The sequence below is a fragment of the Rhodococcus opacus B4 genome, assembly GCF_000010805.1.
Classification (GTDB): Bacteria; Actinomycetota; Actinomycetes; order Mycobacteriales; family Mycobacteriaceae; genus Rhodococcus_F; species Rhodococcus_F opacus_C.
Genome location: NC_012522.1, coordinates 5,036,145 through 5,092,050, shown reverse-complemented (window position 1 = coordinate 5,092,050; position 55,906 = coordinate 5,036,145). Strand labels below are relative to the sequence as shown.

57 protein-coding genes (2 of these 57 only partly in view) are annotated in these 55,906 nt (G+C 67.4%); 42 read left to right on the top strand and 15 right to left on the bottom strand.

Annotated elements, in window-relative coordinates; all coding sequences use genetic code 11:
• Positions 1-78 carry the final stretch of an imidazolonepropionase gene (gene hutI / locus ROP_RS23490; RefSeq protein ID WP_043826767.1) on the top strand. Its footprint begins 1,146 nt before the window's first position, so the window shows 78 of its 1,224 coding nt (coding positions 1,147-1,224); the start codon falls outside the window, past its left edge; it ends in the stop codon at positions 76-78.
• Positions 75-1,037, top strand: coding sequence for a formimidoylglutamase (gene hutG / locus ROP_RS23485; protein WP_015888499.1), 963 nt, complete (start codon positions 75-77; stop codon positions 1,035-1,037). The genes hutI and hutG overlap by 4 nt, the downstream gene beginning before the upstream one ends.
• Positions 1,038-1,058: 21 nt before the next feature.
• On the opposite strand, the gene ROP_RS23480 is transcribed toward hutG, so the two are convergent.
• Positions 1,059-1,892, bottom strand: a complete 834-nt coding sequence (locus ROP_RS23480) for an alpha/beta fold hydrolase (protein ID WP_015888498.1) — start codon at positions 1,890-1,892, stop codon at positions 1,059-1,061.
• Between the two features lie 230 nt (positions 1,893-2,122).
• Here ROP_RS23480 and ROP_RS23475 point away from each other — a divergent pair, with 230 nt between their 5' ends.
• A complete protein-coding gene (locus tag ROP_RS23475) occupies positions 2,123-2,326 on the top strand; it encodes a transcription antiterminator/RNA stability regulator CspE (RefSeq protein ID WP_005244612.1) in 204 nt (67 codons plus the stop codon).
• Positions 2,327-2,405: 79 nt separating this feature from the next.
• Here the strand turns inward: ROP_RS23475 and ROP_RS23470 are convergent, their stop codons facing one another.
• Positions 2,406-2,783 carry a hypothetical protein gene (locus ROP_RS23470; protein WP_043825201.1) on the bottom strand — a complete coding sequence of 126 codons (378 nt, stop codon included), beginning with the start codon at positions 2,781-2,783 and terminating at the stop codon, positions 2,406-2,408.
• Between the two features lie 182 nt (positions 2,784-2,965).
• Between ROP_RS23470 and ROP_RS23465 the strand changes: the two genes are divergently transcribed.
• From ROP_RS23465 to ROP_RS23455, 3 genes are read left to right on the top strand one after another with little or no spacing between them, the layout of a single operon-like run.
• Positions 2,966-4,117: an acyl-CoA dehydrogenase family protein gene (locus ROP_RS23465; protein WP_015888496.1), complete on the top strand. Its 1,152-nt coding sequence runs from the start codon at positions 2,966-2,968 to the stop codon at positions 4,115-4,117.
• Positions 4,118-4,132: 15 nt separating this feature from the next.
• Positions 4,133-5,281, top strand: a complete 1,149-nt coding sequence (locus tag ROP_RS23460; RefSeq protein WP_015888495.1) for a CaiB/BaiF CoA transferase family protein — start codon at positions 4,133-4,135, stop codon at positions 5,279-5,281.
• A gap of 37 nt (positions 5,282-5,318) precedes the next feature.
• Positions 5,319-5,981: an IclR family transcriptional regulator gene (locus tag ROP_RS23455; RefSeq protein WP_015888494.1), complete on the top strand. Its 663-nt coding sequence runs from the start codon at positions 5,319-5,321 to the stop codon at positions 5,979-5,981.
• 7 nt (positions 5,982-5,988) lie between these two features.
• On the opposite strand, the gene ROP_RS23450 is transcribed toward ROP_RS23455, so the two are convergent.
• The gene (locus ROP_RS23450; protein ID WP_015888493.1) at positions 5,989-6,879 is read right to left on the bottom strand and encodes a LysR family transcriptional regulator; all 891 of its coding nucleotides are present in this window, start codon (positions 6,877-6,879) and stop codon (positions 5,989-5,991) included.
• A gap of 182 nt (positions 6,880-7,061) precedes the next feature.
• Between ROP_RS23450 and ROP_RS23445 the strand changes: the two genes are divergently transcribed.
• From ROP_RS23445 to ROP_RS23435, 3 genes are read left to right on the top strand one after another with little or no spacing between them, the layout of a single operon-like run.
• Positions 7,062-8,537: a sodium:solute symporter gene (locus ROP_RS23445; protein WP_015888492.1), complete on the top strand. Its 1,476-nt coding sequence runs from the start codon at positions 7,062-7,064 to the stop codon at positions 8,535-8,537.
• A gap of 28 nt (positions 8,538-8,565) precedes the next feature.
• Positions 8,566-9,201, top strand: a complete 636-nt coding sequence (locus ROP_RS23440) for a TetR/AcrR family transcriptional regulator (protein WP_015888491.1) — start codon at positions 8,566-8,568, stop codon at positions 9,199-9,201.
• The gene (locus ROP_RS23435) at positions 9,198-10,157 is read left to right on the top strand and encodes a C-terminal binding protein (protein WP_015888490.1); all 960 of its coding nucleotides are present in this window, start codon (positions 9,198-9,200) and stop codon (positions 10,155-10,157) included. The genes ROP_RS23440 and ROP_RS23435 overlap by 4 nt, the downstream gene beginning before the upstream one ends.
• A 7-nt stretch (positions 10,158-10,164) precedes the next feature.
• Here ROP_RS23435 and ROP_RS23430 read toward each other — a convergent pair whose 3' ends face one another.
• Together ROP_RS23430 and ROP_RS23425 are read right to left on the bottom strand one after the other, a co-directional pair.
• A complete protein-coding gene (locus tag ROP_RS23430; protein WP_015888489.1) occupies positions 10,165-10,950 on the bottom strand; it encodes a class II aldolase/adducin family protein in 786 nt (261 codons plus the stop codon).
• Positions 10,951-11,044: 94 nt separating this feature from the next.
• On the bottom strand, positions 11,045-11,629 hold the full coding sequence (locus ROP_RS23425; protein WP_043825200.1) for a TetR/AcrR family transcriptional regulator: 585 nt from the start codon (positions 11,627-11,629) through the stop codon (positions 11,045-11,047).
• A 98-nt stretch (positions 11,630-11,727) separates the two neighbouring features.
• Between ROP_RS23425 and ROP_RS23420 the strand changes: the two genes are divergently transcribed.
• Complete coding sequence (locus ROP_RS23420; protein WP_015888487.1) at positions 11,728-13,125, top strand: cytochrome P450; 1,398 nt, start codon at positions 11,728-11,730, stop codon at positions 13,123-13,125.
• 93 nt (positions 13,126-13,218) lie between these two features.
• Here ROP_RS23420 and lhgO read toward each other — a convergent pair whose 3' ends face one another.
• A complete protein-coding gene (gene lhgO / locus ROP_RS23415) occupies positions 13,219-14,424 on the bottom strand; it encodes an L-2-hydroxyglutarate oxidase (protein WP_015888486.1) in 1,206 nt (401 codons plus the stop codon).
• Positions 14,425-14,465: 41 nt separating this feature from the next.
• Here lhgO and ROP_RS23410 point away from each other — a divergent pair, with 41 nt between their 5' ends.
• The 10 genes from ROP_RS23410 (at position 14,466) to ROP_RS23365 (ending at position 23,246) form a co-directional block, all read left to right on the top strand.
• A complete protein-coding gene (locus ROP_RS23410) occupies positions 14,466-14,735 on the top strand; it encodes a helix-turn-helix domain-containing protein (RefSeq protein WP_015888485.1) in 270 nt (89 codons plus the stop codon).
• A gap of 80 nt (positions 14,736-14,815) precedes the next feature.
• Positions 14,816-15,385 (top strand): ATP-dependent Clp protease proteolytic subunit, encoded by a 570-nt coding sequence (locus ROP_RS23405; protein ID WP_015888484.1) that lies wholly within the window; start codon positions 14,816-14,818, stop codon positions 15,383-15,385.
• A 146-nt stretch (positions 15,386-15,531) separates the two neighbouring features.
• On the top strand, positions 15,532-17,838 hold the full coding sequence (gene hypF / locus ROP_RS23400; protein WP_015888483.1) for a carbamoyltransferase HypF: 2,307 nt from the start codon (positions 15,532-15,534) through the stop codon (positions 17,836-17,838).
• A gap of 44 nt (positions 17,839-17,882) precedes the next feature.
• Complete coding sequence (locus ROP_RS23395; protein WP_015888482.1) at positions 17,883-18,632, top strand: HypC/HybG/HupF family hydrogenase formation chaperone; 750 nt, start codon at positions 17,883-17,885, stop codon at positions 18,630-18,632.
• On the top strand, positions 18,629-19,345 hold the full coding sequence (locus tag ROP_RS23390; protein ID WP_015888481.1) for a D-sedoheptulose-7-phosphate isomerase: 717 nt from the start codon (positions 18,629-18,631) through the stop codon (positions 19,343-19,345). Before ROP_RS23395 ends, ROP_RS23390 begins: the two co-directional genes overlap by 4 nt.
• The gene (gene hypE, locus ROP_RS23385; RefSeq protein ID WP_015888480.1) at positions 19,342-20,442 is read left to right on the top strand and encodes a hydrogenase expression/formation protein HypE; all 1,101 of its coding nucleotides are present in this window, start codon (positions 19,342-19,344) and stop codon (positions 20,440-20,442) included. The genes ROP_RS23390 and hypE overlap by 4 nt, the downstream gene beginning before the upstream one ends.
• Positions 20,443-20,467: 25 nt before the next feature.
• A complete protein-coding gene (locus ROP_RS23380; protein WP_015888479.1) occupies positions 20,468-20,740 on the top strand; it encodes a HypC/HybG/HupF family hydrogenase formation chaperone in 273 nt (90 codons plus the stop codon).
• Between the two features lie 25 nt (positions 20,741-20,765).
• Positions 20,766-21,893 (top strand): hydrogenase formation protein HypD, encoded by a 1,128-nt coding sequence (gene hypD, locus ROP_RS23375; RefSeq protein WP_015888478.1) that lies wholly within the window; start codon positions 20,766-20,768, stop codon positions 21,891-21,893.
• Positions 21,894-21,917: 24 nt separating this feature from the next.
• Positions 21,918-22,709, top strand: a complete 792-nt coding sequence (locus ROP_RS23370; protein ID WP_043826766.1) for a DUF6390 family protein — start codon at positions 21,918-21,920, stop codon at positions 22,707-22,709.
• A gap of 36 nt (positions 22,710-22,745) precedes the next feature.
• Entirely contained in the window at positions 22,746-23,246 is a 501-nt protein-coding gene (locus tag ROP_RS23365) for a hypothetical protein (protein ID WP_015888476.1), read from the top strand.
• 8 nt (positions 23,247-23,254) lie between these two features.
• Here the strand turns inward: ROP_RS23365 and ROP_RS23360 are convergent, their stop codons facing one another.
• The 5 genes from ROP_RS23360 to ROP_RS23340 all read right to left on the bottom strand — a co-directional run bounded on the left by ROP_RS23360 (position 23,255) and on the right by ROP_RS23340 (position 29,871).
• Positions 23,255-24,022, bottom strand: a complete 768-nt coding sequence (locus ROP_RS23360; protein ID WP_015888475.1) for a DeoR/GlpR family DNA-binding transcription regulator — start codon at positions 24,020-24,022, stop codon at positions 23,255-23,257.
• An 11-nt stretch (positions 24,023-24,033) separates the two neighbouring features.
• Positions 24,034-26,259: a 4-hydroxythreonine-4-phosphate dehydrogenase PdxA gene (pdxA, locus tag ROP_RS23355; RefSeq protein ID WP_015888474.1), complete on the bottom strand. Its 2,226-nt coding sequence runs from the start codon at positions 26,257-26,259 to the stop codon at positions 24,034-24,036.
• A 76-nt stretch (positions 26,260-26,335) separates the two neighbouring features.
• A complete protein-coding gene (locus ROP_RS23350; protein ID WP_015888473.1) occupies positions 26,336-27,025 on the bottom strand; it encodes an SDR family NAD(P)-dependent oxidoreductase in 690 nt (229 codons plus the stop codon).
• Positions 27,022-28,251, bottom strand: a complete 1,230-nt coding sequence (locus ROP_RS23345; protein ID WP_015888472.1) for a sialidase family protein — start codon at positions 28,249-28,251, stop codon at positions 27,022-27,024. The genes ROP_RS23350 and ROP_RS23345 overlap by 4 nt, the downstream gene beginning before the upstream one ends.
• A gap of 45 nt (positions 28,252-28,296) precedes the next feature.
• Positions 28,297-29,871, bottom strand: coding sequence for an ABC transporter substrate-binding protein (locus tag ROP_RS23340; RefSeq protein WP_043826765.1), 1,575 nt, complete (start codon positions 29,869-29,871; stop codon positions 28,297-28,299).
• A 385-nt stretch (positions 29,872-30,256) separates the two neighbouring features.
• Here ROP_RS23340 and ROP_RS23335 point away from each other — a divergent pair, with 385 nt between their 5' ends.
• The 6 genes from ROP_RS23335 to ROP_RS23310 are packed head-to-tail and all read left to right on the top strand — an operon-like array spanning position 30,257 to position 35,539.
• The gene (locus tag ROP_RS23335; RefSeq protein WP_015888470.1) at positions 30,257-31,192 is read left to right on the top strand and encodes an ABC transporter permease; all 936 of its coding nucleotides are present in this window, start codon (positions 30,257-30,259) and stop codon (positions 31,190-31,192) included.
• The gene (locus ROP_RS23330) at positions 31,189-32,133 is read left to right on the top strand and encodes an ABC transporter permease (protein WP_015888469.1); all 945 of its coding nucleotides are present in this window, start codon (positions 31,189-31,191) and stop codon (positions 32,131-32,133) included. The genes ROP_RS23335 and ROP_RS23330 overlap by 4 nt, the downstream gene beginning before the upstream one ends.
• Before the next feature lies 1 nt (position 32,134).
• Positions 32,135-32,950: an ABC transporter ATP-binding protein gene (locus ROP_RS23325; protein ID WP_015888468.1), complete on the top strand. Its 816-nt coding sequence runs from the start codon at positions 32,135-32,137 to the stop codon at positions 32,948-32,950.
• Positions 32,947-33,804, top strand: a complete 858-nt coding sequence (locus tag ROP_RS23320; protein WP_015888467.1) for an ATP-binding cassette domain-containing protein — start codon at positions 32,947-32,949, stop codon at positions 33,802-33,804. The genes ROP_RS23325 and ROP_RS23320 overlap by 4 nt, the downstream gene beginning before the upstream one ends.
• Positions 33,804-34,760, top strand: a complete 957-nt coding sequence (locus tag ROP_RS23315; protein ID WP_015888466.1) for an aldo/keto reductase — start codon at positions 33,804-33,806, stop codon at positions 34,758-34,760. The genes ROP_RS23320 and ROP_RS23315 overlap by 1 nt, the downstream gene beginning before the upstream one ends.
• Before the next feature lie 14 nt (positions 34,761-34,774).
• Positions 34,775-35,539 (top strand): HpcH/HpaI aldolase family protein, encoded by a 765-nt coding sequence (locus tag ROP_RS23310; protein ID WP_015888465.1) that lies wholly within the window; start codon positions 34,775-34,777, stop codon positions 35,537-35,539.
• A gap of 18 nt (positions 35,540-35,557) precedes the next feature.
• On the opposite strand, the gene ROP_RS23305 is transcribed toward ROP_RS23310, so the two are convergent.
• From ROP_RS23305 to ROP_RS23295, 3 genes are all read right to left on the bottom strand, one after another.
• Entirely contained in the window at positions 35,558-36,718 is a 1,161-nt protein-coding gene (locus tag ROP_RS23305; protein ID WP_015888464.1) for a globin domain-containing protein, read from the bottom strand.
• A gap of 28 nt (positions 36,719-36,746) precedes the next feature.
• A complete protein-coding gene (locus tag ROP_RS23300) occupies positions 36,747-37,835 on the bottom strand; it encodes an alpha/beta hydrolase (protein ID WP_015888463.1) in 1,089 nt (362 codons plus the stop codon).
• 143 nt (positions 37,836-37,978) lie between these two features.
• Positions 37,979-39,238: a lipase family protein gene (locus ROP_RS23295; protein WP_231868974.1), complete on the bottom strand. Its 1,260-nt coding sequence runs from the start codon at positions 39,236-39,238 to the stop codon at positions 37,979-37,981.
• Between the two features lie 210 nt (positions 39,239-39,448).
• Between ROP_RS23295 and ROP_RS23290 the strand changes: the two genes are divergently transcribed.
• The 3 genes from ROP_RS23290 (at position 39,449) to ROP_RS23280 (ending at position 41,585) form a co-directional block, all read left to right on the top strand.
• Complete coding sequence (locus ROP_RS23290; RefSeq protein WP_015888461.1) at positions 39,449-40,771, top strand: cytochrome P450; 1,323 nt, start codon at positions 39,449-39,451, stop codon at positions 40,769-40,771.
• A 66-nt stretch (positions 40,772-40,837) separates the two neighbouring features.
• Positions 40,838-41,155: a 2Fe-2S iron-sulfur cluster-binding protein gene (locus ROP_RS23285; RefSeq protein WP_015888460.1), complete on the top strand. Its 318-nt coding sequence runs from the start codon at positions 40,838-40,840 to the stop codon at positions 41,153-41,155.
• 1 nt (position 41,156) lies between these two features.
• Positions 41,157-41,585: a DUF2834 domain-containing protein gene (locus ROP_RS23280; protein WP_015888459.1), complete on the top strand. Its 429-nt coding sequence runs from the start codon at positions 41,157-41,159 to the stop codon at positions 41,583-41,585.
• 75 nt (positions 41,586-41,660) lie between these two features.
• On the opposite strand, the gene ROP_RS23275 is transcribed toward ROP_RS23280, so the two are convergent.
• Entirely contained in the window at positions 41,661-43,019 is a 1,359-nt protein-coding gene (locus tag ROP_RS23275; protein ID WP_043825197.1) for an NlpC/P60 family protein, read from the bottom strand.
• A 307-nt stretch (positions 43,020-43,326) separates the two neighbouring features.
• On the opposite strand from ROP_RS23275, the gene ROP_RS23270 reads away from it, so the two are divergent.
• The 13 genes from ROP_RS23270 to ROP_RS23210 all read left to right on the top strand — a co-directional run.
• Entirely contained in the window at positions 43,327-44,430 is a 1,104-nt protein-coding gene (locus ROP_RS23270) for an NAD(P)-dependent alcohol dehydrogenase (protein WP_015888457.1), read from the top strand.
• Positions 44,431-44,485: 55 nt separating this feature from the next.
• Positions 44,486-45,280 carry an MlaE family ABC transporter permease gene (locus tag ROP_RS23265; protein WP_015888456.1) on the top strand — a complete coding sequence of 265 codons (795 nt, stop codon included), beginning with the start codon at positions 44,486-44,488 and terminating at the stop codon, positions 45,278-45,280.
• 141 nt (positions 45,281-45,421) lie between these two features.
• Positions 45,422-46,198: an MlaE family ABC transporter permease gene (locus tag ROP_RS23260; RefSeq protein WP_419789316.1), complete on the top strand. Its 777-nt coding sequence runs from the start codon at positions 45,422-45,424 to the stop codon at positions 46,196-46,198.
• Position 46,199: 1 nt separating this feature from the next.
• Complete coding sequence (locus ROP_RS23255) at positions 46,200-47,363, top strand: MCE family protein (RefSeq protein WP_015888454.1); 1,164 nt, start codon at positions 46,200-46,202, stop codon at positions 47,361-47,363.
• Positions 47,363-48,370: an MCE family protein gene (locus ROP_RS23250; RefSeq protein WP_015888453.1), complete on the top strand. Its 1,008-nt coding sequence runs from the start codon at positions 47,363-47,365 to the stop codon at positions 48,368-48,370. The genes ROP_RS23255 and ROP_RS23250 overlap by 1 nt, the downstream gene beginning before the upstream one ends.
• Positions 48,370-49,371 (top strand): MCE family protein, encoded by a 1,002-nt coding sequence (locus tag ROP_RS23245; protein ID WP_015888452.1) that lies wholly within the window; start codon positions 48,370-48,372, stop codon positions 49,369-49,371. The genes ROP_RS23250 and ROP_RS23245 overlap by 1 nt, the downstream gene beginning before the upstream one ends.
• Positions 49,371-50,585 (top strand): MCE family protein, encoded by a 1,215-nt coding sequence (locus ROP_RS23240; RefSeq protein ID WP_015888451.1) that lies wholly within the window; start codon positions 49,371-49,373, stop codon positions 50,583-50,585. The genes ROP_RS23245 and ROP_RS23240 overlap by 1 nt, the downstream gene beginning before the upstream one ends.
• On the top strand, positions 50,582-51,721 hold the full coding sequence (locus tag ROP_RS23235) for an MCE family protein (RefSeq protein ID WP_015888450.1): 1,140 nt from the start codon (positions 50,582-50,584) through the stop codon (positions 51,719-51,721). Before ROP_RS23240 ends, ROP_RS23235 begins: the two co-directional genes overlap by 4 nt.
• On the top strand, positions 51,721-53,205 hold the full coding sequence (locus ROP_RS23230) for an MCE family protein (RefSeq protein WP_015888449.1): 1,485 nt from the start codon (positions 51,721-51,723) through the stop codon (positions 53,203-53,205). Before ROP_RS23235 ends, ROP_RS23230 begins: the two co-directional genes overlap by 1 nt.
• Positions 53,181-53,762 carry a hypothetical protein gene (locus tag ROP_RS23225; protein WP_015888448.1) on the top strand — a complete coding sequence of 194 codons (582 nt, stop codon included), beginning with the start codon at positions 53,181-53,183 and terminating at the stop codon, positions 53,760-53,762. Before ROP_RS23230 ends, ROP_RS23225 begins: the two co-directional genes overlap by 25 nt.
• Complete coding sequence (locus ROP_RS23220; RefSeq protein ID WP_015888447.1) at positions 53,759-54,289, top strand: hypothetical protein; 531 nt, start codon at positions 53,759-53,761, stop codon at positions 54,287-54,289. The genes ROP_RS23225 and ROP_RS23220 overlap by 4 nt, the downstream gene beginning before the upstream one ends.
• 56 nt (positions 54,290-54,345) lie before the next feature.
• Positions 54,346-55,383, top strand: coding sequence for an ABC transporter ATP-binding protein (locus tag ROP_RS23215; RefSeq protein WP_015888446.1), 1,038 nt, complete (start codon positions 54,346-54,348; stop codon positions 55,381-55,383).
• A gap of 67 nt (positions 55,384-55,450) precedes the next feature.
• Positions 55,451-55,906 carry the 5' portion of an aldehyde dehydrogenase gene (locus ROP_RS23210; protein ID WP_015888445.1) on the top strand. 990 nt of this gene lie beyond the right edge of the window, so 456 of the gene's 1,446 nt are visible here — the first part of the coding sequence; the start codon lies at positions 55,451-55,453; its stop codon lies beyond the right edge, outside the window.

The window sequence follows — 55,906 nt, the reverse complement described above, 5'->3', positions numbered from 1 at the left end:
GTCAGCGATGTGTGGCGCGGCGGCGAACTCGCCTGGTCCGCGCACGCCATCCACGAGAAGGAAAGGGCATTGCGATGATGGAGAACCTGTTGATCCCGCCACCTCCCTGGACCGGCAGGATGGACGGCACGTCCAGTCACCACCTCCGCTGGCACCAGGCGGTGACCCCTCTGCAGGACGGCGTCGAGCCGGGGGCCTGCGTGTTCATCGGATTCTCCAGCGACGAGGGTGTGGAACGGAACAAGGGGCGCCGCGGGGCGTCCCGCGGTCCGGACGCGCTGCGGAGCGCACTGTCGTCGATGGCGCTCGCCGAGCCGCTCCGCGCGTACGACGCCGGCACCGTCGCGGTCACCGACAATCGTCTTGAAGCCGGGCAGGAGGCGCTGGGCGCCGTGGTTGCCGCGACGCTCGATGCCGGCCAGTTCCCGGTGGTCCTCGGCGGCGGCCACGAGGTGGCGTTCGGGACGTATCTCGGTCTGGCGCAGGCGTCGGTCCGGACCCCGGGCAAACGAATCGGGATCCTGAACCTGGACGCGCACTTCGACCTGCGGTCCGATCCGGTGCCGAGTTCGGGCACACCGTTCCGGCAGATCCTCGAACGGGAGCACGCGGCGGGCACCACGCTGCAGTATTCCGTGCTCGGCATCAGCCAGCCCAGCAACACCACCGCGCTGTTCGACACCGCACGCGGGTACGACGTCCGGTACCTGCTCGACGACGAGTGCTCGGTCTCCGACCGGCACCGGGTGGCCGTGTTCGTCAGCGAGTTCCTGTCGGACGTCGATCTCGTCTACCTCACCATCGACCTCGACGTCCTCCCCGCCGCGGTCGCGCCGGGAGTGAGCGCTCCCGCGGCGTACGGGGTTCCCGCGGAGACGATCCAGTTCGTGTGCGACGCGATCGCCGCCAGCGGAAAACTCGCGGTTGTCGATGTCGCCGAGCTCAATCCGTCGTTCGACATCGACAACCGCACCGCCCGCACCGCCGCCCGGTTCATCCATCGGATCGTGACGAAACGTATTCCGATCGTGCGCTGAGGTCGTCCGGGGAGCCGGCGCTCAGCCCTCCCGCAGCACTGCGCGCAGGCGGGTGACGAACGCGGCCGGGTCGTGGGCGAAGCCGATGTGGTCACCCGGGAACAGCGTGGGCTCGACTCCCAGTTCGGCGGCGAGCGCCCGCGACGTCCGGTCGCAGAGTTGGCCTCCCGACTCCTCCCCGATGCCGACCACGATGCGCGTGGACGCCGAGCGCAGCGCGGTGACATCCGGGCACCAGCGGGTGGTCGGGCGCAGCATGTGCGCGTGCTGGAAGTACTCGTCGGCCTCGGCCTGCTCGTCCCGCTCGCCCGCGAACATCTGCTGGAACACCTCCTCGGGCAGGTAGATGTTCGCCAAGTCGAGGAACTTCCTCCACGCCCCCACGACGTCCCCGCCGAGGTGAGCGTCGATGATCTCGTCGGTCTTCACGCGCAGCTGCTCGCGGTCGTCGAGCAGTTCGTCCAGCGGGGGCTCGTGAGCCACTACGGTGTGCACCAGCTCGGGATGTGCCTGCACGAGCGCGAGCGCGCTGACGGCACCGCCGCTGGAACCGAACACCGCGGCAGGGCCTGCGTCGAGGTGCCTCAGCAGCCGGGCGAGGTCGTCGGCGCGCATCTCCGGGGTCGAATCGCGGTCGCGGTCGTCGACCGGGCTGCGGCGGATGCCCCGCGGATCCGTCGTGAGCACGGTGTATCCGGCAGACAGCAGATCGGCCGCGGGCGCGAAGGAGTCGGCGTCCATCGGGGCGCCGACGAGCGCCACGACGGGACCCGAGCCCCGTACCTCGTAGTACAGGGCGGCGCCGGGAACGTCGAGGGTCCGGGCGTGGGTGGTGGCGGTGGATGCGGAATTCATCGAGTTCTCCTCGGTGCAGGTGATCATCGGTCGCAGGTAGGACCGCCCCCGACGGGCAGAATCATCGGTCGTCGGGGGGAAATTTCCGGCCCACGACCTCCCCTGCGCCCCCGATCCGGAGGATTCGTGGGCGTACCACTGGAAGCACGCGCGGCTAGATGACAGGATGAGATTTACGCGAACGGGGTCTCGATGTGAGATCCCGGGCGGCAACTCAGGGAGTGAACGGTATGGCGCAGGGTGTTGTGAAGTGGTTCAACAGCGAGAAGGGCTTCGGATTCATCGCGCCGGACGACGGTAGCGCGGACGTGTTCGTTCACTACTCCGAGATCTCGGGCAGCGGCTACAAGTCGCTGGAGGAGAACCAGCGGGTGGAGTTCGAGGTCGGACAGGGCCAGAAGGGCCCGCAGGCCCAGAACGTACGGGCCGTCTGAGCGACGCCCCGATAACACTGTGACGACGAGGTCGCACCCGAGAGGTGCGGCCTCGTTGTCGTAGCAGGCCCCGGGACAGCTATCTCGAGAGGCCGAAACTTCCCACCTGGTTGCCGCCCACGTACACGGCCCCGGTGTAGGTCCCGTCTGAGTTGGGGGAAATCCTGTCGGTCAGGAACCCCAGACCGGATGGGCTGTAATCGATGACGGTGTTTCCGTTCCCGTCCTGCGAGGTCGTGCCTGCAAGTCCGGTCAGGCCGAACGCGAAGTTGTTGACGACCGTGCCGCCCTGGAACGTCTTGCCCTTCCAGATCAACTCCCCCGCCGGCGCGGTGGTCGTTCCCTGATAGGTGCCGGACGGCACGGCGCCGGGTTCCGCGACGCCCGTCCCCGCGCCTGCGAGTACGGCGCCGATCAGTGTTCCCACGGTGACGATCCCTCGCGTGATCGCGCGCATGATGCCTCCCTCTGCCGTGCCGCACGGGTTGTGCGCCGCCGTCCGTGGTCGAGTACCCGCTCCCGTGCCGTGAACACCGGCACCCCTGGACAAATTCAGCGCTCTCGTTCATAGTCGATATGCCACTAAGTGGCATTGCTATTTCACTAGATGGCAAATTCGATCTTCCGACAGGAGTTCCCGTGACCGATCAGCTGCTCGATGCCGCCGAGTTCCGCTCCACCGTGCGCGCGTTCGCCAACCATGAGATCCACCCCGGCGCGGCGTTCCGCGACGAGACGCGGGAGTTCCCGGCGGAACTGGTGAAGCGACTGGGCGAACAGGACCTGATGGGCATCTCGGTGCCCGAGGAGTTCGGCGGACTGGGCCTGTCCACCAAGACGCAGCTGATTGCGATCGAGGAGATCGCCCGCACCGATGCCGCCCTCGCCTCGATCTACACCGCGCACTACCTGGGGCTCGAACCGATCCTCGTCGGCGGCACCCAGGAGCAGAAGCGACGGTGGCTGCCCGGCCTCGCGTCCGGCGAACTGCTCGCCGGGTTCGCCCTCACCGAACCGGATGCCGGCTCCGACATCGCGTCCATGCGCACGACGGCGCGGCGCGAGGACGACGGCTGGCACCTGTCGGGGTCGAAGACGTACATCTCGAACGCCAAGGAAGCCGACCTGGTCGTCCTCTTCGCCAAGACCGATCCGTCCGCAGGCTTCCGCGGCATCACCGCGTTCGTCCTCCCCCAGGGCACTCCCGGCGTGAGTTACTCCGAACCGCAGGACAAGCTCGGGATCCGATCGGCCCCCACCTACACCGTGTACCTCGACGACGTGGTGCTCCCCCATGACGCCGTGGTGGGAACCGAGGGTCGCGGCGGCAACATCGCGCTCACCGCCCTCAATCGCGCCCGCATCGACGTGGCCGCGATGGCCAACGGAATCGCCTTGCGTGCTTGGGAACTGGGCCGTTCCTACGCGGCCGAGCGCAAACAGTTCGGACACCCCATCGCCGAATTCCAGGCGATCCAGCTGCTGCTGGGTGCGTGCGACGCGCAACTCGTATCCTCCCGCGTCACCGCGGACTGGGCGGCCGACGTGAAGGACACCGGGGCCGACCTGCGCCGGGCCGCCTCCGTGTCGAAATACGTGGCCACGGAGGCCTGCTTCTCGATCGTCGACCAGACGGTGCAGATCCACGGCGGCGCCGGCTTCATGCGCGAATCGGAGATCGAACGCCTCTACCGCGACTGCCGGATCCTGCGGATCTTCGAGGGCACCTCGCAGATCCAGCTGCTCACCATCGCGTCCAACGCACCCTCCCCGCGCTCCACCGAATTCTGAGAAGGGCTCACCGCCATGCCTTCCCTGCCTCCTCTCGACGGCATCCGCGTCGTCGATCTCTCCCGCGTTCTGGCCGGACCGTACTGCACGGCGCTGCTCGCGGACGCCGGCGCCGACGTGATCAAGATCGAGCCCGCCGCCGGTGAGGACTCGCGGCACCTCGGACCGTTCCGCGACGGCGAGAGCATCTATTTCAACGTACTCAACCGCGGAAAGCGCTCGCTGGCACTGAATCTCAAGGACCCAGCGGATCGTCAGGTGCTGCTCGACCTTCTCGACACGGCGGACGTCCTCGTCGAGAACTTCCGGCCCGGCGTGACCACAAGGCTCGGCATCGATTACGACACCGTGCACGCCCGCAACCCCCGGCTCGTCTACGCGTCCATCTCCGGTTTCGGGCAGGACGGGCCGCTCGCGGGTGCGGCAGCCTACGACCTCGTCGTGCAGGCGATGTCGGGGATCATGAGCATCACCGGTTCACCCGAATCCGGACCGACCCGGCTCGGTGAATCGTTCGGCGACCTCGTCGCGGGACTGTTCGCGGCCTGGGGCATCAGCTCCGCGCTGGTCGGCACCCGGGAGTCGGGGGTGGGGCAGCACCTCGACGTCGCCATGTTCGACAGCATGCTGGCGATGCTGCCCACCGCGCACAGCCAGTTGCAGGCCTCGGGAGTCGCGCCGGCCGGCGTGGGCAATCGCCATCCCGTCTCCACTCCGTTCGACACGTACCGGGCGTCGGACGGCCTGTTCGTCCTCGCCGTCGCCAGCCAGTCCGGATTCGACAAGCTGGCCCACACGATGGATCGCGCAGACCTGCTCGGCGACAACCGTTTCGCCGACGACACGTCCCGCACCGATCACGAACCCGCCCTGCGCACCGAGATCGAGATCTGGGCGAAGGACAAGACGGTCGCCGAGGCGGTCGCGCTCCTCGGCGCGGCCGGACTGGCGAGCTCCGAGATCTGGAACGTCGAACAGGCGTTGTCGTCCGAGCAAAGCAGGCACCGCGGACTCGTCGAGTCGTTCGAGCATCCGGTCGCGGGAACCATCGACTACGTACGGCAGCCGGTCGTGTTCGGCGGCAGCGCACGTCCCGGCGTCCGTCGCAGCCCGCTGCTCGACGAACACCGGCACCCCCTGCTGTCCGAGATCTCGTCACGGTAGATTCACGCCGACACCCGCGACCGTCAGGAGAAGCGCCATGGCCCCCGGAGATGTGACCCGCAGCGCGAGCCGCACCTTCGAACTGCTCGGCGCGATCACCGAGCAGGGTGGGCTGACGCTCGGCGACGCCGCGAAGGCCGCCGGCCTCGCCACGAGCACGGCACTGCGCCTGATCCGCAGCATGGAGCAGAGCGAGTTCCTCGTCCGCGGCGACGACAACGTCTACCGGGCCGGACCGCGACTTCTCCAGATCGGTGCGCGGGCGATCAGCGACAACCAGTTGCTGTCCCGCGCCCGCCCGGCGATGGTCGCGATCGCGGAGGAGACCCGCGAATCGACGTACCTGTCGACCCACGGGCCCAAGGGCACGGCGTTGTATCTCGCGCAGATCGAGGGCACCCACGCGATTCGGCACATGGGCTGGGTGGGTCAGACGGTGCCGCTGGTGGGCACGGCCGTCGGTGCCGCTTTGCGCGGCGATCTGCAGAGCGAGGGGTACGCGATCGCGCACGACACGATCGAGGACCACTCGACCGGGGTGGCGGCGCCGATCTACGACGCGGTGGGCCGGATCGTGGGCGCCCTCAGCGTCGTCGGCCCGACGTTCCGCCTCGACGACGCCCTCTGCGCGCAGCACGGTCTCGTGCTCGTCGAACGGTGCCGGGCACTGTCGGCGGAACTGGGCTCCCCGGTTCCGTGAGCCGCGGTCAGCTGCCCATGCTGGTCCGGACGAACTCCCGGAACGTGAGGACCATCGGTTCGCGGGCCCGCCCACGCCGGTAGATCAGCGAGAACGGCGCCTGGTAGCCGAACGACGCCGGCAGGATCGGACGCAGCCGGTTCCGGTCGACCCAGTACTCCGCGTAGTGCTCGGGCAGGTATCCGATGTAGGCGCCGGACAGCACGAGGATGAGCTGCGCTTCCATGTTCTCCACCGTCGCCGAGGGTTGCGGGAAGCCCTGGCGGGCGAGTTCCTGCTCGGACCAGTAGCCGCGCGTCACCATCCGCTGTTGCGTGATGACCTCCTGCGGCACCCGCGTCCGGCCGAACAGCGGATGCTTGTCGCTGCAGTACAGCCAGTGCTGCTCCCGGTGCAGCGCCTGGGAGACGAGCCCGTTCATCGGGGAGGCGAACGCGCCGACGGCGACGTCGATGCGGTCGTCGAGCACCCCGACCTGCAGTTCGTGTGGGGTCTGGATCTTCAGGTCGAGGTAGACGGCGGGATGGTCTTTGCTGAAGACGCCGATCACGTCGGCGAGCGGCAGGGTGGCGTCGGTGACAGTGGAATCGAGAACCCCGATCGTGAGGGTTCCCCGCAGTTCCCCCTGCAGCGCGGCGCCGTAGCGCTCGAAGCCCTCGAGTTCCCCGAGGATGCGCAGGCATTCCTTGTGGTAGAGCTCGCCCTTGCTGGTGAGGCCGAATCCGCCCCGGCCGCGGTGGCACAGCACGATGCCGAGGTGCCGTTCGAGCTGGCTCATGTAGGTGCTGATCGCCGAGGCCGACAGTCCCAACTCCTGCTGCGCGGGCGCGAACCCCTGGTGGCGGACAACGGCCGCGAAGATCTGGAGGAGCTTCAGATCGGGCAGCGTGCTGCGCATCGCACTCCTCCGGCGGGATCGAAAACAGGGTGTGAGCTGGCTCGCACCGTTACTTCAGGATTTTCTGAAGTGATTATTTGTATCAAGTGATTTATTTCACGTCAATGTTCTCCTACCGTCTAGGGCAACGGTCTGACGAGGCCGGCACCGACCGATCCGCTAGGACACGTGAAGGACGCACCATGGACATCACCATCATCCTGATCTACCTGGGCGCGATGCTCGCGTTCGGCTGGTGGGGCAAACGGCGGGCGAGCAACTCCAGCGAATACCTCGTCGCCGGCCGCCGCCTCGGCGGATTCCTGTACACCAGCACCATGGCGGCCGTCGTCATCGGCGGCGCCTCCACCGTCGGCGGGGTCGGCCTCGGCTACAAGTACGGCATCTCCGGAATGTGGCTGGTCGTGTCGATCGCCGCGGGTGTGCTGCTGCTCAGCCTGCTCTTCGCCGCACGTATTCAGCGCCTGAAGGTCTACACCGTCTCCGGGATGCTCAAACTCCGCTACGGCATCGACGCCACCGGGGCGTCCGGCCTCGTGATGATGGCGTACACGCTCATGCTCACCGTCACCTCGACGATCGCCTACGCCACCATCTTCAACGTACTGTTCGGCTTCGACCGGACCCTGTCGGTCGTCCTCGGCGGACTCATCGTCGTCGCCTACTCCGCGATGGGCGGCATGTGGTCGATCACGCTCACCGACGTCGTCCAGTTCGTCATCAAGACCATCGGCGTCTTCGTCCTGCTGCTTCCGTTCACCTGGAGCAAGGCCGGCGGCTACGCCGGCATCAAGGAACGCGTGGGCGAGCAGGCACTCGGGCTCGGCACCATCGGCACCGGCACCATCATCACGTTCTTCGTCGTCTACACCCTCGGCATCCTCATCGGCCAGGACATCTGGCAGCGGGTGTTCACCGCGAAGTCGCCGCAGGTCGCTCGTTGGGGCGGCGTCACCGCCGGTGTCTACTGCCTGCTGTACGGCGTGGCGGGCGCACTGATCGGCCTGGCGGCGTCGGCCCTCATGCCGGACATCGGTTCGTCCGACGACGTGTACGCCGACGTCGCCGTCGAGGTCCTGCCCGTCGGTCTCAGCGGCATCGTCCTGGCCGCCGCCGTCGCGGCGATGATGTCGACGGCGTCCGGCGCGCTGATCGCCACCGCCACGGTCGCCCGGCAGGACGTCCTTCCGCTGATCGCCCAGATCTTCGGCCGGACGCGGCCCGAACTCGACACGTCCGACCCGGAAGCCGACGTGCGCGGCAACCGCCTCTACGTGATCGTGATCGGCCTCGTCAGCATCGTGATCGCCGCGCTCATCAACGACATCGTGTCCGCGCTGACCATCGCCTACGACATCCTGGTCGGCGGTCTCCTCGTCCCCATCCTCGGCGGACTGGTCTGGAAGCGCGCCACCGGAACCGCGGCCATGGCCGCGATGGCGGTGGGCACCGTGGCGACCCTCGCGACGATGTTCGTCGTCGGCGACGTCATGGCCAACGAACCGGTGTACGTCGGACTCGTCAGCGCACTGGTGGTGTTCGTGGCGACCAGCTTGTTCACCGCGCCCACCCCGGCGAACGTGATGTCCGTGTGGAACGCGCGGGTGTCGGGAAAGGCCGAGGAAGACCCGGTTCCGGTTCCCGCGCCGATAGCCTGAGTGGCGACAGCGCGTACTAGCGAGAGGAATGATCGTGCCGAAGATCGTCGACCACGACGAACGGAGACAGGTGCTCGCGGACGCGGTTCTCGCGTTGATCGCCAGGGAGGGGATCTCCGCCGTCACCACGCGCGCGGTGGCGGAGGAGAGCGGGTGGTCGACCGGAGTGTTGAACCACTACTTCGGGTCCCGGCACGAACTGCTCCTCGCGGCGCTGCGCCGGGCCGGCGACATCCAAGGCGAGTTGTACAGGGCGATCCTCGACGAGGAGGGCACCGGCCCGATCGAGAAGCTGCGGAACATCACCGCCAGCATCCTGCCGCTCGACGAACGCCGGCTCGCGATGACCCGCGTGTTCCTGTTCTTCTACGCGGAGGGGGCGGCCGAGGAAACGGCGCGCGGTGAGATCGCGACCTTCCTCGCCCGCTGGCGAGGTGTCGTGCGGGGAGCGGTCGTCGAGGCGCAGCGGGACGGCACCGTCTCCGCCGACCTCGACCCGGACGCCGTCACCGTCGCACTGGTGGCGCTGACGGACGGGCTCGCATTGCAGGCCATCCTGGATCCCGTTGTCATGGACGCGATCAGCACCGACGACGCGGCCGCCCGCTGCGTCGACGCCGCCGTGCGACGGACCGCCGAGGGCGCGGGGGCTGTGGGCGCATGACCGACCGCGTCGTCGTCCTCGACGATTTCATCCCCACCCGAGAGCTGTCCGATTCGCTTGCCACCGAGGGCATCTCCGTCGAGGTGGTGCACCAGTCCGAGTTCCCGTCCGGACCCGGCGTCGTCGCGCTGCTCGTCGGCCCGGAGAACACCGGCCTCGAGCCGCGTCACCTGTCGGGTCTCCCGGACCTGCGACTGCTCTCGGCCACCTCCGCCGGATACGACCACCTGCCGGTGTCGGCGGCGCACGAACGCGGCCTGTGGGTGACGCGGGCCGTGGACTACTGCACCGAGGAGGTCGCCGATCACGCGCTCGCGCTCACCCTCGGACTGCTCCGATCCACCCACGTGCTCGACCGGTCGGTGCACGCGGGCGGGTGGGACGTGACCGCCGCCCCACCGCGGCGCATCGCGGGAACCGTGCTGGGCCTCTACGGTTTCGGCCGGATCGCCGGCGCCTTCGCGCGGCGCGCTCGTGCCGTGGGGATGACCGTGCTCGTCAGCGGGCGCAGACTAGCCGAGCGCTCCGGCGAACTGGCCGCCGAGGGCCTCGAGGTGGTCGGATTCGACGAACTGCTGCGCCGCTCCGACGTCCTGAGCCTGCACATACCCCTCACGTCCGAGACGCGGGGACTGATCGGAGAGCGTGCACTGTCCGCGATGACACGCGGCGCGTATCTGGTGAACGTTTCCCGCGGCGGTCTCGTCGACCACGACGCTCTCGCAGACGCACTACGCAGCGGACAGCTGGCCGGGGCGGCCGTCGACGTGCTCCCGAACGAACCACCCGCACAGGACGATCCGGCCCTGCAGATTCCGAATCTCGTGATCACCCCGCACGCCGGGTGGTACTCACCGCAGGTCGCGCAGACGCTGGCGCGGCAGTCGGCGCACAATGTCGCGGCAGTCCTGAGGGGCGCATCCCCGGCGGGAGTCGTTGCCGCACCGGGGATGTGATCGCCTCTCAGTTCTTGTAGTCGGGGGCGGTCCGATCCAGCAGTCGCAGCAGCGCCGCCCACGCCATCTCGTAGGCCTGATCGTCGGTGTAGTCGTCCGTGGCCGCCTCGCCGGCGAACTGCCGCGCGGTGTGCTCGGCAATGTCGGGTGACGGCACCCGCAGTTCACCCGACGCCTGGGCGGCGATCTGGATGTCGCAGGCCTTCTCCAGATAGAACATTCGCAGAAACGCCTCGGCCGCCGTCGCGCCCACGGTGAGCAGTCCGTGATTGCGCAGGATCATCGCGGGATGGTTCCCGAGGTCCTCGACCAGACGCTCCCGCTCGGCCGTGTTGAGCGCGATGCCCTCGTAGTCGTGGTAGGCGACCCGGTCGTAGAACTCCATCGAGATCTGATTCAACGGCAGCAGTCCGCGCTCCTGGGCGGCCACCGCGCATCCGGCCTTCGTGTGGGTGTGCAGAACGCACTGCGCGTCCGTCCGTGCCTCGTGGATCGCGCCGTGAATCACGAATCCCGCAGGGTTGACACGATATTCGGAGTGCTCGACGAGTTCGCCGTCGAGCCCGATCTTGACCAGGTTGGAGGCGGTGATCTCCTCGAACAGCAGGCCGTAGGGATTGATCAGGAAGTGATGCTCGGGCCCGGGAAGGCGAACCGAGACGTGCGTGAAGATCAGGTCGGTCATCTTGAAATGCGCCAGCAGGCGGTACACCGCGGCGAGTTCACGACGCAGTTCCGCCTCGGTCTTCACCGGCTCCGTCCGGCCCTGGGGCGTAACAGTGGGTGCACTCATGCGGGATCTCCTTGTTGACGGAACGGATTTCGCCTTAAATATATCAACTGGTTTATTTACGCGCCAGTGTCCGACTCCGCGGCGAGCGACGAGATCAGTCGAGCCGGCCGCCCAGCATGCCCCGCAGCGAACGCAGGCAGAGTTCCCGTAGCTCGGCTTCGGCGATCGAGGGATGGTCGAGCCAGTCCATGCAGACGGCGCGGACGAAGGCGATCCATCCGCGCACCGCGACGCCGACGAGTTCGCGTTCGCCCTCGGGCGGATCGAGCGCGTCGACGATCCGCCGCTGCTGGGCGTCGAGTTCGCGCTCCACGATGGCCCGGATGTCGGCGTCGGCCGAGAGCGCCCCGTGGTTGATGGCCCGGACTCCGTGCCGGTGGCTCGCCACGTGTTCGAAGTAGGCGTCGAGGCCGGCCGCGACCTGTTCCTCGACGGGGAGGGTGGAGTCGGGGGCCGTCACGTCGAGCAGGCGTTCGGATTCGCGCTCGACGATCGCGGCGAAGAAGTCCCGCTTCGTCGGGAAGTAGTGGTACATCAAACCGCGGGAGACCTCGGCGAGTTCCGCGACCTCCTCGATCCACACGTCCTCGTAGGGGCGGTCCGCGAACAGCCGCGCGCCGATGTCGAGCAACTGCGCGCGGCGCTGCTCGGGGGCGAGTCGACGGCGGGCGCTGGTCATGCCAGTCACCGTACTGCTTGACACCGGTTCAGTAAGGCGTACCTTGCGTACTAGACATCAATTCAGTAACGCGGGCCACATCGACACGGGGGTCGACAATGAGCGTCGAATCACTGCACACCACGGCGGACGCGATCATCCCGCATCCTCGATGGCGGCTTCCCGTCTTCGGGGACGTGTTCGGGATCAGCATCCGCACTCCCGTGCAGAATTCGATGGAGATCGGCAGGCAACTCGGGCCGATCTTCGAGCGCAACATCCTCGGCAACAAGTTCGTGTTCGCGTCCGGTGCCGACATGGTGGCCGAACTCTCCGACGAAACCCGATTCGCGAAGCACCTGGCGCCGGGCGTCGCGTCGCTTCGCGAGGTGGGCGGCGACGGGTTGTTCACCGCCTACAACCACGAGCCGAACTGGAGCAAAGCGCACAACCTCCTCGCCCCGGCGTTCACGAAATCCGCCATGCGGTCGTATCACCGGACGATGCTGGACGTCGCCGGCGAACTCACGCAGCACTGGGACCAGCGGGTGGACGGCACCCCCGTCGACGTGTCCTCCGACATGACGAAGCTGACGCTCGAGACCATCGGCCGCACCGGGTTCAGCTACTCCTTCGACTCGTTCACCCGGGAGCGTCCGCACCCGTTCGTGCAGGCGATGGTCGGGGCGCTGAGCCATTCGCAGCGCACGACGTTCGTGAAGTCCACGGCGCTCGGACGGTTGCTGGCGCGGCGGTCGGATCGTCGCAATGTCGCCAACCTGGAGCACATGGCCGAGGTGGTCGACGAGGTGATCCGCGCCCGCCGTGACAGCGCCGAGGCCGGCCCCGAGGACCTGCTCGAACTCATGCTGCGGGCGGCGCGGGAGAACGATCCCAACCGGATCGACGAGTTGAACATCCGCCACCAGGTGGTGACGTTCCTGGTTGCCGGGCACGAGACCACCTCGGGCGCACTGTCGTTCGCCCTCTACTACCTGTCGCGGCACCCCGACGTCCTGGCCAAGGCGCAGGCGGAGGTCGATGCGGTCTGGGGCGACGACGAGCCGGCGTTCGAGCAGATCGCCAAGCTCCGCTACGTGCGGCGGGTGCTCGACGAATCGTTGCGGCTGTGGCCGACGGCGCCCGCCTACGGCCGGGAGGCCACCGTCGACACGACCCTCGTGGGCAAGTACCCGATGAAGGTCGGCGACTGGGTCCTCGTCCTCATCCCCGCCCTGCACCGCGACCCCGTGTGGGGTGAAAATCCCGAGGAATTCGACCCCGACCACTTCCTTCCCGAGCGCAACCGGTCCCGGCCCGCGCACGTCTACAAACCGTTCGGGACCGGCGAACGCGCCTGCATCGGAAGGCAGTTCGCCCTCCACGAGGCGGTGCTCGTTCTCGGCACGATCCTGCGCCGGTACGACATCGTGGGAGACCCCGGCTACCGGCTGAAGGTCGCCGAACGGCTCACTCTCATGCCCGAGGGATTCACCCTGCGGATCCGCCGGCGCTGAGGACACATCCGCCGTCGTCGCTCCCCCGCGCCGGTCGCCCAATGTCACATCGGTCTACTTCGACTGCACCGGTGTGACATTGGGCGACGCCCGTCAGGCCGAGGCGCGCGCGAGTGCCTCCGTCACGACGTGTTCGGCGATGGCGAGGGACGACGTCGCACCCGGCGACGGCGCGTTCCGGACGTGGATGACGCGGTCGGTGCCGGTGATGACGAAGTCGTCCTCGAGGCTGCCGTCGGCGTTCATCGCCTGCGCGCGGATGCCGCGGGGCCCGCGGGTGACGTCGGAGCGGCGCACGTCCGGCACGTACTTCTGCGCCTCCTTCACGAACTGGCCGGTGCTGAGGACGGTGCGGGCCTCGCGGGCGGCCGCCGCGGTGTTGCGCGCCGCGAAGCGCCAGAATCCGGGGAACCCGACCGCCGACACCACGTCCGACGCCGACCACCCGCGGCGGTCGTACGCCTCCCGCCCGAGGGAGAGAAAGGCGTTCGGGCCGAGCATGATCCGTCCGTCGATGCGCTTGGTGAGGTGGACACCGAGGAACGGGTACCGCGGATCCGGCACCGGGTAGATCAGCCCCTTCACGAGCGAAGACCGTTCCGGCGCGAGCAGGAAGTAGTCGCCGAAGAAGGGCACCACCCGGGGTGTCCGCGGTTCCCCCGACAGCAGCGCGACTCGGTCGGACTGCAGCCCGGCGCACGTGACCACCAGGCCGAAGGCCTCACTGCCGTCCCCGGTGGTGACCACTGTTTCCGACGCCCGGCTGTACAGGCCCACGACCTCTCGGCCGAGCAGCACCCGTCCGCCCGCGGCGGCGATGTCCGCGGCGAGGGCCTCGGCGACCGCCACGTAGTCGATGATCGCGGTGTGCGGCGAGTGCAGGGCGGCGACTCCGCGTGCGTGCGGTTCGATCTCGGGGATTTCCGCCCTCGCGATCTTGCGGATACCGGGGACCCCGTTGGCCACCGCTCGGTCGAAAATGGCTTCCATCCGCCCCACCTCCGACTGATCGTGGGCGACCACCACTTTGCCGCACTCCTCGTAGGCCACGTTCTTGTCCTGCGCGTACTGCTGCAGGAGGGTGACGCCGCGGCGGCACAGGCGCGCCTTGAGGCTGCCCGGCGGGTAGTACAGGCCGGCGTGGACGACGCCGCTGTTGTGGCCGGTCTGGTGGGCGGCGACCCGGGTTTCCTTCTCGAACAGCGTCACCTCGACGGCGTCCATCCGGTGCAGAAGTTCCCGGGCGACCGCCAGACCGATGATGCCGCCGCCGATGACGGCCGCACGAACCTTCGCCATGAGCACCCTCCATATACCGTTTTCGAGATACCATCGATGGTATGTCGACCACGCCTCGACGCACGTCTTTTCCCGGACTGGGGCACCTGTCCGATCGGCGTCGGGCGCTGCTGGACGAGCTCGTCACCACCCGCCGCGAGGGCGGTCTGACGCAGACGGAGATCGCCGCCCTCATGGGCACGTCGCAGTCGGCCGTGGCGCGGCTCGAACGCGGCGACGTCGATCCCCGCCTGTCGACGCTCGAACGGTATGCCGAGGCCGTGGGCAGGACGGTCGACTGGACGATCGCACCGCACCGGGAGTCATCATGATCTGGCCACCACCCACCCCACCGTCGGTCCCGCCGTTCCACACGCCCTGGCAGCCGGACCCCCGGCAGCCGGCGCCTCCGATGCCCGTCGCGTCCGTCGGCACCGGAAGTCCCGACTGGCTCGCCGAGCGCCTGTTCGACAAACGGATCGTCTCGCTCACCGGCCGGCTCGACGCCGAGGCCACCAACCGCGCGGCGGCATCGCTGGCGCTGTTCGACGCGTCCGGCGACGACGAGGTCCAGGTGTGGCTGCACGGCGTCGACGCCGACGTCGACGCGGCCGCCACGCTCCTCGACACACTGGACCTGATGGGGGTCCCGCTGCACGTCCACTGCCGCGGCGACGTCCGGGGAGTGGCGGTCGCCCTCCTCGCGCCTGCCGACCGGCGGACGGCGGCCGCGCACGCCACGTTCCACCTGCGCGAACCGCGGACGTCCTGCACCGGTCCGGCGTCGGACGTCGCCATCGCCGCGGAACAGCACGAGCAGCAGTTGCGGAGACTGCAGCAGCGGATCGCCGACTCCTGCGGGCGGCCCCTCGACACGGTGATCGGCGACATGCGCGAGCACCGGATCCTCACCGCGGACGAGGCCCGCGACTACGGGCTGATCGACACGATCACCGGCGCCCGCTCCGTCGACGGAGCGTGATCCGGCAGACGCACTCCTTGTCGGCTCACGCACACGAATTCGGGCGCAATTTCGCGTGCGCGAACCGAGAAAGGGTGCGTCCGCGCGGTTGAACGGCGATCGGAGGACTCTTGCGCCCCGCACCTCGGCGGGGGAATCATCCGAGGATGACGGTCGAACGATCGCGCGTCACGGTTCACGGGGTGGTGCAGGGCGTCGGTTTCCGCCCGTTCGTCGCGCGACTCGCCGGGGACCTGGGGCTGTACGGCCACTGCGGCAACGACGACGTCAGCGTGTTCATCGAGATCGAGGGCAAACCGGCCGCGGTGTCGGAGTTCGTGCGCAGGCTCCGCACGGACGCACCACCGATGGCGGTGATCGTCGACGCGAAGGCCCAGCCCGTTCCGGTGCGCGGGGACGAGTCGTTCCGGATCATCGACAGCCGCCACGTCCCCGGCGCACGGACGCTGGTGTCGCCGGACGTCGCGACGTGCGCCGATTGCCTGCGGGAACTGGCCGATCCGCACGACCGCCGGTATCGCCACCCGTTCGTCAACTGCACCAACTGCGGGCCGCGGTTCACGGTGATCACCGACCTGCCCTACGACCGGCCCAACACCACGATGGCCGACTTCCCACTGTGCGACGCGTGCCTGGCGGAGTACCGCGACCCCGCCGACCGCCGGTTCCACGCCCAGCCGGTGTGCTGCCCCGACTGCGGCCCGCGCCTGTTCGCCGAGCTCGACGGACGCCGGATCGACGGCGACGACGCCGTCCTCACCGCGGTGCAGCAGGCGCTGCGGGACGGCCGGATCGTGGCGGTGAAGGGCCTCGGCGGGTTCCACCTCGTGTGCGATGCCGCCGACGCGGATGCCGTGGCGACTCTGCGGGCGCGCAAGCACCGCCCGGACAAGCCGTTCGCGGTGATGACGGCGGACCTACCCGCCGCCGCCGAACTGTGCGACATCTCCGAATCCGAGAGCGCCCTCCTACGACATCCGGCCAGGCCGATCCTGTTGCTGCGCAAGAGGAATACCGCGCCGGTCGCCGACGGCATCGCGCCCGGGATCGACGACCTCGGCGTGATGCTCCCCTACACCCCGCTGCATCACCTGCTCTTCACCCGGACACCCGGCAGCGACATCGATCCGCCCCGGGTGCTGGTCATGACGTCCGGCAATCTCAGCGGTGAACCCCTGTGCTTCGACAACGACGACGCCCGCACCCGGCTGCCTGACATCGCCGACCTCTTCCTGATGCACGATCGCCGCATCGCGGTGCCCTGCGAGGATTCCGTGCTGGCGGTGGCGGACGGGGCGGTGCTCCCGATCCGGCGCTCCCGCGGATTCGCGCCCCTGCCGGTGGTGCTTCCCGCGCACGGCCCGGAGATCCTCGCGGTCGGCGCGGAGATCAAGAACACCTTCTGCCTGACCCGGCAGGACTACGCGTTCTGCTCGGCGCACCTCGGAGACATGGGCAGCCTGGAGAGTCAGCGCGCCTTCGAGACGTCGGTGCGGCAGCTGACGCATCTGCACGGCATCGCACCGGAGGCCGTGGTCGCCGACCGGCACCCCGGCTATTCGACGCATCACTGGGCCCGGCGGTACAGCGACCGAACGGGCGTCCCCCTGCTCACCGTGCAGCATCACCACGCGCACGTCGCGTCGTTGATGGCCGAACACGGGCTGGTCGGGACGACGGTGCTCGGCGTCGCCTTCGACGGGACCGGGTACGGCTGCGACACCACCGTATGGGGCGGCGAACTGCTGCTCGTCGGCCCCGACATCCTCGATTCGAGGCGGGTGGGACACATCCAGCCGTTCTCGCTGCCGGGTGGTGACGCCGCCGTCCGCAATCCGGTGCGGGTGGCGCTGGCTCTCCTCCACGAGTGCGGGATCACCGATGTCGACGGACTGCCCTGTGTGGCGGCGGTCCCGGCCGCGGAACGTGCGGCGGTGGACTCGCAACTCGTCTCGGGTGTCGGCTGCATCAGGACGACGAGCGCCGGCCGCCTGTTCGACGGTGTCGCGTCCCTGCTCGGAGTCCGGCACCGGATCACCTACGAGGCGCAGGCCGCCATCGAACTCGAGGCGCTCTCCCGGACCGCCCCGCACCCCGCCGCCCTGACCATGAAGGTGGAGAACGACCAGCTCCGACTGCCTGCCCTGGTGTCCGGACTGGTTGCCGGACTTCGCGACGGGATCGCACCGGCGGCGCTCGCTCTGGGCTTCCACCATGCCCTCGCGGCCGCGACCGCGGCGCTCGTCGACCGGGCCGCCACCGCCACCGGCGCGACCACGATCGGGCTGACCGGAGGAGTCTTCCAAAACCGTTTATTCCTCGCGCAGGTGAGAGCACACTGGGAGAGCAGCGGTTATCGAGTCCTCACCCACCACCGGGTGCCTCCCAACGACGGAGGACTCTCCCTCGGCCAGGCGGTGATCGGTGCCGCGGCAACCATGCGCGGACCGTGACGTCGGCAGCCCCCGACCGGCCGGCCCGGGACGGGAGCTAGTGAATGACCACCACCGCAGAGGCGGGCGGGCACCTCGTCGACACGGATCTGTCTGCGGATATCGCCGCGGCAGCGTTGTCCCTGGCCCGCAGATTCCATGACGGCGCGACGCTCTGGGTGATCTCCCCGCAATGGGAGCCGCACGCCCATCACGTCGCCGTCGAATTCGTCCATCCCGTGATCATGGGCAAACGGGCGTTACCCTCGGTGGCGCTCGTCGAACCCGATCCGGTGGCCCAGGCCCGGGTGGCGAGCAGACCCGGCGACATTCTGCTGGCGGTGGCGTCGGCGAACGAGCCCGCCGTGGTCGACGCGATGCGCCGCGCACCGGCGTGGGGCGCGATGACGCTGTGGATCGGGGCGGGCCCCCGACCTCCGGCGGGCGCGGCGAACCACATTCTGTGGGTCGACTCCGACGACCCGATGGTTCCGGCCACCGGTCGGTTCGTGCTCATGTACCACCTGTTGTGGGAACTCACCCACGTCTGCTTCGAACACTCGGGGCTGCTGAAGCCCGACACCGAGGAGTGCGACGAGACGGTCTGCGTCACGTGCAGCGACGAGGGCCGCCTGGGCGAGGTGGTGATCGAGCCCGCCGAACCCCTCGGTCCGGCCCTGGTCCGCACGGCCGCGGGCGAGGAGTGGGTGGACGTCAGCGTCCTCGGCGACGTCCGGCCCAACGACCTCGTCCTGGTCCACGCGGGTGCGGCGATCACCCGACTCGACGACACGGGTGCGGAGGCGAACCGATGACCACCCACGACTCGGAGAGCACCAGCTTCCTGTACCCGTTCATCGACTCGGAGGAGACCGACGCGCAGAGCCTGCTCGACGATCTCGCCTCCTCCGCCCGGGGGAAGGCCGCCGAGAGCGCGCGCCTGCAGAAGGAGTCCCTCGACGAATACGGGGACGGCCTCGTCGCGGCCGGCACCGAGATGGCCGACCGGTTCCGCCGGGGCGGCCGCCTCTACACGTTCGGCAACGGCGGCAGTTCCACCGACGCCGCAACCCTCGCGACACTGTTCAGCCGCCCCGCCCGCGGACGTCCGGTCGCCGCGTGGTCGCTCGCCGCCGATCAGGCCGTGGTGACGGCCCTGGGCAACGACGTCGGCTTCGACCTGATCTTCAAGCGGCAGATCATCGCCCACGCGCGGGACCGGGACGTCGCCATCGCGCTGTCGACGTCCGGCAATTCGGACGATCTGATGACCGCGCTCACCGAGGCGAAGAGCCGTGGGCTGCTGACCATCGGATTCGCCGGGCACGAGGGCGGCCGGATGCTGGCGATGGCCGAGAGCGGCGAACTCGATTTCTGCTACACCGTCCACTCGCAGAGCATCCACCGGATCCAGGAGAGCCACGCGATGCTCGGGTACCGGCTGTGGTCGGTCGCCCAGGAACACATGGCGCGGGTCGCGCCCCATTCTGCCGAGCGGGTCGCTCCTAATTCTGTGGAGGCTTCATGAGCACGACGGAACCGGCCACGTCGGCGGAACGGGAAGACCGCGTCCTCGAGCGGATCGACAAGTTCCGGCAACGCCGTCCCCGGCTGCTGGACGAGGTGGTGACACTCGCCCACGGTGCGGGCGGAAAGTCGTCGGCTGCGCTGGTGGACGCGGTGTTCGTGGAGGCGTTCCGCAACGACGAGCTCGAGCAACTCGGTGACGCGGCCGCGCTGAGCATGCCGTCGGGTGAGCGGCTCGCGTTCTCCACCGACTCGTATGTGGTTCAGCCTCTGCGCTTTCCCGGCGGTTCCATCGGACACCTCGCGGTGCACGGGACGGTCAACGATCTGGCCGTGTCCGGCGCCCGTCCGCGGTGGTTGTCGGCGGCGTTCGTCATCGAGGAGGGTTTCCCGATCGCCGAACTGCGGGAGATCGTCGCCGACATGAGCGAGGCCGCGGTCCTGTCCGGGGTCCAGATCGTCACCGGCGACACCAAGGTGGTCGGCAAGGGCGCCGCCGACGGCGTCTACATCTCCACCGCCGGTGTCGGTGTCATCCCGGAGGGCAGACGGCTGTCCCCCGACCTCGTGCATGCGGGTGACAAGGTTCTGCTGTCGGGGACCATCGGCGCACACGGGATGGCCGTCATGCTCGCCCGCGGCGACCTGGCGATCGAGGCCGACATCGCATCCGACACGGCTCCGGTGAATTCGCTGGTGGAGGCGTTGCTGGAGGCGGCCCCGTCGACGCGGTGGATGCGGGACGCCACCCGCGGCGGTGTCGGCACCGTGTGCAACGAACTGGCCCACGCCTGCCAGCTCGCGGTCATCATCGACGAACATTCCCTGCCCATCGAGCCTCAGGTGCTGGGCGCCTGCGACATGCTCGGCATCGACCCGCTGTACGTGGCGAACGAGGGCAAGTTCGTCGCCGTCGTCGCGGCGGCGGAGGCGAACGCGGCCGTCGCGGCGTTGCGGGCGCATCCGCGGGGAGCCGATGCCGCTGTGGTGGGCGAGATCCTGGCCGAGCCGCCGGGCATCGTCGCACTGCGAACGTCGTTCGGCGGCAGCCGGATCGTCGACATGCTCGTCGGCGACCCGCTCCCCCGAATCTGCTGAAGTACAGCCCGAGAGGAGAACCACGATGTGTCTGGGGATACCCGGTCAGGTGGTCGACATCGTCGATCCCGAACAGCATCTGGCGAAGGTGGACGTGAACGGCGTCCAGAGAACGATCAGTGTGCGACTGCTCGCCGAAGAAGGTCTCGTCGTCGGTGACTGGGTGCTCGTGCACGTCGGTTTCGCGATGGCGAAGATCGACGAGATCGAGGCGCAGCTGACGTTGGATCAGGTGCAGAAGATGGGCGCCGACTACGTGAACGAGATCGACGCGTTCAACTCGTCCGAAATCGCGTGACTACAGCAAGAACGAGGTAACAGGGATGAAGTTCGTCGACGAATTCCGGGACCCGGCGGCGGCGCGCGCCCTGGTCAAATCCATCACCGAACTGGCCCGCGGCGACGAGTTCAAGTTCATGGAGGTGTGCGGCGGCCACACCCACACCATCTACCGGCACGGCATCGAGCACCTGCTGCCGGAGAGCGTGGAGTTGGTGCACGGACCCGGGTGTCCGGTGTGCGTCATCCCGATGGGCCGTGTCGACGACGCCATGTGGCTCGCCGAACAGCCCGGCGTCATCTTCACGACGTTCGGCGACATGATGCGGGTGCCCGGATCCAAGGGCAATCTCATCGAGGCCAAGGCCCGCGGCGCGGACGTCCGCTTCGTGTATTCGCCGCTGGACGCGCTCAAGGTCGCGCTCGACAACCCCGACCGCCAGGTGGTGTTCTTCGCCGTCGGTTTCGAGACCACCGCGCCGTCGACCGCGGTGACCCTGGTGCGCGCGCGGGCGCTGGGCGTGACGAATTTCAGCGTGTTCTGCAACCACGTCACGATCGTTCCGCCGATCAAGGCGATCCTCGAGTCCCCCGACCTCCGGTTGTCGGGTTTCCTGGGCCCGGGCCACGTGTCCACCGTGGTGGGGCTGCGCCCGTACCGGTTCGTGAACGAGGTGTACGGGAAACCGATGGTGGTCGCGGGTTTCGAGCCGCTCGACATCCTCGCGTCGGTGCACATGCTGCTCCAGCAGATCCGGGAGGGGCGCTGCGAGATCGAGAACCAGTACAAGCGGGTGGTGCGTGCGGAGGGCAACGTGCAGGCGCTGAAGCTGATGGCCGAGACGTTCGAACTGCGACCGCACTTCGAGTGGCGCGGGCTCGGTTTCATCTCGCACAGCGCGCTCAAGGTCCACCGCGACTACCACGAATTCGACGCCGAGGAGAAGTTCTCGATGCCGGGTGTGCGAGTCGCGGATCCGAAGGCCTGCCAGTGCGGCGAGGTCCTCAAGGGCGTCATCAAACCGTGGGAGTGCAAGGTGTTCGGGACGGCCTGCACACCGGAGACCCCGATCGGCACGTGCATGGTCTCTCCGGAGGGTGCGTGCGCCGCGTACTACAACTTCGGCAGGCTGCACCGCGAGACGGCCCAATTGCTCGGCCAGCGAGGCTGATCGGTGATGCCGCGCGAACACGGGATGCCGCCCGGGCACCGCGTGTTCGCGCAGTACGCGCACGCCCCGAACGCCCTGGGCTACTGCGGTCCGCCCGGCTCGGAGCGACTGCAGGCGGTCGCGTGCGGCGCGGCGCCGGACACCGACGTGGCGGCCTTGGCGAGGCAGTTCAGCGGCGCGTGGCCCTACCAGGAGGTGATCGCGCAGCTGTCGGGAATCCCGGACCCTTTGGACGAGAGCGTCGTTCGAGCCTATTGGACCGCGGACGAGCTGTCCGACCGCATCGACCGCGCCGAGTTCGGCGCCGCACTGCTCGCCCGCCTGGCGTCGCAGGCCGGCCACTACTGGAAGCACCTCACCGCAGATCTGCTCGGGGAGGCGGCGCCCACCCACAACTTCCACGTGTTCGGGGTGTATCCGTGGTCGCGGCTGCTGCACACCGGACTGCCGCAGCCGCTGCAGGTTCTCGACTCGTGCCGCATCCGCTGGGGTGAGGTGGTCGGCCTCGATCACGATCGTGCCGTCGTCCGGTCCGCGCGACTGCGGTGGGACGGCACCCGGCTGTCCCTCGGGCCCGAGCAGGACGACCTGGCCGACTACCGGGTGCCCGAGGGGGCTTTCGTCGCCGGTCTCGCGGTCGGCGATCACGTCGCGGTGCACTGGGACTTCGTGTGCGACCGCCTCGACCCCGACCGGGTCGGCAGGCTGCGCGGCCAGACGGAATGGCAACTTGCACAGACTAATCAGCGGCTGGCCGGGGAGGTGACCCCGACCTCGCCGAAACGGACCGGCGCGAATGTTTCCCAGCTACCATGACTACAACTCACGGCCTGTGGCCGGATCGGAGCCGACATGAACAAGATTCTGAACTCCCTGTCCGAGGACGAGTTCGTGCTGATTCGTGAAACCAAGAAAGCGCAGATGGCCGATCTCGACGAGGACAAGCTGATCACGCTGCACACCAGCGTTCGCCGCGCCCGCAACAAGCACGTCAAGCTGTACCGCCAGGAAGGCGCCGCGAAGGTCGAGGACAAGGGTGCGCGCGGGGCGGGGAAAGCGGCCAACGTGCGCAACGCCGAGAAGGCGGAAGTGTTCGAGGCGGCACTGAGTCGGGTGAGCCGCCGGTTGGCCACGGCGGCCCGCGCGAGCGCCCGCGACTTGAAGGACCAGCGGCTCGCCCGCGCCCGCAGCGATTCCCCGTCGTTCAGCGAACTCGGCGACAGCAACGGCAAGGTCGGCTCGCCCGGCAAGGTGCGTGTCGACGAAACCCGGAAGTCGTCCGGCCGCAAGAAGTACGAGGCCTCCACGATTGCCGCCGGCGCACGCCGGCAGGCGAAGAAGGACAAGCGGTAGGCGCCCCCTCAGACCCGCACGACCCGCATTCCGGCGTCGTCGAACGGTGCCGTCTGTTCGTGGTCGGCCGAGTTGTCGGTGACGATCGTCGTTCCCGGCGGGATGGGAGCCCACGCGTGGAACGGGCGGCGTCCGAGTTTGGCCGCGTGCGCGAGCACGTACACCTCGTCGGCGCGTTCGATCATGATCTCCTTGAGGCGGGTCTGTTCCAGTTCGGCCTCGCAGATGCCCAGATCCGCGGTGACGGCGTCCGCTCCGAGGAACGCGCGGTCGAAGGTGACGCGCTGGAGCGCCGCCTCGGCGAGCGGGCCGACGAACCCCTGGCTGAGGTGGCGCAGGGTTCCGCCGATGCATTCGACGCGCACGGAGTCGGCGTCGGCGAGCGATTCGAGGGCCGTGAGACCCGCCGCGATGACGGTGATGTTCTCGATCTCACGCAGGAACTCCCCCATCGCGCCCACGGTGGTGCCGGCGTCGAGGAGGATCGTCTCACCCGGACGCACCTGGTTCGCGGCCCATTCCGCGATCGACCGCTTCGCGTCGAAGCCCTCGAGGGCGCGCTGGCGGAGTGACGACTCCTGCTGAGGGTCGAGCGCGATCGCACCGCCGTACGTCCGGGCGATCAGCCCTTGGGACGTGAGCTGGCTCAGGTCGCGCCGGATGGTGGAGGCCGTGACACCGAACTGTGCCGACAGGTCGTCGACGCTGGCCAGTCCGATCGACCGGGCCAGTCGCACGATCTCGGACCGGCGTGCTTCCGACTCACGAACCGCCATGTTTCGTCTCCCTACTTCACAACCGCTGTGCTGGTTGCCAATTCGGCAGCCTGACGAAGAGCTTCGACCATACTACCGGCCTCCGCAATACCCTTGCCCGCGATGTCGAAGGCGGTGCCGTGGTCGACCGAGGTCCGGATGACGGGCAGCCCCACCGTGATGTTGACACCGGCCTCGATGCCGAGGACCTTCACCGGCCCGTGTCCCTGGTCGTGATACATCGCGACGATGAGGTCGTAGTCGCCGCGTCCCGCGAGGAAGAAGGCCGTGTCCGCGGGCAACGGACCGTGGACGTCGATGCCGTCCGCCTTCAGCACCTCGACCGCGGGAATGATCTTCTGCTCTTCCTCGCCGTAGCCGAACAGTCCGTGCTCTCCGGCGTGCGGATTGATGCCGCACACCCCGATCTTCGGGTTCGCGATCCCGGAGCGCACCAGCGCCTCGTGTCCCCGCCGGATGGTCCTCTCGACCAAGCCGGGTTCGATCCTGGCGACGGCGTCGAGCAGACCGATGTGGGTGGTCACGTGGATCACCTTGAGTTTCGGCGTCGACAGCATCATCGACACCTCCTCGGTGCCGGTGAGGTGGGCGAGGAGTTCGGTGTGCCCCGGGAAGATGTGGCCTGCGGCGTGCAGCGCTTCCTTGTTGAGCGGCGCGGTGCAGATGGCCTGGACCTCTCCGCGCACGGCCAGTTCGCTCGCGACGCGGATGTACTCGTACGCGGCGTGACCGGCGACCGGCGACAGTTCGCCCCACGGCAGGTCCTCGGGCAGGAGGTCGAGGTCGATCACGTTGACGCGTCCGGGCACCGACTGAGCGTCCGCGATCGACGCGACGGTCACGATGTCGGCGTCGATGCCGAGGACGTTCGCCGCGAGACGCAACCGCTTGGCGTCGCCGATGACGACGGGGTTGCACCAGGACCGGGTGGCGTCGTCCAGCAGTGCGGGGACGATCACCTCTGGGCCGATTCCGGCACCGTCGCCCATGGTGACGGCGACGGCGGGCAGGTTCGCGGTATCGATTGACGCGCTCATGTGTGGTCCTCGCTGTGTGGGAGTGTGAGTGGGCGGCTGATCGCCGCGCAGGTAGGCCGCGATCGCGGAGAGGCTGGTGGTGTCGCCGAAGCTGCCGGGTCTGGTGACGACCCGCCGTCCGTCGGACGCCACGGAGGCGACGGCGCCGTGGTGGACTTCGTGGATCGGCCGAAGGGACGTGATGCCCAGGGCGTCGACGACGGCGCGTGCCGTCTCCCCGCCGGTGAGCACGAGATCTGATCGGCGGTCGTTCTGCAGGGCGGCGACGAGACGGCCGAGGGCGGCCGAGAGACTCCGGGCGTTCGACGGGTCCACGTCGCCGGTGACCGTCACGACGGCGGAACCGGTGTCGAGCGCGCGGCGCAGGGGCGCGGTGTCGACGGCGCCGAGCAGAAGCTTCCGGGCGTCGACGGCAACGTGCCGGGTGCCGTCGGCGACGAGCGCTGCCACCTGTTGCACGGCAACGGGTTCCGCGGTCCCGACGACGGTCAGCACGGATTCCGGGAGGGTGGTCGCCGGGGCGGGAACGCCGCGACGGGGCAACGTCCGGGCCACCGCCGCCGCGAGGGCGGACGTCCCGACCAGTCGCGCTCCGGGAATTGTGCGGCAGGCCAGAACGATCGCGTCGAGGTCGGCATCGGTCTCGATGTCGCAGATCGCGAGGGCGCCGTCCGACGCCGCGCGGGCGAGCGCCTCGGCGACGCCGGCACCGCGAGGCACGTTCCGGGTGGGACGGCCCGGGAAGAGTGCGGCGATCGACTCCGGGGGCGACGTGGATTCCGCCGACCAGACACCGGCGGCGTGGAGCGGCGTCGAACCGAGGTGCACGACGCCGCCACGCACCGTCCGGTCGACTGCGGGCAGGCCCGCCGCGAACACCACCGGACCGCCGTCGGCGAGAACGCCCACCTCGGCGGCGATGTTGCCGCGCAGGAGCGAGTCGATCTTCTTCACCACGAGCGTGCCGGACGGAAGGCCGGCGAGCGCGTTCCGGATCGTCCGGGCGGCCTCCGCCGCGCTCATCGACCGCGTGTCGAGATCCGCGACGACGACCGCACCCGGCTCGTGGGCCTCGCCGGCGCCGAGAAGCAGCGAGACCGCGCCTCGATCGACGAAGGCACTCGCCACTTCGGCCGCGCCGGACAGGTCGTCGGCGAGGACCGCGACGGTCGGATCGGATCCGATCGATTTCGGTCTCATCGTGCCGCCTTTGCCCGAATAGATGCGCGTTTCGTGCACTTGATGCTAACAGCATTGCGCGTTGCGCGCAGCACGTTCACAGCGAAGCTCCCGCGCACTGGACGATCGCCTGACCCGTGATGCTTCCGCCGTAGGGTCCGACGAGGAAGCCGATCAGTCCCGCCACCTCATCGGGCGCAATGAAGCGGCCGAGCGGCGGAACCTTCGGCGGCGTCGAGGTGCGTGCCGGATCGTTCAGCATCGGGGTGTCCGTCGGGCCCGGCGCGACCACGTTGACGGTGATCGCCCGGTCCACCAACTCCGCGGCCCAGGACCGGGACATCCCCACGAGGGCCGACTTGGTGGCGGCGTACTGGCTCTTGCCCGCCACTCCCGACATCGTGCGGCTCCCGACCAGGACCACCCGGCCGCCGTTACGCATCGACGGCGCGAGCGTGTTGACGAGGACCTCCGCGGCCGCGACATGGATTCGCCACATGTCCAGGCCGTCTTCCATTCGCAGTTTCCCCAGGGGTGCGGAAGACTGCAGACCGGCGGCATGGACGACGGCGTCCACCGCACCGACCGCCGTCGCCTGCTCGGCCACCGCGTCGAGGTCGCCGAGGTCGACGGCCACCCAGTCGAATCGGTCGTGTTCGACGCCGGGGTCGCGGCGGCTGAACCCGGTGACCGACCATCCATCGTCCAGGAGTCGGCGCGCGGCGGCGGCGCCGATGCCGGAGCTGACCCCGGTGACGAGCGCCCGCTTCGGTCCGCCCGGCGTCACGACCGGCTCCCGTCGGCGATCCAGCCGGCCTCGAGTTCGACGTATTCGATCGCCTGACGGAACCGGGTGAACGCCACGTGCAGGCGGCCGTCGTTCCCGGTGGTGATGCTGGGGTACGAGAATTCGCGGTTCAGGCCGTCGCGGGAGTTGTTGGACAGGCAGTAGCCGTCGCCGGTCTCGAGGTCCCTTCGAAGCGGCCACGTGCGGCCGCCGTCCTCGGAGATCGCCAGCGTCATCGGCGCCCGGGGCGCACCCCAGAACGCACTGCGACTGTCGCCGTCGTCGAGGGGTTCCGGTTCGCCATCCGGCGCGGCGGGCACCTCGTCGGCGAGTCCGTCGTCGTCGATTTCGTCGTAGAGGGACGTCCGCCGCGCGGTGGCGTCGGCAGCGCTGGACTCGTTGAACACCAGGGCGAGCCGGTCGTCGGGCAGGACGACGAACTGGACGGACGAGTTGTTGTTGGGAAGTTCGGTGGCCACCGGCTCGGTCCAGGTGTCGCCGTCGTCGGTGGACGTGCTGCGGTAGATCGAGTCCGCCCAGCGGCTGCGGTACAGGGCCACGAGCGTGCCGTCGGCGAGGCGGCCGATGTTCATGTGCACGCAGCCGACGCTGCCCGGCACGACCACCTCCCGCCAGGAGTCGCCGTCGTCGTCGGAGATCATCACGCTGCTGTAGTCGCGATCGCCCACCCACTTGCGGCCCTCGATCCGCACGCAGTGGAACACGGGGAGTAGTAGCCGTCCGGACGGGAGTGCGGCCACCGGCTGGCGCACGAACACACCCCCGGCCTCGGTCTCCGGCAGCAGCGTGTGCGCCTCGCCCCACGTCCGGCCGCCGTCGGCGGAGATGCGCCGCATGACCCGCGCCGTGTCCTGGTTGCCGGCGTGCTGCGACGTCCACAGCAGCCACACCGTTCCCGTGTTCGTCACGTGGAGAACGGGATTCTGCTCCGACCTCGTCGAATCGTGGGACAACTGCACGGGTTCCGACCAGGTGTCCGCGTCCGGGGTGAGCCGGGAGAACCAGACACTGATGTCCGGCACACCCTCCTGGGTGCCGGCGAACCACACACAGGCGAGGGATCCGTCCGGCAGGACCGTGAGGTTGGCCGCATGGTTCTGCACCTGCGGCGCGGGGAGCAGAGCGCCGCGGCGGCCGGTCTCGGCGGCGGGACGAACGACGCCGTCGGCGGATCGGGTGTCGGTTGCGGGACTCGGTGTGGTCATCTGCGTCTCCAGTGCGTCGAGTGGGCGGGCGAACTGTCGGTGCGGTCAGGCGTGTAGGGCTGCGGCGCTCAGGTCGTAGGAGTTGGTGGGGCGCAGCCCGACGCCGTCGATCCGGCTGCGCCGCGCGAGAACGGCTTTCGGGACGAACGACCACAGGCACGGGCACGTGTCCCAGATCTGTCGTTGCGCGTCGGCGAGGAGTTCGGCTCGCCGGGCGGCGTCGGCCTCCTCGGAGGCCTGGGTGATGATTCGGGTGATGTCGGGAAAGATATACCCGTGGTACGTGTCCCGGGTTGCTTCCTTCTCCGCGGTGCCGGCGTACATGCCCTGCATGATGGTGAGGGCCAGGCCCGTCGGGCTGGGGAAGCCGTTGCCCAGCACGTCCCAGTCGCCGGCCTTGCCCTGACGCCACTGCGAGATGTCGCCGCCGGGTTCGAACTGCTGCAGGCTGGTGCGCACGCCGACCGCGGACAGCATCTGCAGCACCGATTCCATGATGTCGGTGTCGGCGGCGAATTCGCCGGTCTCCCAGATGATCTTCAGTTCGAGGTCGCGGACGCCGAGGGCGTCGAGTTCGCCGCGGGCCCGGGCCGGGTCGTAGATGTACTCGCCGGTCTCGACGGCGCCGTCGAGAGTGAGGGGAATGACTCCGCGCGAGGGGGTGGCGGAGCCCTGGAGAACCTGGTCGGCGAGGGCGTGTCCGTCGATGGCGTAGGTCAGCGCCCGGCGCACCCGCGCGTCGGCCAGTGGATGCCCCTGCGGTTTGCGGAAATTGAAGAACAGCTGATTCAACCGGACGCCGTCGATCCGGTCGATCGAGACGCCCGACAGTCCGGCGAGCTGATCGGCCGCGTCCGGGGTGATGGAGTCGATGACGTCCACCTCGCCGCTGCGCAACGTCACCACCCGGTTCGACTCGTCGGGCACGAAGCGGACGCGCACCGATTCGATCTGCGCCGGCGTTCCCCAGTAGTTGTCGTTGCGCACCAGGGTGTAGTTTCCGGTGCCGCGGTCGCTTTCCGTCACGACGTACGGTCCGGTCCCCACGCCCGACTGCAGTTCTTCGGGAACATTCGCGGCCGACGGGGTGACCAGGATGTTCGACATGAGGTAGTCGAGCACCGGTACGGGGCGCTCGGTGTTCAGCGTGAAGCTGGTGTCGTCGATCTGGTCGACCGTGGGCCACTCGGGGAAGAACCCGCCGACGAAGGACCCGTCGACCTGGCTGTACATCTGCAGGGCGGTCGCGACGTCGCGAACCTGGACCGGGCTGCCGTCCGAATAGCGGATTCCGGGCCGCAGGTGCACGTACCACTGGGTGGGTGAGACGAGCTCGAACCGATCGGCCAGGACCAGCTGGGGCCGCAGGTCCCGGTCGATCTCGGTGAGAGCCTGCCGCACGCCGCGCTGCACGGTGAGGGCGGCGTCGAACTGGTTCAGCTTGTTGTCGAGGCTCACGAGCGATCGGTTCAGGGCCAGGCTCACGGTCCTCGGTCCGGGCGTTCCGGTCGGGGTCGCGCATCCAGCGGCGGATCCGAGCGTGAGGCCGGCACCGAGGAGCAGACCCGACCGGAGCAGCGTTCTCCTCGAAAAACGCTGTTCGAAAAGAGAATTGGTCATCGTCGACCTCTCGGGACTCAGGGTGTGGGGCGCGGCGATCCGGTACGGCGCGAGATGGTTGCCCACCCCGCGATGTGATCGCCGGCACATCCGAACTCTACTCAGAGTTGCTTGAGATGCGCAAGACGGGGTCAAGACTTGCGCACAACGCGCATTAGTGCGATTGTGAGCTGAGTTACAAACAAAGCTGCTGTACCCGACACGCCGCGGTGTCGACACCTCCCATCGCCGGCGTTATCGAAAGGTCGACGATGACCCCTCACGCAGACACCGAACGGCCGGTGACCGAATGACGCAGCACACCGCCGACGCGGCTCTTGCAGCCCAGCCCCCGGGCTCGGCGCCCCGCCGGACCTCCCGTGCCCCGAGAATGCTGACGGCGGCCATGCCCCGCTACGTCGCAAAACGCCTCGGACAGAGCGCGCTGGCCGTCTTCCTGACCCTGACCACCGTGTTCGTCCTCATCCGGATGGCGCCCGGCGACCCCGCCTACTCGATGGCCGGGCCGCTGGCCACCACCGAGGATCTCGCCCGCATCCGGGCGGACATGGGCCTCGACCAATCCGTGTTCACCCAGTACCTGCTGTATCTGCGCGGCCTGCTCCACCTCGATCTCGGCACGTCGTACTCGTTCCAGGCGCCCGCCTTCGACGTCGTCCTCGCCCGCCTCCCCTACACGATCACCCTCGCCGTCTCGGCGATCCTGCTCACCACGCTGGTCGCCATTCCGCTGGGTGTGTGGATGGCACGGCGCGCCGACACGAGGCGCGAACTCGGTGCCAACGTCGTCACGATCGCCGGTCAGTCCATGCCCGACTTCTGGACCGGCCTCATGCTCATCACCGTGTTCGCGGTCCTGATCCCGATCTTTCCCGCCGCCGGCTTCACGACGTGGTCGAGCCTGGTGCTGCCGACCGTGACCGTGGCCGTGCTGCAGATCGCCCTCATCTCCCGCATGGTGCGCCGCGAGATGGTCGGCGCGTTCTCCTCCCCGTACATGACCGTGGCCCGCTCGCGGGGCGTCTCCGAACGTCAACTCATCTGGCGGTACGCCCTGCGGAACTCGGCGATCCCGGTGCTGACCGCACTCGGCACCCGGTTCGCGTCGATGCTCAACGGTGTCGTCGTGGTCGAGGTCGTCTTCGCGTGGCCGGGCGTCGGATCGCTGGTGGTGCGGGCGCTCGAGACGAGGGACTACCCCCTCATCCAGGCCACCGTTCTGGTGACCGCGGTGCTCGCCGTCCTCGTCCAGCTCGTCGTCGACCTCTGCTATCCGCTGCTCGACCCGCGCGTCCGACTCGGAAAGGGAACGAACAAATGACCACCGTCATCGATCCCCCGGCACAGGCGCGGCCGAGTGCCGTCACCGCCCGGGACATCGCCCGGGCCGGCGCCACCCGCCGGGCCCGCGACAGTCGCGTGAAGATCTGGGTGGGCAGTATCTGCGCCCTCGCCGTCATCGCGCCCGTCGCACTGGCGCAAGTCCTTCCGCTTCCGTCGCCGGACGCCACCGACCTCTCCCAGCGCCGCCTTCCGCCGCTGACGGACGGTCACCTCTTCGGCACCGACCAACTCGGCCGCGACCTCCTCTCCCGAGTCCTCTACGGCGGACAGGTGTCGCTGACGATCGGCATCCTCGCGGTCGTCGTGTCCGGGCTGATCGGGCTGTGTTTCGGTGCGCTCGCCGGCTATCTCGGCGGCTGGACCGACACGGTCGTGAGCAGGCTGCTCGAGGCCCAGCTGTCGCTGCCGCTCCTCATGATGCTGCTGCTCGTCGTGGCGCTGTTCGGCCCGTCGATCCCCGTCATCACGTTCGTCATCGCGATTGCCCAGTGGCCGGAGATCGCCCGGCTGACCCGCTCACTCGTCCTCGTCGAACGCGAGAAACCGTATGTGGCGGCGTCCCGGGTGCTCGGGCTCGGCCGCACGGCCATCCTGTTGCGCCACGTCGTTCCCAACGTCATCAAGCAGGCCTCGCTCGTCGTGCTGCTGCTGCTCGCCCAGGCCGTTCTTCTCGAGAGCGCGCTGAGCTACCTCGGCGCCGGGCCGCAACGTCCGTTCGCCACCTGGGGCCGGATCATCTCCGACGGCCAGGACTACATCACCACCTCGTGGTGGCTCGTCACCCTGCCCGGTCTCGTCATCGTGCTCCTCGTGATCGGGGTGAACCTGCTCGGCGACGGGCTCCGCGACCGGCCGAAGTCGGTGCGACTGCAACCGGGTGTGCTGCACAAACTTCGGACGCGGACGGGACGTGCCTGACATGGACAACCTCCTCAGAGTCGACGAACTGCAGATCGAACTCATCACCGCGCGGGGCGTCATCCGCGCCGTCGACGGCGTGTCCTTCTCCATCGACGCCGGCGAGACGGTGACGATCATCGGCGAATCGGGGTCGGGCAAATCGACCACCGCGATGGGCATTCTCGGGCTGCTCCCCGACGACCTCGCCGTCCTCTCGGGTGCGGTGCGGTTCAAGGACTCCGACCTCCTCGGGAAGCCGAAGGCGCTCGCCAAGGTCCGGGGCCGGCACATCGCCCTGATCCCGCAGGACCCGATGACCGCACTGAGCCCGGTGCACACCATCGGCTCCCAGTTGCGGGAGGCCGTCCGCCACAGCGGCATCACCGGCCGGGCGAAGGAGACCGCGCGAGCCGTGGAACTTCTCGAACAGGTACGGATCCAGGACCCGGCGGGACAACTCGGGAAGTACCCGCACCAACTGTCCGGCGGGATGCTGCAGCGCGTGCTGATCGCCTGTTCGCTCGCGTCGAGCCCCGAACTGATCGTCGCCGACGAACCCACCAGCGCCCTCGACGTCACCGTGCAGGCGAGCATCCTCGACCTGCTCCTCGAACTGCAGGAGCGCACCGGCGTGGGCATGCTCGTCATCACCCACGACCTCGGCGTCGCCCGGCTGATGTCGGACCGCATCTACGTCATGAAGGACGGCCGCTTCGTCGAGAGCGGTGACGCCGAAGATCTGGTCCGCCGTCCCGGCAGCGCCTACACCAAGAAGCTGCTCGACGCCGTCCCCCGGCTCGGCGACTACACCACGACCGTAGGAGCGTCGACATGAGTGCACCGCTGCTGTCCGTCGAAGATCTCGTCGTCGAATACCCGGTCCCCGACGGGGTGTTCCGCGCGGTCGACACCGTCAGCTTCACAGTGGACAAGGGCGCGACGCTGGCCGTGGTCGGTGAGTCCGGATGCGGCAAGTCGACCATCGCGAAGTCGATCGTCCGGCTGCTCACCCCCACGTCCGGCCGCATCCTGGTGGACGGGACCGACATCGCGCAGCTGTCCGAGAAAGCGCTGCGCCCCTTCCGGTCTCGCGTGCAGATGGTCTTCCAGGATCCATACGGGTCGCTGGATCCGCATCTGACGGCCGTCGACATCGTCGGCGAACCGCTGCGCCTGCAGGGCGTCCGGAGCAAATCCGAGCGGGCAAGCCGGGCGGCAGCGCTGATCGACCGGGTCGGTCTGCCCGCCTCCGCGCTCCATCGCAGGCCCGCCGAGTTCTCGGGCGGTCAGCGGCAACGCATCGGCATCGCCCGCGCGCTGGCCAGCGACCCGGAACTGCTCGTGTGCGACGAGGCCACCAGCGCGCTCGACGTGTCGGTGCAGGCGCAGGTCCTCGACCTCCTCCGCGAGATCCAGCAGGACACCGGTCTGACGTACGTCTTCATCTCCCACAACCTCGGCGTCGTTCGCGAGATCAGCGACACCGTGATCGTCATGTCGCGCGGACGCGTGGTCGAAAGCGGTTCCACCACCGACGTTCTCGAACACCCCGCCGAGCCGTACACCCAGGCGCTGCGCGCCGCCGCGCTCGATCCCACCACCATGGTCGGGATCAAACCCCGCCACCTCGTCTCGCGTCTGTCCGGCGCGACCGAGGGGTCCCGCACCGCATCCCGAGGAGTAGCTTGATGCCCGAACTCGACCTGACCTCACTCGTGCTCGGCACGATGACCTTCGGCGACACCGTCGACTTCGACGGCGCCGCAGCGATGCTCGACGCCGCGCTCGATGCGGGAATCACCCACATCGACACCGCCAACGGCTACGCCGGCGGGGAATCCGAACGGATCCTCGCGCGGCTGCTGGCCACCCGGCGCGACCGCGTCACCCTCGCCACCAAGGCCGGGATGCCCCACCCGGACGCGGGCGAGCACTCCCCGCTCTCGCCCGCGGGCCTCCGGTCGAGCGTCGAGGCGAGCCTGAAGCGACTGGACACCGATTACGTCGACCTGTTCTACCTCCATCAGCCCGACCGGGCCGCACCGCTCGCCGACACCCTCTCGACCGTCGCGGATCTCGTGTCGGAGGGCAAGATCCGCGCCCTCGGCGTCTCCAATTTCGCGGCCTGGCAGATCGCGGAACTGAACCACACCGCCGACACCGTCGGCGCGCCCCGCCCGATCGTGGCCCAGCAACTCTACAACCTCCTGGCCCGGCGGATCGAGGAGGAGTACGTCGAGTTCGCGGCGGTCACCGGCCTGATCACGATGGTCTACAACCCGCTCGGCGGCGGTCTGCTCACCGGTCGGCACACCTTCGATGCCCAACCCGCCGACGGCCGTTTCGGTGATTCGCGGCTGGCGCAGATGTACAAGGAGCGGTACTGGAACACCGCGATCTTCGACGCCATCAACCAGCTGTCCGCGATCGCCGACAAGGCCGGTATCCCCCTCACCGAACTCGCCCTCCGCTGGCTGGTGTCCAAGCCTTCCGCGGGCCCCATCCTCCTCGGCGGATCGAAGGTGGCTCACCTGCAGTCGAACATCGCCGCCGTCGCGAACGGCACACTCGACAACGAACTGATCGACGCGTGCGACGAAGTGGGCAGCGCCCTGCGCGGACCCATGCCCAACTACAACCGCTAGGAGACACTTCCCTCATGAGCGCCCAGGACTTTGCCGCCCGACTCCGCGGCCGCGAACGGATCGTCGGCTACTGGTCCGTCATCGACAGCCCGGTCTCGACCGAATGGCTCGCCCACGTCGGCTGGGACTACATCGCTCTTGACCTCCAACACGGCCTGATCGGCTACTCCGGGATGGTCGCGGGACTCACCGCGATCGACGCGTCCGGCTCGTCCGTCGGCATGGTCCGCGTGGAGTCGAACGATCCGACGCCGATCGGCCGCGCGCTCGACGCCGGTGCGGCGGGGGTGATCGTTCCGCTGGTGAACACGGCCGAGGAGGCCGCCCGCGCCGTCGCGTCGGCCATCTACCCGCCGACCGGAATCCGCTCGTACGGGCCGATGCGCTCCCAACTGCGGATCGGGCCGACACCGGCGGACGCCAACCGCGACACCGTGCTCGTCGTGATGATCGAGACCCCGCAGGGACTCGCGAACGTCGAGGAGATCTGCGCCGTCCCCGGACTCGACGGCGTCTACGTCGGACCGTCCGATCTGCGCCTCGCCGTAGGCGGCGCCCACCCCAACGACCCGAGCGTCGACGACGAATTCGAGGCCGCCCTCGTCCGAGTCCGGGAAGCCGCCGCCGCGGCCGGCATCGCGGCAGGCATCCACACCCCCGACGGTTCGGTGGCAGCGCGGCGTCTCGCGGAGGGCTACACCTTCGCCACCGTCGCGTCCGACCTCACCCACCTCAAGGCCGTCTCCGCCGCCCACCTCGAGGCGGCGACCGGGGAGTAGACCCAGATCGCCAGTGGCTCACGACAAGGGGTCGTGGCGGATACTTCCGGACTCCACACCAGCCGCTTGCAGCCGAAACTTGATGGTTTGGATCGCCGAGGGCGAACCCGAAATCTGGATGTCGTGGTCGGTCCAGTTCGAATAGCCCGCAACGACCGATCCCACTGGGCCGACCAGCAGTGGATGCATGCCCGCGGGGACCTCGGATCGACCCGTGAACCACCACGGATCGGCACTTTCCTCCACCACTGGCACCACGGTGAGCCACGGGTTGGTCCGCGCTATTCCCCACGGCATTTCGAGGTCGTAGAGGTCGCACGGGTACCTACCGGACACGAAGAGGTGAGTGCGTCGATTGCGCGGCTGCCGGGCCATGCGCAGGAGCTGGGCACGCAGTGGAGCCGTCCCGGTACCGACCCCGATCAGCAGGCGGTCACGTCCAGGGTCGGAGGCGTCGCCGAGTGAGCCGACAGGCGACCCGAGCACCCAGGTATCGCCGACCCGGGCATGATCGACGATTGCGGGACTGACCCAGCCACCCGGAACCCTCCGCACATGGAACTCGACCGTTCCATCGGCACTCCACGGCGTGGCGAGTGACAGGTGGCGCCACATCCGGGGACGGCCGGGGACCTGGACACTCACATACTGACCAGCCGCATAGGGCATCGGTTGATCGAGTTGCAGCTTGACGACGGCCACATCGTCACGCACCCTGCGGTGTTCGCGCACCGTCCCGACCCAACTCGGCGGCCCTGTCTCCGAGCGGGCCGCATCCATCATGACGTCGGTGACCAGCGTGATCGCCCGTCGCCACGCAGCTCCCACCTCCGTGGTCCACATGCGCGGTTCACACACCTTTTCCAGCGCGGCGACGAGAGCGATGCCGACCGCGCTGTAGTGCGAGTCGTCGATTCCGTACTTTCGGTGGTCCCGCCCGAGCTGGGCCAGATATGGAAGCACGGATTCCGGTGCCTCCAACCGATCGATGACATGACCAATGGCTCGGACCAACCGGTCGCGTTGCGTATCCATGGCCGCGGGAAAGAACTCCCGTGCCTCGGGATTGGTCGCGAACAGAGTTGCGTAGAACGCGCTGGCGAGCGCCCCGGGGCCGCCCGGGAACGAAGCGACAGCCCTGAAGGTCGATCTCACGAGCGCAACAGTTTCCGTATCCATCAGCGCGAGCTACAGACCGGCGGAGCCGCTAGGCGATCTCGCGTGCCGTACCAACGTGACCACCTTCCGCATCACCACCTTGAACGGTGGTCCTCCCCCGAATGAACTCCGCGACACGCGCGATCGCCTTCCGTGCCTCAGGCACGAGATCTGCGGCTACCTGGAACACATGGAACTGTCCGTCCCAGATCTCGAGCGAAGCCGGAACACCCGCTTCCACCAGACGATCGAACATCGTCCGTGAATCGGGATACAGCAGATCTTTGGACCCCACCTGCAGCAGAACCGGAGGTAATCGACGGAGGTCTGCGTCCACGGGAGACGGCGGCAGCCCCGACACGCCACGAGAGCGGTGTTCGACCCGCATGGCGAAAGAACTCAACGCCGACAGCGCGGATCGGGGAAGAACGGGACATCGCTCCGACGTGGAATGTTGCAGCTTCTTTGCCGGGTCGAGGTCGGTGAGCGGCGACAACGCGACGAGCCCGGCCGGCCGTGGCAGCCCCAGATCGTCGAGGGCGAGCGCCACCATGAACGCGAGGTATCCGCCGGCGGAATCACCGGCGATGACGATTTGTGCGGGCGAGAATCCTCGAGCCAACAACCACTGATAGCCGGCGATACCATCGGCTACCGCGTCATCGATCGTATGCGTGGGCATGAGCCGGTAGTCGACACTGAGCACGCTGGCATCGGCCGACTGCGAGATTCGGGAAGCGAGTCGCCGATGCGTGTTGAGGCCACAGGAAAGAAAGCCGCCACCGTGCAGGTAGAGCACCACGCTGTGGAGATCGGCGTCGTGCGCCTGGATCCAGTCCGCATCGCAGTTCATCAGGCGCACACGCCGATGACCTACCCCGTCCAGCGGAGGTAGCACACGCGCGGCCTGGTCAACCACTCGCGCGGCCCAGCTCGTGCTCGGCACTCGCGCCCAGACACCGAGTGCGGGCTTGACCGTCACACGCAACAGGTGCGCGATGGCCTTCGATTGAATACTGTTGCCAAGGAAAACATTCGTTTGGCCGAGTGCGTTGCACTCCGGCCCCGCCTGATGGGCCGTGCCCACATCGCAGGTCGCCTCCGCGATCTGCCGTTCGATCGAACTGGGGGCTGCCATCGGAACTCCACTTCTTCAGACGGTCAGGCCTGGGCTGAAGGCAACAGGCGTTACCTCGTAGTAACTCAGCTCCAACGTATGGTGTGCATTACCCCAGCGCATTACCCCGTAGGGGTGGAATCGTCACCCCTTCGGGGCATTGCTCACCTATGGCAGTCGTCGACAGCAGGCATCCCGGCGAAACGTGCTGCGAGGAAGTCGATCGCACCCGGCGCGCCGGAGATCAACGTGGTGTTGTGGCTTCCGCCGGAAGGTCTCACCACCTGCACCGTGTCGCCCGCAGCACAGGCCTGACGGACGTACTCGTCGTGGACCGCGACGGGCACCAGTTCGTCGGCTTCCGCGTGATAGCTGTAGATCGGTGACCCGGTGCCGACCGCGGTGGGACTGTTCTCCGCGAGGGCGTCCCGCAGATCGGGAAAGTCGAACGGCCGAGGGTCGATCGTGTAGTCGTGCAGCGAGCGGAACGCGTACTTTGCAATCAGTTCGACGGTGCAGGCCGCGCCACTCGCCTGCATGGCCGCCCGGCCTTCGCCGGTGAACAGCTGGCTCAGCCGCTTCTCGGGGTACGCGCGATCGATTCCGGTCACCCCGCCGAAGGTGAGTCCGAAGCCGTACCCGCCGTCGACATTCCGCATCGTCGCCTCGAGATCAGCAGGCAACCCGCCCAGAGCAATTCCATACACGTCCAGCTCGGGGGCATGAGCCTGCTGGAGCTGCGCTGCCCAGGCGGTGGCGAATGCTCCACCCGAGTACCCCCACAGCCCCGTCGGAGCGTTCACGCCCAGTCCCGCAGGTCCGAAAAGCTGCGCGGCGCGAACCCCGTCGAGAACCGCGTAACCGGCCTGCGGGCCGGCGAGGAACTCGGAATCGGGACCCTCGTAGTCGGCGGTGACGACCGCCCACCCGCGTGACAGTAGGTTCGCGATCATCAGTGACTCGGATGCTGCGTTCGAGGTCGCAGCCTCCAGGCCCGCCGTGAGCGCATACGATGGGGCGCAACGGGATCCGAGACTGTCCTCCGCGGTCTGATAGGAGACGAGGGGACGGGGCCCGTCGCCGGTCCACGGAGTTCTCGGGACCAGGACCGTGGCAACGTCGGCCACCGGATTTCGGTGGGAGTCGAGGGATTTGTACAGCAGCTGCCAGGAGTCGACCGGGAGCGGCACGCTCAACGCCGTGGCGGCCACCGACCGCGACCGCAGGATCGTCCCGTCGGGCTGCGCCTCGTATCCGGCCGGAGCTGTGTAGAACGGGTCCTCGGATGGTGGCGGGATCTCGGCCAGTGCAGGCCCGCTCACCGCTGTAAGACCCAGGCCCACCGCGGTAACGACCGCTGCCAGGAAGAACGACCATCGCCTCGTCCGCGCCATGGACAGCATTCTGCCACTCAGTTCGGTCAAAGTATAGATATTGTACGACCAAAGCGGCCAAGTGCCGCCTCGCGCGCACTCAGCGACGCTCAACCCCTCCGAAGCGGGATCAAAACACCTCATCCGGGTGACGCACCCGCCTCGACCATCCATGAGACTCGAGTCACAGAGCATGAGGACGTAGGGGGTGCCCCTCATGCGTCCGGCTCGCTTCAGCCCACCCCAGAGAGAAGGTTGATCATGACGACAGTCGAATCCGCCGACACCACAACAGTTCCCGACGAAATAGGCAGACAGATCGTCCTCCCCGAGGGACACAGCAACGACGCCAAACTGTACGAGGCCTACCGGTGGCTCCGCGAGAACCAGCCCCTTGGGCAGGCACGGGTAGAGGGGTACGACCCCCTCTGGCTGGTCAGCAAGCACGCCGACCTGATGGAAATCGAGCGACAGCCGGAGATTTTCAGTGCGGGCGGCGGCGAGAACAAGGGCTCGCACAACCCGATTCTCGCCAATCAGGCCGGTGACGAGTTCACGAAGACTCTCACCGGCGGCAGTCTCCGCATCCTCGACGCGCTGCCCTACCTCGACCCGCCGGAACACACCACGATCAAGGACGTCGCGTTCGACTGGTTCCGTCCTGCGAACCTCAAGAAGTGGGAAGACCGCATTCGCGAGACCGCGCGGGAATCCGTCACGCGCCTCGTGTCCGGAAAGCCAGACCTGGATGCCGTGCACGAGTTCGCAGTGTTCTTCCCGCTGCACGTCATCATGTCGCTCTTCGGTGTTCCCGTGGAAGACGAACCACGCATGATGGCGCTGACGCAGGACCTCTTCGGGGTCGCCGACCCGGACGCGAAGCGCGACGACGTCGAAACCCTGTCTCCCGACGCCGCGGCACAGCAGTGGGCGGCGGCGATCGCGGACTTCTACGCGTATTTCGATGTTCTCGTCGAGAGCAGGCGCGCCGAACCGCGCGACGATCTGGCTACCCTCATCGCCGTCGCGAAGGACGCGAGCGGGGAGTACTTCCCCAAGACCTTCGCGTACGGATGGTTCGTCGCCATCGCCACCGCCGGCCACGACACCACGGCCAGCACCCTCGCGGGATGCCTGCAACAGCTGGCCGCGCGTCCCGACATCCTCGAGCGTGTCCAGGGCGACATCAGTCTGGTTCCGCACCTAGTGAACGAGGCACTTCGGATCGTGTCGCCGGTGAAGCAGTTCACCCGCGTCGCTCTGCGCGACTACGAACTCCGCGGACGCACCATCAAGGCCGGCGACCGCCTGATGCTGCTGTTCCAGTCCGGCAACCGGGATGCCGAGGTGTTCGACAATCCGGACACCTTCGACATCGATCGACGCCCGAACAAGCAGATCGCCTTCGGCTACGGTCCGCACATGTGCATCGGACAGCATCTCGCCAAGCTCGAGATGAAGGTCATGCTCGAGGAGCTACTGCCCGCACTCCGGCGCGTCGAGGTGACCGGTGATCCCAAGATGATCCAGACGAACTTCGTCGGCGGACTCCGGCGTCTCCCTGTCCACCTGACATTCGCCTGACCCGGTGGCGCGCCGAGGCGAGAACCGCTTCGGCGCACCGCCTTCCCGCGAGAAAGCGCCACCAACATGACGAAAGTTACCTACCATCTGCCCGACGGGACGACTGCGCAGGTCGACGTCGAACCCGGCGAGACGCTCATGAATGCATCGCTCCGCAACAATCTCCCCGGCATCGTCGCCGAATGCGCAGGCAGTTGCGCCTGCGCCACCTGCCACGTTCATCTCCCGAAGGAGTACACCCACTTCTTCACCGAACCGACCGACGAGGAGACGGATCTGATCGCATATCTGGATGCGGCCGAGTACGATTCCCGGCTGTCCTGCCAGCTCGTCGTCGGTGACAGCGACGCCGAGATCCACGTCCGAGTCGCAGACAGCAGGTGACATGGTGACGACGCAACGACACCGCGACACGGCAATGAACGTCCGGCATGCCTGCTACCTCGTCGCCGGGGTCGCGGCGCTACTCCTGACGTGGCCGTTCGCGTTCGACTGGATCGGCGACGGCGGCAACATCTCGAACCCGGTCGAGTTCTTCGGCGACGGCATCGAGCCGGGCGGCACGGCGGCCTTCCTGAGCATCGACATGTTGATCGCGTGGGCGGTCTTCATCGTGTGGGTTCTCACCGACACCGTGCGGATCGGGATGGGCCGCAAATGGGGCGTGGTCTTCGTTCTGCTGTCCTACATCGGCGTGTCGATGGCGTTTCCGTTCTATCTCATCGTTCGTGAGCGGTTCCTCGCCAGCCACGTTCCCGGACAACAGGTGTCGTCGTCGGACGGCCGCGAATCGAGCGCGTCGACGAGCCCGTAACCGGCCGGCAGGTACACGACACGGGAAGTGCGCCAGGACCGACGTCTTGGCGCACTTCGCGTTACGAGACGCCGTTCATACCACCCGGCGAGCCTTCATCCCCTCGAACACCGGCGCGACGCGCACCACGTCGCCGGTCGTCGGGGCGTGGACCATCTGCCCGTTCCCCACGTAGATCGCGACATGTCCGGGACCCGCCGGGCCCCAGTTCCCGAACAGCAAATCGCCCGGCATCGCATCCGCGAGCGGCACCTCCACACCGACATTCCACTGCGTCTCGGACGTGCGGGGAAGGGAAAACCCGGACGTGGCCGCGTGGACGGCGTAGGACGTCAGACCGGAGCAGTCGAAACCGCCCGCCGAGGGACCGTTCACGTTCCCGCCCCCCCACACGTACGGGAGACCGAGGTACTGGACGGCGGCTTCGACGATCTTGCCGCCGATGCCGTCCGTTCCGCCTCCGAAGACCCCGAGAAGCGAGGCATATCGCGACTCGGAAGCGCGGATCTTCGCGACGTAGGGCTTCGTCTGATTCTCGTAATCCGCCTCACCCGAGGGCATACCGCCATGCAGTCGAACGGCGCCGACGCCCGCGTTGTACCCCGCGATCGTGAGGTCGAGCGTGTCGCCGACCACCTCGCCCTGCGATTTCCACTGTTCGATCTGCTCGTACATGTCGCACAGAAGATGGCCCGAGGCCATCACCGAGTCTGCGACGTCGAGGATGTCGGCCTTCCCGTCCCCGTCGGCGTCCTTGCCGTACTTTGCCCAGGTGGCAGGCATGAACTGGCCCGGACCGCGAGCGCCGGACGGTGACACCGGAGCGGTGGCACCATAGCGAAAGCCGTTCTCCGCGGAGTACAGCGCGGCAAGAACGGGCGCCTTCACGCCGTCGCAGAGGGCGCCGGCCTTCTGAAACCACGGAACGAAGACGGCGATCGAACCGATAGCCGGCGACGTCGCTGCGGAGGAATCGAGCACCGACGGCACCCATTGCGACAGCACGTCATCACTCTCTCCTTGCGCAATTCCATCATCCGTCGCCGGTGTCGGCCACCACGACGGGGAGTACGGCTCCGTCGGAACCGGCCCGGAGGACTGGGGACCGACGTTGCCCTCGGGTCGGGGATCTCTGGGAGGCAACGGATCCTGCGGGGCTGCCGGCAGCGGCGCGGGAGGTAGATATGGTGCTACTGCATCCGCAACGGCAGCGGCCGCGGCGTCGACAGCTCGACGAGCTGGATCCTGAACTTCTGGGGGCAGATTCGCAATGGACTGGTCGATCTGCACGTCGAGCCCCGGTGCGGCCTCTACTATCGACTGAACCTGTTGCGTCGCAATGCCTTGCGCGGGCTCTGGCAGATCCGTTCCATGCACGATACCTCCGATTGCCGCGGCTACCCCGACGATGATCGCCGAAGGATCAACAGACATTCGTTTCCTCCTGAAGTGTGAGCCAGGCCAAAGAAACCCTGAGATGTGACTCGAGTCTCTCGCGCCCGCGTTCGCCACCGCGTCGCACCAGAGGGTGGTTCGGGTACTTCATCGGAGCGACGGTCGGTCAGTCCACGATGTGGCCCCGTTCTCCCACCTCCCCCCACCGGGGGAGTGAAGGGGGAGATTGGAGCGAACTTGCCCTTCACCCCTGTTTTTCAGCCTTGTGACCTACCTAACATCACCCGTACGGAAGTGATGCCCGCCTGCGGGTGAACGCCGAAACAACCTAAATCTAGGAGCAATCGTGCAGATCAGCGCCGCCGTAATCAACGAAGTCTCGGGAGACTTCGCCATCGAGACCGTGTCTCTGAGCGAACCCGCGGAACACGAAGTCCTCGTCGAGATCGCCGGCGTCGGTCTCTGCCACACCGACCTGGCCGTCAAGGAGGGGCATCTCCCGTTCCCCCTCCCGGGCGTCGTCGGCCACGAAGGCAGCGGCACGGTCGTGAGAGTCGGATCGGGGGTCACCAAGGTTGCCGAGGGCGACAAGGTCGCCATCAGCTTCAACAGTTGTGGCCAGTGCGCCCACTGCGGGAAGGGCGAGCCTGCCTACTGCCACAATTTCATGGCATTCAACTTCGGGGGCGTGCGCCCGGACGGCAGTTCGGCACTCACCTCGGGAGACACCACGCTCGGCGGCAACTTCTTCGGCCAGTCCTCCCTCGCGACACATGCCATCGCTCACGAGCGCAATGTCGTGAAGGTCGCGGACGACGCCCCTCTCGCACTCGTCGGTCCGCTCGGCTGTGGAATCCAGACCGGTGCCGGCGCGGTGTTGAATTCGCTCGACGTCGCTCCGGGATCGTCACTGGTCGTCGCCGGAGCCGGTTCGGTCGGCCTGGCGGCTGTGCTCGCTGCCGTGGTCCGCGAGGTCGGCACGATCATCGTCGTCGAACCTCACGAGTCGCGGCGCGAGCTCGCACTCTCCCTCGGAGCGACCCACGCTGTCGATCCCGTGGACGGAGTTCTCTCCGAGCAGATCCGGGCTATCGTCCCCGATGGCGTCGACTACGCCGTCGACACGACGGCTCTCCTACCCGTCCTCGACCAGATCCTGCAGTCGCTGGGTGTCCGCGGGGCACTCGGCCTCATCGGGGTCCCCGCCGACCCGGCCACCACAATTCCGGTGGGCATGATGTCGACGCAGCTGTTCGGTCACACGATTCGCGGGATCGTCGAGGGAGATGCCGACCCCGACACGTTCATTCCTCACCTTCTCGATCTCCACCGTCAGGGCAAGTTCCCGTTCGACAAGTTGATCACGACGATGCCGTTCTCCCAGATCAACGAGGCTGTGGCCGTGCAGCATCGAGGTGAGGCGGTGAAGGTCGTCCTCGTCCACGAGTGATGACCAACCCTGTCTGCCCGTCGGATGCTCCGGAAACAGTGAGAAAGGCTGTTCGATGTCTGTAGATCTGAAAGCACGCCCGCCGAAGGCGAGTGCTGCCCGGAAGGCCGTCCAGGTCGCGCCGACAGCCGTCGGCGCGTTCTACGCGACGTCGATGGAGACGGTCCGATGCATGTTCAAGCGCCCCTTCCACGCTCGCGAGTTCGTTCAGCAGGCGTGGTTCATCGCGGGCGTCTCGATCATGCCGGCGCTGCTGATGGCGATTCCCTTTTGCATGATGTTCGTCTATCAGATCAACATCCTGCTGGCCGAGATCGGCGCGGTCGACCTCAGTGGCGCCGGCGCCGGCGTTGCGATCATTCGGGAAATCGGCCCGGTTGTCACGGTTCTCGTCGTGGCAGGTGCCGGCTCGACCGCGATCTGCGCCGACCTGGGTTCACGGACGATTCGTGAGGAGATCGACGCCATGAAGGTACTGGGGATCGATCCGATTCAACGTCTCTGTGTGCCGAGGGTGCTGGCGTCCACACTCATCGGGATGTTCCTCAACGGCCTCGTGTCCGCCGTGGGCCTGGTCGGCGGTTACATCGCCACCGTCTACATGCAGGGCGCGTCGCCGGGCCAGTACGTCACGGCGATCTCGATCCTCACCGGACTGCCCGACTTCCTCGTCAGCGAGGTGAAGGCGGCGGTGTTCGGGATGCTCGCAGGACTCGTCGCATGCCACTTGGGACTCAACGCGAAGGGCGGACCCAAGGGCGTCGGAGACGCAGTGAACCAGACCGTCGTGTTCAGCTTTCTGCTTCTCTTCCTCGCCAACTCGGTTATCACGACTCTCGCGCTGCACTGACAGCGCTCCACCTCTAGCCGCGAAGACGGCTGTCAACGGGAGAATTCTGTGTCGAAAGCTACTCGGGCCACCGGCGCGAGACCCAGGGTTGCCACGGTCGCGCTCCGCGTGGTCGACGCACCGATCGGCCACATGGAGGAGATGGGGCGACAGCTCCATTTCTATACTCATGCTGTCACCGCGATTCCTCGCACCTTCCGGCGCTACCGGAAGGAAACGATCCGGCTGCTCGCCGAGGTCAGCATGGGCACCGGCGCCCTCGCGGTCATCGGGGGAACGCTCGTCGTCATCTCCCTGCTCACCACCGCGGTCGGATACGAAGTGGGCCAGCAGGGTGCTACCTCGATGGGGCGCATCGGGATCGGTGCGCTGTCCGGATTCATCTCGGCGTTCTTCAATACCCGGGAGGCCATTCCGGTCATCGCGGGTATTGCGCTGACGGCGACGGTCGGTGCGGGTTTCACCGCGCAACTCGGCGCGATGCGCGTGAGCGAGGAGATCGATGCCATGGAGACCATGTCGATTCCGTCGCTCCCCTACCTGGTGACGACCCGGGTGACCGCCGGGATCATCGCGGTGATTCCGCTGTACGCCGTGGCGTTGTTCGTCGGATACGTCGCCACCCAGCTCGTCACCGAGTACCTCGGCGAAGCGAGCGGAACGTACCAGCACTACTTCAACGTCTTCCTCGTGCCCAGCGACGTCGCGTGGTCGATGGTGAAGGTCCTCGCGATGTCGGTGGTGGTGATGTGTGTGCACTGCTACCACGGTTACAACGCGAAGGGCGGGCCGGCGGGAGTCGGCGTCGCGGTCGGACGGGCCGTGCGCACCTCCTTGATCGCGATCATGGTCATCGACCTGCTCGTCGGAATCGCCGTCTACGGTGGCTCCGCCGGCGCCGTGAAAGTGGCGGGCTGACATGGGTGGCCATATCGAAGAGCGAAGCCGCCTGGCGTATGTGCTCCTGGGTGTGTGCCTGTTGACGCTGTTCGCGATCGCGACGGCGGTATCCGTCGGCGTCTACCGCGGATCGTTCGCCTCGACGGTCCCGGTGACGTTGTATTCGGCGCGGTCGGGTCTCATGCTCGAACCCGGATCCGACATCAAGATGAGAGACGTCGTCGTCGGCCGGGTCTCGAAGGTGCAACTGGTGGACGACCAAGCCCAGATCACCATGGACATCGACGAGAGCCGGACGTCGGCGATACCGGAGAACATCACTGCCGTGATCGATCCGACCACGTTGTTCGGCCGCAAGTTCGTCACCCTCGTGCAGCCGGAGCATCCGTCGGCGACCACTGTGTCGGCGGGCTCGGTGGTTCGGGGCACCGGCGTGGCCACCGAGGTGAACGACCTCCTCGACTCGCTGGTGACGGTACTGCGCACCGTGGAACCGCAGAAGGTCAACGCGACGTTGAGTGCGTTGTCCACGTCGCTGCAGGGCCGCGGCGACCAACTCGGCGACATGATGGTCGAGCTCGACACCTACCTGTCGGAGTTCAACGGCAGCCTTCCCACATTGCAGCGCGATTTGGTCAAGGGCGCGGAGGTCTCCGACGTCCTCGCCGACGCCGCTCCGGACCTCCTTCGGACCGTCGACCATGTCAGCACGACCGGTGACACGGTGACCGATCGGGAGCAGCAGTTGAGCGCTTTCCTGCTCAGTTTCAGCGGTTTCGGCAACAGCGGACGGAGTTTCTTCGAGGCCTCCGGCGACCCGTTGGAGAAGTCGTTGGATGCGCTGGAACCGACGACGGCACTGCTCGCGCAGAATGCACCGATGTATCCGTGCTTCCTCGCGAGCATGGACCAGACCAACAAATATCTCGAGCGCACCGTCGGCGGTAGTGACCAGGCCGGGTTGAACATCCTCGGCACCCTGTTGATGGGCGATCCGCCGTACACGTACCCGGAGAACGCGCCGAAGAACGGTGCGGACGGCGCACCCCGGTGCTACGACCCCGCGCAGGCACCCGGGCACACCGATTTCGACGACGGCAGCAAGGTATACCAGCCCGCGCGCGGTGTCGACGACCTGATCGGTAACCCGTTCGCACAGTTCATGTTCGGGGGTGGGCGCTGATGACGAAGGCACCCGGAATCAAGTTGCTGATCTTCGTCCTGGTCACCTCGTTGACGGGATTCGGTGTGGCGACGGTGGTGGGGAACATGCGCTTCGGTAGCACCAACACGTATCAGGCCGTCTTCGCGAACGCGTCCGGCCTGGGCAACGGCGAGGACGTCAAGGTCGGTGGTGTCCCGATGGGCAAGGTGAAAGGGGTGGAGTTGGCCGCGGACGGCACCGCGGTGGTGTCGTTCTCCCTGTCCACCGAGCGCCCGCTGACGGAGGGGACCACGGCGCGGATCAAGTACAAGAACCTGATCGGTGACCGTTACGTGGAGTTGTCGAACGGACCGGGTGCCATCGGTGCACTCGACGGCCCGATTCCACTCCAGCAGACCACCCCGGCACTCGACCTCGACCAGGTGGTCAACGGGTTCCGGCCTCTCCTGCAGGGGCTCGACCCGGACCAGACCAATCAACTGTCCGCTTCCCTGATCGAGGTACTCAACGGCCAGGAAGCAAGCATCGGGCGTCTGGTGAGTCAGATCGGGTCCCTGAGCAACACGCTGGCCGACCGGGATCAGGCGATCGGCCAGGTGGTGAGCAACTTCAACACAGTCGTCGGGACCGTGAACGATCGCGGTGACCAGTTCTCGACGCTCATCGATCAGCTTCAGCGGCTGGTCGCGGGCCTAGACGGCGATCGTGATCTGATCACCAACTCCCTGGTGAACATCGACCGCGTCACCGACAGTCTCTCGAGTGTGCTCGACCAGAACCGGCCGGCGATCGCGCAGGACGTCGTCGCATTGGGTGATCTCGCGGGCAACCTCAACGCCAACACCGACACCCTGAACATGGTGCTCTCCACGCTTCCCGAGAACTACCGCCTCATCAGCCGCGTCGCGGGCTACGGCAGTTTCGTGAACTTCTTCGTCTGCGGTCTCGCGATCAAGTACGCGTCCGGGCCCGGTCCCGGCGGCGTCACACCGATGTTCAAGGCCCCCGCAGAAAGGTGCCAGTGATGGCTCAGAAATCCTTCCTCGAGCGGGATGCGTTCCGCATGGGCCTGATCGGAACAGCGGTCCTGATCGGGGTCCTGTTCCTTGCGCTCAACTTCAAGTCCATCCCCGGTATCAGCGGGGCTACCACCTACCATGCCGAGTTCGCTGACGCCAGTGGCCTCGCCGTCGGTGACACGACGCAAATCGCCGGCGTGAAAGTCGGTGAGGTGAAGGAGCTTTCGATCAGCGGTGGAAAGGTCGACGTCGAGTTCGACGTGGACAGTGGCGCGGTCGGGCTCGGTGACGACACGACGGCAGCGATCAAGGTCGAAACTGCTCTCGGTCGGCGGTACGTGGAGATCACTCCCGGGCGTCACGGCGAACTCGCCGACAACGCGACCATCCCCCTGGCACAGACCAGCTCGGGATACGACATCACGCGGGCGCTCGAGGAAGTCACCGACAAGGTGTCCGAGACCGACACCGTCAACCTGTCCGGCGCACTCGAGCAGGTCTCTTCGGTCGAAGACGAGCTTCCGCCGGACCTGCGGTCCTCTCTCGACGGCCTGTCCCGCCTGTCCGAGACGGTATCGAGCCGGGACGAGGAACTGCGTCGGTTGCTCGCGGGTGCGGCCGACGTGTCCAAGATCCTCGCGGATCGAGACGGCCAGGTCTCCGCGCTGTTCGGCCAAGGCCAGTCGCTCTTCGCCGCGCTGAACAACCGGGCGGACACCATCCATCGCGTCCTCGTGCAGTCCCGTCAGGTGGCCGACGCGCTCACCGGGCTGTCCCGCGACAACGCGGCAACACTCGGACCCACTCTCGATCAGATGAAGACTCTGGTGGCCACATTGAACAGCAATTACGACAACATCAACGCATCGCTCACCGGCCTCGAACGGTTCGCGAGGCAGGTCGGTGAGGCGGTGGGCAGCGGACCGTTCTTCGGGGTGCTGCTGCACAACATCGTCCCGGCCAATCTGTCCGGGCAGCTTCCGGGAAGTTTCGGGGGGCCGCGCTGATGGCATCGGTACGCGACACGGCACGGGAACTGCCGGCAAGGCTGTTCGCCGTGATGATCGCCGTGGCCCTCGTCGGGTTGCTGACGGCCGCCTGGATCGAAAACCACTCCGTCAACCACGTCACGGCCTACTTCCGGAACACCACCGGCATGTACGTCGGAGACCGGGTGATGATTCTCGGCGTCGAGGTCGGCCGCATCACGACGATCGAACCGGACGGCGAACGCGTCCGGGTGGAGTTCGACTACGACAACGAGTACGACGTCCCCGCCGACGCGAAGGCTGCGGTCGTCGCCCCGACCCTGGTGACCGGCCGCTACATTCAGCTCGCGCCGGCGTACTCGGGTGGACCGACCCTGTCGGACGGTGACGAGATCCCCCTCGACCGGACCGCCGTGCCGGTCGAGTTCGACGAGATCAAGAAGCAGGTGGTCAAGCTCAGCGAGGATGCGGGCCGCACCCCGGAGCACCCGGACGGTTCCCTCAATCGCTTCGTGAGCAGCACTGCCCACACGCTGGACGGAACGGGCAGCGCGCTGCACGATTCCCTCACCCACCTCTCGGACGCCGCCACCACACTGAACGCGAGCGGCGAGGCTCTGTTCGGCACCGTCGAGAACCTGCAGAAGTTCACCACCGCCCTCGCCGCGAGCGACCAGCAGATCCGGGCGTTCAGCGGTGAACTGGCCAACGTGTCGGGACTGCTCAACGCGAACCGGACCGAACTCGACGCACTGCTCAGCAGCATGCTGACCACGTTCCAGGAAGTCACGAAGTTCGTCGAAGACAACCGTGGGGCACTGGTCGAGAATACCGGGCAGCTCGAAACCATCACCCGGTTGCTCGTCGACCGGCAGGACACCCTGATGTCGATCCTGCACGCCGGACCGACGGCGCTGTCGGACTTCTACAACATCTACGATCCCGACGCCAACTCACTCACGGGTGCCCTCGCCGTGCCCGAGATGCCGGACCCGCGCTCGCTCATCTGCGCGCTCTTGACCACGGTCGACGCACCGGCGAATGAATGCGCGACTGCTGCAGGAGCTTTCGCCGCACCCCTGGCCAATGCGGCCGTGCAACAGGCAACGTCGGCACCGGTCGCCAATCCGACTCCGCCGGCGGGCGTTCCGGGATCCCCCGGCCCGAGTGATCCCGTTTCCTCCATCACCACGAGTCTCCAGAACCTCATTCTTCCGGAGGGACCACGATGACGAACTCAATTCGGAGGTCGGCGCTCACCGCGACCATGCTCGTCGGCGTCGTGGCCGCGGCGGCCGGGTGCCGATTCGACGGAATCAATTCGATCGGACTGCCCGGCAACGTGGTCGGAGGTGACGCACACGAGGTGACGGTCGAACTGGCGGACATCCAGAATCTGGTGGGAAACTCGCCGGTGAAGGCCAACAACGTCATCGTGGGGAACATCAGCCACATCACGGGTGACAACTGGGGCGCCAAACTGACACTCGAAATCGATCCCGAGGCCGAGATCCCGGCGAACGTCAGCGCCAAGCTCGCGCAAACCAGCGTGCTCGGCTCCCAGTACCTCGAGCTGACGGTGCCGCCCGGTGTCGAGGCGGTCGGCGCACTCGCCGACGGCGACGTGATCCCCCTCGACCGCACCAGTCAGTACCCGTCCACCGAGGAGGTGCTCTCGGCGCTGGCCCTCGTGCTCAACGGTAGTGGTTTGCAACAGATCCGCACCGTGACCTCCGAACTCAATCGTGTTCTGGGTGGCCGCGAGGAATCGTTGCGCAGCCTCTTCGGCAACCTCGAAGAGTTCGTCGGTGGAGTCGATCAACAGCGCGACGACATCGTCCGCGCGATCGACGGTCTCGACCGCCTCGGCGCGGAACTCGCCAGCCAGAATCAGACGATCGACCGAGGGATCACCTCGATCCAGCCGGCGATGCAGATCCTGGACGAGCAGCAGAAGCAACTCACGACCATGCTGAACGACGTGGGACGGTTCGGCGAGGTCGCCACGAAGGTGCTCGAGAGCAGCCGCGACGACCTCGACGCGAATCTGCGGTCTCTCCAGCCGGTACTCTCGCAGCTCACCGCGGCCGGCGATCACCTCCCGGAAGCACTCAAGATCGCGGCGACGGTCCCGTTCCCGGTGACCACGACTCAGCGCGCCATCAAGGGTGACTACATGAATCTCTTCCTCACGCTCGACGTCAGCGCCGAGACGGTAGGCGGCAAGGTTCTCGGCAGCATCCCCCTCGACGAGCTGGCGGGACTGAACCCGGCTCGCCAAGCGGTGAATCCGCTGCTGGCACCCACCGGTGCAACGACATCCGGCGGGCCCGCAACGTCCGCACCGAAGAACGGAGCACCGCGCTGATGAGATCGAAACTCGTTCGCTTCCAGCTCATCGTCTTCAGCGTGGTGGCCGTTCTCGCGGTCGGCAACGCTGCGGTCAACTATCTCGGGCTGAAGAGGGTCACCGGGATCGGCATGTACACGATCACGGCGGAGTTCGACCGCGCCGGAGGACTCTATGTGAACTCCCTGGTGACGTATCGCGGCGTCGACGTCGGCGTCGTGAAGTCGATCGACGTCCGCCCGGATCGGGCGTCCGCGGAACTGCAGCTCGATTCGGACTTCGCTGTTCCGGCGAACAGCCAGGCATTCGTGCGCAGCGTCTCGGCCATCGGCGAGCAGTATCTGGACATCGTTCCGGCGTCCTCGGAGGGCCCCTTCCTCGAGGACGGTGACGTGATCACCGAGCAGAACACCGAGATCCCGGTGCCCGCCTCCGAGGTCGTCGACAAGGTGAACGTGCTCCTGTCGGAGCTGCCCAAGGACGATCTCCGGGTCACGGTCGACGAGGCCTACACCGCCTTCAACGGGGCGGGACCGGCCCTGTCGCGGCTCATCGACTCCTCGCGCCCGCTGATCGAACTCGCACAGGCCAAGATCGGTTCCACCAGAACACTGCTCGACGACGCCGAACCCGTCCTCGAGGCCGGTGCCGACTCCCGCGCCGACATCGCGAGCTTCTCCCGTGATCTGTCCTCGTTCTCCGAGCAGTTGGTGATGAGCGACGCGCAGGTTCGCGGTGTCCTCGACAACGGTTCCCAGTTCTTCGACACGGTCAGCGGCACCCTCGACGACGTCCGCCCCACCGTTCCGCTGCTGCTGGCGAATCTTCAGACCGTGGGTGAGGTGGCACGGGTCAACATCCCCGGGATACACCAGATCCTGGTGATCTATCCGGCGGTGTCCGCGTCGATCAACTACATGCACCGCGGAGTCCAAACTGACGACCGGGTGTACGGCCAGGGCGCCCTGGACGTCAAACTCGGCAACTCCGCGAACCCGCTCCCCTGCACCGAGGGTTACCAGGAAACGCAGCGCCGCGACCCGAGCGACGTCAGCTCGGCTCCGGCTCCGGAAAATTCCTACTGCAAGCTCCCACAGGCAGATCCGCGCGTCGCACGTGGCGCACGGAACATCCCGTGCGCGACGAATCCCGCGGTGCGCACCGCCGAGATCGCGAACTGCCCCGGCGGCCTGCCGTCCACCTGGCCGGAAATGCTGGCACGGCCCGGACAACCGTATTCTCCCCCGTCGACCGACACCGGCGCACCGGACACGGGACCGATCGCGAGCCGGCCGGCTCCCGAAGTTCCCGATCCCCTGACCGTCGCGCCGGCTTCGTGGACGCCCCCGCAGGCGATTGTCCCCGACGGCACCACCAGCGTCCCGTACGACCCGATCACCGGGAACTTCCGGGCACCGAACGGCGATCTGTACTCGATCGCCAGCGTTTCCGCACCAAAGCTAGAGGAGGAATTGACATGGCAGGCACTACTGCTCCGGTAGAGGTCGAACCGGACCTCGATCACACCGGAACCGATGCCGCGGCCGCGACAGCCGACTCCGAGGTGCGTCAAAGTACCCGAGGGTTCATCGCCACGATGGCGGCAATCGCACTCGTGGCCCTCGCCGCCCTCGTCGTCGGCGGCGTCTCGTGGACGAACCTGCGAGCGGAGCAAGCAGCACAGTCACGAGACGAGCAGATACTGGAAACGGCCCGCCAAGTGGTCGTCAATCTGGTCACGCTGAGGCACCAAAGCGTGGACGAGGACATCCAGCGCGTCGCCGACGGCACCACCGGGCCGTTCCGGGACCAGTTCACCAGTGCGTCCGGCAGCTTCGGTGACGTGCTGAACCAGGGCCAGGTGGAGTCGACCGGCGAAGTGAAGGAAGCCGGGCTTGTCACGTCCGACGACGAGCACGCCGTCGTCCTCGCCGCCGTGACGTCCACGGTGAAGAACACCGAGGCACCCGACGGTGAGATCCGCGTCTACCGCATGAAGGTCTCGCTCGATTCGGTGGACGGCAACTGGCTCGTCTCAGATGTGGAGTTCGTAGCATGAGAAACACACTCGCCCGGATACCCGAAGCGGTCGCATCCTGGTCGTTCGCGCGGCGGCGGGCCACCCGATACCTCGCCGTGCTCCTCGCCGGCGGGCTCGTCGCGGCGGCCGTCGCTATCGCTCTCCAGGTGCACGATCGCCACCAGGTCGACGCCGCGGAGGGACAGGCGCGCGACCGCGCCACCCACCTGGTCGCCGACGTCCTCTCGTACGACTTCAACACCATCGACGCCCACTTCGCCGACATCCTTCCCAGTCTCGGCGGCGACCTGCGCGGTCAGTTCGACAGCGTCGGCAAGGAGGTCATCATCCCGTCGGCGAAACAACGCCAGGTCGTGACCTCGGCGACCGTCGTCGAATCCTCCGTCGTCTCCGCGTCGGAACACGCAGTGACGCTGCTGTTCTTCGTCAACCAGTCGACCACCAGCACCGACAGCGCCGCCCCGAAATTGGACGGAAGCCGCGTCCGCGTCGGCATGACCGAACAGGAGGGTGCGTGGGTCATGACGGAAATGACCCCGGTCTGACCGGTTCCCCGAAACATGGGGATCAGCCGATGTTTTCGCAATAGTAGGAGGTAGTGGTGGGTGTCGAGGTATCCGTCGAAGGACTGACCAAGTCGTTCGGCTCGCAGAAGATCTGGCAGGACGTCTCGTTGACTCTTCCGGCCGGTGAGGTCAGTGCGTTGCTCGGGCCGTCGGGCACGGGTAAGTCGGTGTTCCTGAAATCGCTGATCGGTCTGCTCCGTCCGGAGCAGGGGTCGATCGTGATCGACGGCACCAACATTCTCGAGTGCTCCTCGAAGGAGCTGTACGAGATCCGCAAGCTGTTCGGGGTGCTCTTCCAGGACGGCGCCCTGTTCGGGTCGATGAACCTGTACGACAACGTCGCGTTCCCGCTGCGGGAGCACACCAAGAAATCCGAATCCGAGATCCGCACGATCGTGATGGAGAAGATGGAACTCGTCGGCCTGCTCGGGGCCGAGGACAAACTGCCCGGCGAGATCTCCGGAGGTATGCGCAAACGCGCCGGCCTCGCCCGCGCCCTGGTGCTCGACCCACAGATCATCCTCGTCGACGAACCCGACTCCGGACTCGACCCCGTCCGCACCACCTACATCTCCCAGACACTGATCGACATCAACGCCGAGATCGACGCGACCATCCTGATCGTCTCGCACAACATCAACCTCGCCCGCACCGTTCCCGACAACATCGGCATGCTCTTCCGCCGGAAACTGGTGATGTTCGGACCCCGCGAAGTGCTACTCACCTCGGACGAACCGGTGGTCAAGCAGTTCCTGGGCGGCACCATGATCGGCCCGATCGGCATGTCCGAGGAGAAGGACGAAGCCACCATGGCCGCCGAACAGGCCATGGTCGACGCCGGCCACCACGCCGGCGGGGTCGACGACGTCGAGGGCATCGTCCCGCAGATGAAGGCCACCCCGGGCATGCCGTTCCGCCAGGCGGTCGCCCGCCGCCAGGAACGCGTCCGCCGCATCATGCACACTCTGCCCGAGAGCGCCCAGATCGCCATCCAGGAAAGCTTCGAGGAGGGCTTCGGGACGTACGACACCGAGGAATTCCCGCTGTACGAGGAACCCCTCGAATCCGTGTAATTCGTCGTCCGATCGAACGACTCGGCAAGAAGAGCAACACAACTCAGATCAACGAGAGGAACCCGTCATGACGACGAACAACAACGCCTTCTTCATCGGAGGCGAGTGGCACGCGCCCACTTCCAGTGACGTGATCACGGTCGTGTCACCCAACGACGAGCAGGTGGTCGGTCACGCCCCCGACGGCGCCGAGGCCGACATGGATGCCGCTGTAGATGCGGCGCGCCAGGCCTTCGACGATCCCACCGGCTGGTCGCAGTGGGAGCCGGCGCGGCGAGCGGCGGCACTGAAGCGTCTCGCGGATGCGCTCGACAAACGCGCACCCGAGTTGGCCCAGGCGGTGAGCTCGCAGAACGGCATGCCCGTCGCCGTCGCGGAAAAGCTGGAAGCGGTCTTCCCTCAGATCCTGCTCCGCTATTACGCGGGCCTGATCGAGAACGACGGCTTCGAGGAAACGCGACCCGGTCTGCTCGGCGGATCGACCCTCGTGACCAAGACCCCGATCGGCGTGGTCGGCGCAATC

Excerpts from the sequence above, each read along its gene's own strand:
- ROP_RS23240 (WP_015888451.1), top strand. The coding sequence starts at position 49,371 with ATGGCATCGGTACGCGACACGGCACGGGAACTGCCGGCAAGGCTGTTC.
- ROP_RS23325 (WP_015888468.1), top strand. The coding sequence starts at position 32,135 with ATGGACAACCTCCTCAGAGTCGACGAACTGCAGATCGAACTCATCACC.
- ROP_RS23305 (WP_015888464.1), bottom strand. The coding sequence starts at position 36,718 with ATGGATACGGAAACTGTTGCGCTCGTGAGATCGACCTTCAGGGCTGTC.
- ROP_RS23225 (WP_015888448.1), top strand. The coding sequence starts at position 53,181 with ATGGCAGGCACTACTGCTCCGGTAGAGGTCGAACCGGACCTCGATCAC.
- ROP_RS23265 (WP_015888456.1), top strand. The coding sequence starts at position 44,486 with ATGTCTGTAGATCTGAAAGCACGCCCGCCGAAGGCGAGTGCTGCCCGG.
- ROP_RS23470 (WP_043825201.1), bottom strand. The coding sequence starts at position 2,783 with ATGCGCGCGATCACGCGAGGGATCGTCACCGTGGGAACACTGATCGGC.
- ROP_RS23370 (WP_043826766.1), top strand. The coding sequence starts at position 21,918 with ATGCCGCCCGGGCACCGCGTGTTCGCGCAGTACGCGCACGCCCCGAAC.
- hypD (WP_015888478.1), top strand. The coding sequence starts at position 20,766 with ATGAAGTTCGTCGACGAATTCCGGGACCCGGCGGCGGCGCGCGCCCTG.
- ROP_RS23285 (WP_015888460.1), top strand. The coding sequence starts at position 40,838 with ATGACGAAAGTTACCTACCATCTGCCCGACGGGACGACTGCGCAGGTC.
- ROP_RS23380 (WP_015888479.1), top strand. The coding sequence starts at position 20,468 with ATGTGTCTGGGGATACCCGGTCAGGTGGTCGACATCGTCGATCCCGAA.
- ROP_RS23360 (WP_015888475.1), bottom strand. The coding sequence starts at position 24,022 with ATGGCGGTTCGTGAGTCGGAAGCACGCCGGTCCGAGATCGTGCGACTG.
- pdxA (WP_015888474.1), bottom strand. The coding sequence starts at position 26,259 with ATGAGACCGAAATCGATCGGATCCGATCCGACCGTCGCGGTCCTCGCC.
- ROP_RS23315 (WP_015888466.1), top strand. The coding sequence starts at position 33,804 with ATGCCCGAACTCGACCTGACCTCACTCGTGCTCGGCACGATGACCTTC.
- hypE (WP_015888480.1), top strand. The coding sequence starts at position 19,342 with ATGAGCACGACGGAACCGGCCACGTCGGCGGAACGGGAAGACCGCGTC.
- ROP_RS23220 (WP_015888447.1), top strand. The coding sequence starts at position 53,759 with ATGAGAAACACACTCGCCCGGATACCCGAAGCGGTCGCATCCTGGTCG.
- ROP_RS23410 (WP_015888485.1), top strand. The coding sequence starts at position 14,466 with ATGTCGACCACGCCTCGACGCACGTCTTTTCCCGGACTGGGGCACCTG.
- ROP_RS23345 (WP_015888472.1), bottom strand. The coding sequence starts at position 28,251 with ATGACCACACCGAGTCCCGCAACCGACACCCGATCCGCCGACGGCGTC.
- ROP_RS23395 (WP_015888482.1), top strand. The coding sequence starts at position 17,883 with ATGACCACCACCGCAGAGGCGGGCGGGCACCTCGTCGACACGGATCTG.
- ROP_RS23365 (WP_015888476.1), top strand. The coding sequence starts at position 22,746 with ATGAACAAGATTCTGAACTCCCTGTCCGAGGACGAGTTCGTGCTGATT.
- ROP_RS23435 (WP_015888490.1), top strand. The coding sequence starts at position 9,198 with ATGACCGACCGCGTCGTCGTCCTCGACGATTTCATCCCCACCCGAGAG.
- ROP_RS23230 (WP_015888449.1), top strand. The coding sequence starts at position 51,721 with ATGAGATCGAAACTCGTTCGCTTCCAGCTCATCGTCTTCAGCGTGGTG.
- ROP_RS23250 (WP_015888453.1), top strand. The coding sequence starts at position 47,363 with ATGACGAAGGCACCCGGAATCAAGTTGCTGATCTTCGTCCTGGTCACC.
- ROP_RS23275 (WP_043825197.1), bottom strand. The coding sequence starts at position 43,019 with ATGTCTGTTGATCCTTCGGCGATCATCGTCGGGGTAGCCGCGGCAATC.
- hypF (WP_015888483.1), top strand. The coding sequence starts at position 15,532 with ATGACGGTCGAACGATCGCGCGTCACGGTTCACGGGGTGGTGCAGGGC.
- ROP_RS23450 (WP_015888493.1), bottom strand. The coding sequence starts at position 6,879 with ATGCGCAGCACGCTGCCCGATCTGAAGCTCCTCCAGATCTTCGCGGCC.
- ROP_RS23405 (WP_015888484.1), top strand. The coding sequence starts at position 14,816 with ATGCCCGTCGCGTCCGTCGGCACCGGAAGTCCCGACTGGCTCGCCGAG.
- ROP_RS23245 (WP_015888452.1), top strand. The coding sequence starts at position 48,370 with ATGGCTCAGAAATCCTTCCTCGAGCGGGATGCGTTCCGCATGGGCCTG.
- ROP_RS23260 (WP_419789316.1), top strand. The coding sequence starts at position 45,422 with ATGGGGCGACAGCTCCATTTCTATACTCATGCTGTCACCGCGATTCCT.
- ROP_RS23455 (WP_015888494.1), top strand. The coding sequence starts at position 5,319 with ATGGCCCCCGGAGATGTGACCCGCAGCGCGAGCCGCACCTTCGAACTG.
- ROP_RS23300 (WP_015888463.1), bottom strand. The coding sequence starts at position 37,835 with ATGGCAGCCCCCAGTTCGATCGAACGGCAGATCGCGGAGGCGACCTGC.
- ROP_RS23290 (WP_015888461.1), top strand. The coding sequence starts at position 39,449 with ATGACGACAGTCGAATCCGCCGACACCACAACAGTTCCCGACGAAATA.
- ROP_RS23235 (WP_015888450.1), top strand. The coding sequence starts at position 50,582 with ATGACGAACTCAATTCGGAGGTCGGCGCTCACCGCGACCATGCTCGTC.
- ROP_RS23335 (WP_015888470.1), top strand. The coding sequence starts at position 30,257 with ATGCCCCGCTACGTCGCAAAACGCCTCGGACAGAGCGCGCTGGCCGTC.
- ROP_RS23330 (WP_015888469.1), top strand. The coding sequence starts at position 31,189 with ATGACCACCGTCATCGATCCCCCGGCACAGGCGCGGCCGAGTGCCGTC.
- ROP_RS23440 (WP_015888491.1), top strand. The coding sequence starts at position 8,566 with ATGATCGTGCCGAAGATCGTCGACCACGACGAACGGAGACAGGTGCTC.
- ROP_RS23445 (WP_015888492.1), top strand. The coding sequence starts at position 7,062 with ATGGACATCACCATCATCCTGATCTACCTGGGCGCGATGCTCGCGTTC.
- ROP_RS23475 (WP_005244612.1), top strand. The coding sequence starts at position 2,123 with ATGGCGCAGGGTGTTGTGAAGTGGTTCAACAGCGAGAAGGGCTTCGGA.
- ROP_RS23255 (WP_015888454.1), top strand. The coding sequence starts at position 46,200 with ATGGGTGGCCATATCGAAGAGCGAAGCCGCCTGGCGTATGTGCTCCTG.
- lhgO (WP_015888486.1), bottom strand. The coding sequence starts at position 14,424 with ATGGCGAAGGTTCGTGCGGCCGTCATCGGCGGCGGCATCATCGGTCTG.
- ROP_RS23340 (WP_043826765.1), bottom strand. The coding sequence starts at position 29,871 with ATGACCAATTCTCTTTTCGAACAGCGTTTTTCGAGGAGAACGCTGCTC.
- ROP_RS23460 (WP_015888495.1), top strand. The coding sequence starts at position 4,133 with ATGCCTTCCCTGCCTCCTCTCGACGGCATCCGCGTCGTCGATCTCTCC.
- hutG (WP_015888499.1), top strand. The coding sequence starts at position 75 with ATGATGGAGAACCTGTTGATCCCGCCACCTCCCTGGACCGGCAGGATG.
- ROP_RS23390 (WP_015888481.1), top strand. The coding sequence starts at position 18,629 with ATGACCACCCACGACTCGGAGAGCACCAGCTTCCTGTACCCGTTCATC.
- ROP_RS23425 (WP_043825200.1), bottom strand. The coding sequence starts at position 11,629 with ATGACCAGCGCCCGCCGTCGACTCGCCCCCGAGCAGCGCCGCGCGCAG.
- ROP_RS23280 (WP_015888459.1), top strand. The coding sequence starts at position 41,157 with ATGGTGACGACGCAACGACACCGCGACACGGCAATGAACGTCCGGCAT.
- ROP_RS23430 (WP_015888489.1), bottom strand. The coding sequence starts at position 10,950 with ATGAGTGCACCCACTGTTACGCCCCAGGGCCGGACGGAGCCGGTGAAG.
- ROP_RS23310 (WP_015888465.1), top strand. The coding sequence starts at position 34,775 with ATGAGCGCCCAGGACTTTGCCGCCCGACTCCGCGGCCGCGAACGGATC.
- ROP_RS23320 (WP_015888467.1), top strand. The coding sequence starts at position 32,947 with ATGAGTGCACCGCTGCTGTCCGTCGAAGATCTCGTCGTCGAATACCCG.
- ROP_RS23420 (WP_015888487.1), top strand. The coding sequence starts at position 11,728 with ATGAGCGTCGAATCACTGCACACCACGGCGGACGCGATCATCCCGCAT.
- ROP_RS23480 (WP_015888498.1), bottom strand. The coding sequence starts at position 1,892 with ATGAATTCCGCATCCACCGCCACCACCCACGCCCGGACCCTCGACGTT.